This window comes from Flavobacterium pedocola (assembly GCF_053764385.1).
Map to the genome: position 1 here is coordinate 576714 of NZ_JBSNCR010000003.1, position 51084 is coordinate 627797.

43 protein-coding genes (1 of these 43 cut by a window edge) are annotated in these 51084 nt (G+C 43.0%); 25 read left to right on the top strand and 18 right to left on the bottom strand.

What is annotated here, in order from left to right:
- The 6 genes from ACWPKD_RS09645 to ACWPKD_RS09670 form a co-directional block, all read left to right on the top strand.
- Positions 1 to 994: the final stretch of a DUF4175 family protein gene (locus tag ACWPKD_RS09645; protein ID WP_455412473.1), read on the top strand. 2312 nt of this gene lie to the left of the window's left edge; 994 of the gene's 3306 nt are visible here — the last part of the coding sequence; the start codon falls outside the window, past its left edge; the stop codon is at positions 992 to 994.
- Entirely contained in the window at positions 987 to 1406 is a 420-nt protein-coding gene (gene ybeY, locus ACWPKD_RS09650; RefSeq protein ID WP_455412474.1) for an rRNA maturation RNase YbeY, read from the top strand. The genes ACWPKD_RS09645 and ybeY overlap by 8 nt, the downstream gene beginning before the upstream one ends.
- 48 nt (positions 1407 to 1454) lie before the next feature.
- Positions 1455 to 3332: a tRNA uridine-5-carboxymethylaminomethyl(34) synthesis enzyme MnmG gene (mnmG, locus tag ACWPKD_RS09655; RefSeq protein ID WP_455412475.1), complete on the top strand. Its 1878-nt coding sequence runs from the start codon at positions 1455 to 1457 to the stop codon at positions 3330 to 3332.
- Between the two features lie 142 nt (positions 3333 to 3474).
- Positions 3475 to 4329 (top strand): class I SAM-dependent methyltransferase, encoded by an 855-nt coding sequence (locus ACWPKD_RS09660; RefSeq protein ID WP_455412476.1) that lies wholly within the window; start codon positions 3475 to 3477, stop codon positions 4327 to 4329.
- A gap of 243 nt (positions 4330 to 4572) precedes the next feature.
- Positions 4573 to 5145 (top strand): OmpH family outer membrane protein, encoded by a 573-nt coding sequence (locus tag ACWPKD_RS09665; RefSeq protein WP_455412477.1) that lies wholly within the window; start codon positions 4573 to 4575, stop codon positions 5143 to 5145.
- Between the two features lie 63 nt (positions 5146 to 5208).
- Entirely contained in the window at positions 5209 to 7476 is a 2268-nt protein-coding gene (locus ACWPKD_RS09670) for a helix-turn-helix domain-containing protein (RefSeq protein ID WP_455412478.1), read from the top strand.
- Positions 7477 to 7524: 48 nt separating this feature from the next.
- Here ACWPKD_RS09670 and ACWPKD_RS09675 read toward each other — a convergent pair whose 3' ends face one another.
- Positions 7525 to 7911 carry a DoxX family membrane protein gene (locus tag ACWPKD_RS09675; protein ID WP_455412479.1) on the bottom strand — a complete coding sequence of 129 codons (387 nt, stop codon included), beginning with the start codon at positions 7909 to 7911 and terminating at the stop codon, positions 7525 to 7527.
- 10 nt (positions 7912 to 7921) lie between these two features.
- Entirely contained in the window at positions 7922 to 9070 is a 1149-nt protein-coding gene (locus ACWPKD_RS09680) for a DNA polymerase III subunit (protein WP_455412480.1), read from the bottom strand.
- A gap of 142 nt (positions 9071 to 9212) precedes the next feature.
- Between ACWPKD_RS09680 and ACWPKD_RS09685 the strand changes: the two genes are divergently transcribed.
- The 4 genes from ACWPKD_RS09685 (at position 9213) to ACWPKD_RS09700 (ending at position 13857) form a co-directional block, all read left to right on the top strand.
- Complete coding sequence (locus ACWPKD_RS09685) at positions 9213 to 10400, top strand: phosphoglycerate kinase (RefSeq protein ID WP_455412481.1); 1188 nt, start codon at positions 9213 to 9215, stop codon at positions 10398 to 10400.
- 101 nt (positions 10401 to 10501) lie between these two features.
- Positions 10502 to 12385, top strand: coding sequence for a LysM peptidoglycan-binding domain-containing protein (locus ACWPKD_RS09690; protein WP_455412482.1), 1884 nt, complete (start codon positions 10502 to 10504; stop codon positions 12383 to 12385).
- A gap of 30 nt (positions 12386 to 12415) precedes the next feature.
- On the top strand, positions 12416 to 13411 hold the full coding sequence (locus tag ACWPKD_RS09695; protein ID WP_455412483.1) for a DUF4837 family protein: 996 nt from the start codon (positions 12416 to 12418) through the stop codon (positions 13409 to 13411).
- Positions 13408 to 13857: a GNAT family N-acetyltransferase gene (locus ACWPKD_RS09700; RefSeq protein WP_455412484.1), complete on the top strand. Its 450-nt coding sequence runs from the start codon at positions 13408 to 13410 to the stop codon at positions 13855 to 13857. Before ACWPKD_RS09695 ends, ACWPKD_RS09700 begins: the two co-directional genes overlap by 4 nt.
- Before the next feature lie 3 nt (positions 13858 to 13860).
- Here ACWPKD_RS09700 and ACWPKD_RS09705 read toward each other — a convergent pair whose 3' ends face one another.
- The 6 genes from ACWPKD_RS09705 to rnpA form a co-directional block, all read right to left on the bottom strand.
- On the bottom strand, positions 13861 to 14751 hold the full coding sequence (locus ACWPKD_RS09705) for an OmpA family protein (protein WP_455412485.1): 891 nt from the start codon (positions 14749 to 14751) through the stop codon (positions 13861 to 13863).
- A gap of 6 nt (positions 14752 to 14757) precedes the next feature.
- Positions 14758 to 15573 carry an OmpA family protein gene (locus tag ACWPKD_RS09710; protein WP_455412486.1) on the bottom strand — a complete coding sequence of 272 codons (816 nt, stop codon included), beginning with the start codon at positions 15571 to 15573 and terminating at the stop codon, positions 14758 to 14760.
- Position 15574: 1 nt separating this feature from the next.
- Positions 15575 to 17563 carry a KUP/HAK/KT family potassium transporter gene (locus tag ACWPKD_RS09715; RefSeq protein ID WP_455412487.1) on the bottom strand — a complete coding sequence of 663 codons (1989 nt, stop codon included), beginning with the start codon at positions 17561 to 17563 and terminating at the stop codon, positions 15575 to 15577.
- A gap of 67 nt (positions 17564 to 17630) precedes the next feature.
- The gene (locus tag ACWPKD_RS09720; protein WP_455412488.1) at positions 17631 to 19271 is read right to left on the bottom strand and encodes a S41 family peptidase; all 1641 of its coding nucleotides are present in this window, start codon (positions 19269 to 19271) and stop codon (positions 17631 to 17633) included.
- Position 19272: 1 nt separating this feature from the next.
- Positions 19273 to 20130: a DUF4349 domain-containing protein gene (locus ACWPKD_RS09725; protein WP_455412489.1), complete on the bottom strand. Its 858-nt coding sequence runs from the start codon at positions 20128 to 20130 to the stop codon at positions 19273 to 19275.
- Between the two features lie 61 nt (positions 20131 to 20191).
- Positions 20192 to 20575, bottom strand: coding sequence for a ribonuclease P protein component (gene rnpA, locus ACWPKD_RS09730; RefSeq protein ID WP_455412490.1), 384 nt, complete (start codon positions 20573 to 20575; stop codon positions 20192 to 20194).
- A gap of 124 nt (positions 20576 to 20699) precedes the next feature.
- Here rnpA and ACWPKD_RS09735 point away from each other — a divergent pair, with 124 nt between their 5' ends.
- Positions 20700 to 21311: an acyloxyacyl hydrolase gene (locus ACWPKD_RS09735; protein WP_455412491.1), complete on the top strand. Its 612-nt coding sequence runs from the start codon at positions 20700 to 20702 to the stop codon at positions 21309 to 21311.
- 3 nt (positions 21312 to 21314) lie between these two features.
- Complete coding sequence (locus ACWPKD_RS09740; RefSeq protein ID WP_455412492.1) at positions 21315 to 21755, top strand: hypothetical protein; 441 nt, start codon at positions 21315 to 21317, stop codon at positions 21753 to 21755.
- 8 nt (positions 21756 to 21763) lie between these two features.
- Here the strand turns inward: ACWPKD_RS09740 and ACWPKD_RS09745 are convergent, their stop codons facing one another.
- The 5 genes from ACWPKD_RS09745 to ACWPKD_RS09765 form a co-directional block, all read right to left on the bottom strand.
- Positions 21764 to 22801 (bottom strand): patatin-like phospholipase family protein, encoded by a 1038-nt coding sequence (locus tag ACWPKD_RS09745; RefSeq protein ID WP_455412493.1) that lies wholly within the window; start codon positions 22799 to 22801, stop codon positions 21764 to 21766.
- A gap of 229 nt (positions 22802 to 23030) precedes the next feature.
- Positions 23031 to 24905, bottom strand: coding sequence for a M1 family aminopeptidase (locus tag ACWPKD_RS09750; RefSeq protein WP_455412494.1), 1875 nt, complete (start codon positions 24903 to 24905; stop codon positions 23031 to 23033).
- A 62-nt stretch (positions 24906 to 24967) separates the two neighbouring features.
- On the bottom strand, positions 24968 to 26566 hold the full coding sequence (locus tag ACWPKD_RS09755; protein ID WP_455412495.1) for a S8 family peptidase: 1599 nt from the start codon (positions 26564 to 26566) through the stop codon (positions 24968 to 24970).
- A gap of 252 nt (positions 26567 to 26818) precedes the next feature.
- On the bottom strand, positions 26819 to 27247 hold the full coding sequence (locus tag ACWPKD_RS09760) for a MarR family winged helix-turn-helix transcriptional regulator (protein WP_455412496.1): 429 nt from the start codon (positions 27245 to 27247) through the stop codon (positions 26819 to 26821).
- A 118-nt stretch (positions 27248 to 27365) separates the two neighbouring features.
- Positions 27366 to 28223 carry an MBL fold metallo-hydrolase gene (locus tag ACWPKD_RS09765; RefSeq protein WP_455412497.1) on the bottom strand — a complete coding sequence of 286 codons (858 nt, stop codon included), beginning with the start codon at positions 28221 to 28223 and terminating at the stop codon, positions 27366 to 27368.
- Positions 28224 to 28399: 176 nt separating this feature from the next.
- On the opposite strand from ACWPKD_RS09765, the gene ACWPKD_RS09770 reads away from it, so the two are divergent.
- From ACWPKD_RS09770 to ACWPKD_RS09800, 7 genes are all read left to right on the top strand, one after another.
- Complete coding sequence (locus tag ACWPKD_RS09770) at positions 28400 to 28729, top strand: HesB/IscA family protein (RefSeq protein ID WP_455412498.1); 330 nt, start codon at positions 28400 to 28402, stop codon at positions 28727 to 28729.
- A gap of 18 nt (positions 28730 to 28747) precedes the next feature.
- Positions 28748 to 30196, top strand: a complete 1449-nt coding sequence (gene sufB / locus ACWPKD_RS09775) for a Fe-S cluster assembly protein SufB (protein ID WP_455412499.1) — start codon at positions 28748 to 28750, stop codon at positions 30194 to 30196.
- Complete coding sequence (locus ACWPKD_RS09780) at positions 30196 to 30687, top strand: flavodoxin family protein (RefSeq protein WP_455412500.1); 492 nt, start codon at positions 30196 to 30198, stop codon at positions 30685 to 30687. Before sufB ends, ACWPKD_RS09780 begins: the two co-directional genes overlap by 1 nt.
- A gap of 11 nt (positions 30688 to 30698) precedes the next feature.
- On the top strand, positions 30699 to 31439 hold the full coding sequence (gene sufC, locus ACWPKD_RS09785) for a Fe-S cluster assembly ATPase SufC (RefSeq protein ID WP_455412501.1): 741 nt from the start codon (positions 30699 to 30701) through the stop codon (positions 31437 to 31439).
- A 3-nt stretch (positions 31440 to 31442) separates the two neighbouring features.
- A complete protein-coding gene (gene sufD, locus ACWPKD_RS09790; protein WP_455412502.1) occupies positions 31443 to 32759 on the top strand; it encodes a Fe-S cluster assembly protein SufD in 1317 nt (438 codons plus the stop codon).
- A gap of 111 nt (positions 32760 to 32870) precedes the next feature.
- A complete protein-coding gene (locus ACWPKD_RS09795; protein ID WP_455412503.1) occupies positions 32871 to 33863 on the top strand; it encodes a DUF2157 domain-containing protein in 993 nt (330 codons plus the stop codon).
- Positions 33850 to 35007, top strand: coding sequence for a hypothetical protein (locus ACWPKD_RS09800; RefSeq protein ID WP_455412504.1), 1158 nt, complete (start codon positions 33850 to 33852; stop codon positions 35005 to 35007). The genes ACWPKD_RS09795 and ACWPKD_RS09800 overlap by 14 nt, the downstream gene beginning before the upstream one ends.
- A gap of 24 nt (positions 35008 to 35031) precedes the next feature.
- Here the strand turns inward: ACWPKD_RS09800 and ACWPKD_RS09805 are convergent, their stop codons facing one another.
- From ACWPKD_RS09805 to ACWPKD_RS09820, 4 genes are read right to left on the bottom strand one after another with little or no spacing between them, the layout of a single operon-like run.
- Entirely contained in the window at positions 35032 to 36675 is a 1644-nt protein-coding gene (locus ACWPKD_RS09805; protein WP_455412505.1) for a serine hydrolase domain-containing protein, read from the bottom strand.
- Positions 36672 to 36851 carry a hypothetical protein gene (locus tag ACWPKD_RS09810; protein ID WP_455412506.1) on the bottom strand — a complete coding sequence of 60 codons (180 nt, stop codon included), beginning with the start codon at positions 36849 to 36851 and terminating at the stop codon, positions 36672 to 36674. Before ACWPKD_RS09810 ends, ACWPKD_RS09805 begins: the two co-directional genes overlap by 4 nt.
- A 17-nt stretch (positions 36852 to 36868) precedes the next feature.
- Positions 36869 to 37309 (bottom strand): hypothetical protein, encoded by a 441-nt coding sequence (locus ACWPKD_RS09815; protein WP_455412507.1) that lies wholly within the window; start codon positions 37307 to 37309, stop codon positions 36869 to 36871.
- Positions 37306 to 37644 (bottom strand): PadR family transcriptional regulator, encoded by a 339-nt coding sequence (locus ACWPKD_RS09820; protein WP_455412508.1) that lies wholly within the window; start codon positions 37642 to 37644, stop codon positions 37306 to 37308. Before ACWPKD_RS09820 ends, ACWPKD_RS09815 begins: the two co-directional genes overlap by 4 nt.
- A gap of 143 nt (positions 37645 to 37787) precedes the next feature.
- On the opposite strand from ACWPKD_RS09820, the gene ACWPKD_RS09825 reads away from it, so the two are divergent.
- The 5 genes from ACWPKD_RS09825 to ACWPKD_RS09845 all read left to right on the top strand — a co-directional run bounded on the left by ACWPKD_RS09825 (position 37788) and on the right by ACWPKD_RS09845 (position 40878).
- On the top strand, positions 37788 to 39002 hold the full coding sequence (locus ACWPKD_RS09825; protein WP_455412509.1) for an aminotransferase class V-fold PLP-dependent enzyme: 1215 nt from the start codon (positions 37788 to 37790) through the stop codon (positions 39000 to 39002).
- Positions 39003 to 39016: 14 nt separating this feature from the next.
- Positions 39017 to 39505 carry a hypothetical protein gene (locus ACWPKD_RS09830; protein ID WP_455412510.1) on the top strand — a complete coding sequence of 163 codons (489 nt, stop codon included), beginning with the start codon at positions 39017 to 39019 and terminating at the stop codon, positions 39503 to 39505.
- Positions 39506 to 39512: 7 nt separating this feature from the next.
- The gene (locus ACWPKD_RS09835) at positions 39513 to 39932 is read left to right on the top strand and encodes a SufE family protein (RefSeq protein ID WP_455412511.1); all 420 of its coding nucleotides are present in this window, start codon (positions 39513 to 39515) and stop codon (positions 39930 to 39932) included.
- Between the two features lie 41 nt (positions 39933 to 39973).
- Positions 39974 to 40297: an SUF system Fe-S cluster assembly protein gene (locus ACWPKD_RS09840; RefSeq protein WP_455412512.1), complete on the top strand. Its 324-nt coding sequence runs from the start codon at positions 39974 to 39976 to the stop codon at positions 40295 to 40297.
- 68 nt (positions 40298 to 40365) lie between these two features.
- Positions 40366 to 40878 (top strand): DUF2480 family protein, encoded by a 513-nt coding sequence (locus ACWPKD_RS09845; RefSeq protein WP_455412513.1) that lies wholly within the window; start codon positions 40366 to 40368, stop codon positions 40876 to 40878.
- A 64-nt stretch (positions 40879 to 40942) separates the two neighbouring features.
- Here ACWPKD_RS09845 and hflX read toward each other — a convergent pair whose 3' ends face one another.
- Positions 40943 to 42166, bottom strand: a complete 1224-nt coding sequence (hflX, locus tag ACWPKD_RS09850; protein WP_455412514.1) for a GTPase HflX — start codon at positions 42164 to 42166, stop codon at positions 40943 to 40945.
- 209 nt (positions 42167 to 42375) lie between these two features.
- Here hflX and ACWPKD_RS09855 point away from each other — a divergent pair.
- Positions 42376 to 51084 (top strand): choice-of-anchor J domain-containing protein (locus ACWPKD_RS09855; RefSeq protein ID WP_455412515.1); only part of this gene is annotated, 8709 nt, incomplete at its 3' end.

Genomic DNA, 51084 nt, shown 5'->3' on the forward strand with positions numbered 1-51084 from the left:
AATGCTTCGTCAGATCCTTGATAATTTGTTAGCGTTTTCCTTTTCGCAGGAAGATTTGATGAAGAATTTCAAATCGCAATCCAGTCGAACAATTGCGTTTAATAAATTATTAAAAAAGCAACAGGATTTAAAAAACCAGTTTAAACATGTAGATGATAGCCTTTTTGCTTTATCACTTCGCAACCCGAAAATATCGGAAATGATTACTAAAGAAGTAGGGAACGTGGAATATAATATTGAAAAATCAATCGATAATCTTGCGGAAAACAATATTTCCAAAGGCGTTTCCCATCAGCAATACACCGTAACTTCGGCTAATAAACTTGCTGATTTTTTAAGTGATGCCATGAATCAGATGCAAATGGAAATGATGATGCCAATGGACGGGCAAGGAATGGGGAAAGGAAAACCTAAACCAGGACAGGGGCAAGGGATGCAGTTACCGGATATTATCAAAAAGCAGGAAGGTTTAGCGCAGAAAATGAAAGAAGGTATGAAGCCTGGTGAAAAGCCAGGAGAGAAAGCTGGTGAAAAGCCTGGACAAAAAGGTAGTAAAGAAGGCGAGAATGGTGAAGATGGGGAAGGAGATGCCGGTCGTTTACTAGAAGTTTTAAAAGAACAGCAACAGTTGCGGGATGCCCTTCAGAAAGCTTTGGAAAAACAAGGTATGGGAGGTAACGGTCAAAACGCGATGCAACAAATGAAAGATATCGAAAAGCAATTGCTGAACAAAGGCTTCAAAAACGAAACCCTGCAAAAGATGCTTAATATTAAACACGAATTACTGAAACTTGAAAAAGCCATTCAGCAGCAAGGGGAAGAAAATAAGCGTCAGTCGCAAACCAATAAAAAGGAGTATCAAGGACAAGGCAATGCTATAACACCGGCTTTGAAAGAATATTTGAACAGTGTTGAAATATTAAACCGACAAAGCTTACCTTTGCGCCCAAATTTTAATCAAAAGGTGCAAACCTATTTTAAATCAAATGATTAGTTTTAATTACGAAACCGACTTTACCTTAGAGGATGAACAAGCGTTCGAAAATTGGATTTCACGCGTAATTGCTTCTGAGAGTAAAGAATTAGGAGAGATAAGTTATATCTTTTGTGACGACGAATACCTGCACAAAATCAATGTAGAGTACCTTAATCACGACGATTTAACCGACATCATCAGTTTTGATTATTCTGAGGGAAAAGTATTACAAGGTGATATTTTCATTTCTATTGAAAGGGTGAAGGATAACGCAAGTGATTTCAACGTTTCCTTTGAGGAAGAACTAAAACGTGTGATGATTCATGGCGTATTGCATTACTGTGGGTATAAAGATAAATCCGAAACAGATGAAGAACTGATGCGCACCAAAGAAGATGAAAAAGTTTTAATGTTCCACGTGGAACATTAATTTATAAAACTATAAAAATTGAAACGGTAAAATGTTTCACGTGGAACAATGAGTTTATTTCAAAATGTATATGATGTAATTGTGGTGGGTGCGGGTCATGCCGGTTCGGAAGCTGCGGCTGCGGCTGCGAACATGGGTTCCAAAACACTGTTGGTTACAATGAGTTTGCAGAACATTGCACAAATGTCGTGTAATCCTGCAATGGGTGGAATTGCAAAAGGACAAATTGTTCGCGAAATTGATGCGTTGGGTGGCTATTCAGGAATAGTGTCGGACAGAACTGCAATCCAGTTCAAAATGCTGAACAAATCAAAAGGACCTGCGATGTGGTCCCCGCGTGTACAATCCGATCGTATGCGTTTCGCCGAAGAATGGCGCAACATGTTGGAACAAACTCCGAATCTTGATTTTTATCAGGAAATGGTGTCCGGGTTGTTAACCGAGAATGGAAAAGTAACCGGAATCCGTACATCGTTGGGCATTGAAATCAAAGCCAAAACAGTGGTCTTGACCAATGGAACTTTTCTTAACGGTTTGATCCACATCGGTGAAAAACAATTTGGTGGTGGTAGAGCAGGGGAAAGTGCTGCATACGGAATCACGGAAGATTTAGTGAACTTAGGTTTTGAAGCCGGACGAATGAAAACCGGTACACCACCACGAGTAGACGGACGTTCGTTGGATTACTCTAAAATGGAACCACAACCGGGCGATGTAAAACCAAGTAAGTTCTCTTATTTAGGAATTACAAAACCGCTTTCCGTTCAAAGAGATTGTCACATGACCTATACTTCCGAATTGGTCCACGATTTATTGCGCGAAGGGTTTGACCGTTCACCAATGTTTAATGGTAGAATCAAAAGTTTAGGGCCTCGTTACTGTCCATCGATCGAAGATAAAATCAATCGTTTTGCAGATAAAGAACGTCACCAATTATTTGTTGAGCCGGAAGGTTGGAATACTGTAGAAGTTTATGTAAACGGATTCTCCACTTCGTTACCGGAAGATGTGCAGTTTAAAGCTCTAAGTTCAGTAGCCGGTTTTGAGAAGGTGAAATTCTTCCGTCCGGGTTATGCGATCGAATACGATTATTTTCCACCGACCCAATTAAAACATAGCTTAGAAACTAAATTAGTGGAAGGGTTATATTTTGCCGGACAGATCAACGGGACCACCGGTTATGAAGAAGCGGCGTCACAAGGTTTAATGGCAGGAATCAATGCGTCGTTAAAAGCACAGGATCGCGATCCGTTTATCTTAAAACGAAACGAAGCATATATTGGCGTATTAATTGACGACTTAATTACAAAAGGAACGGAAGAACCATATCGTATGTTTACTTCCAGAGCAGAATATAGAACTTTGTTGCGTCAGGATAATGCTGATTTCCGTTTGACACCAATGGCGTATGAAATTGGTTTAGCCAAAGAAGACCGTTTGCGTACTATGGAGAAAAAACGTGATGCTTCTGATGCTTTTGTAACCTTCTTTAAAGAAACCAGTGTCAACCCAAAAGAGGCCAATCCGATTTTAGAAGAGAAAGGATCGTCCCCGATGGCACAACCGGATAAAATGTTTAAAGTCTTTTCCCGACCACAATTGGAACTGGAAGATATTTTACGTTTTGAAGAGGTTCAAAAATACATTGAAGACAACCAACTGGAAGAAGAAGTTATCGAGCAGGCGGAAATTCAGGTGAAATATTCCGGCTACATCGAAAAGGAAAAAAACAATGCCGATAAATTGAACCGACTGGAAGATTTAAAGATCCGACCGGATTTTAATTATGATCTGGTAAATTCCATTTCACACGAAGCCCGTGAGAAACTCAAAAAAATTAAACCGGTGACTATTTCTCAAGCGTCACGTATTTCAGGAGTGTCTCCAGCCGATATTTCGATTTTATTGATTCATATGGGAAGATAGTTTAGTGGCCAGTCGCAGTCCCAGTTAGCAATTAGTGAAACTGTTTACTGAGACTGAAAACTGTGACTTTAAAATTGTTCCACGTGAAACTCCGGTGCGAAGCCTTATAAACAAAGAAACTAGTAAAAAATAAAAATTTTAAATGCAATTTTCAACCGACAACGTTTTTATACGTGTACAGGATTATTCTGTATCTCAGGAAAGTTTTGACCTGCTTTTGGATGCCGAATTGGAACTACTGAAAACCCATCCGCAGCCCTCTTTAGAAAACCTTCCAAAGTATTACGAAAGTGAAGATTATATTTCTCATACCGATAGTGCGCGTTCGCTGTTTGAAAAAGTGTATCAACTGATCAAGCGAAAAGCAATTCGCGATAAAGTAAAACTGATTACAACTTTGCAAAGTCAAAAAGGAAAGCTTTTGGATATTGGGGCAGGTACAGGAGATTTTTTAACGGAAGCCAAAATTCAAAATTGGGATTGTACCGGGATAGAACCGAACGAGAAAGCAAAAGCGATTGCACTTTCAAAAGGAGTGAAATTTGCAGCTTCACTGGAGCAACTGGAAAATCAGTCGTTTGATGTGATTACGATGTGGCACGTTTTGGAACACGTTCCGGATCTTGAAAAACAAATCCAGGAATTGAAACGTTTGTTAAAACCGAGCGGAACCATAATTATTGCCGTACCGAATTACAAATCCTTAGATGCGCAACACTACGGAAAATTTTGGGCGGCTTATGATGTGCCCAGACATTTATGGCATTTTTCAAAAACATCGATTGCCAAACTTTTTGGTCGTGAAAATATAAAATTGGTGAAAGTGCTTCCGATGGTTTTTGACAGTTTTTATGTCTCGCTTTTGTCGGAAAAATACAAAACCGGGAAAATGAATTTTTTAAACGGTTTTTTTGTCGGATTGCGTTCCAATATAAAAGCAAAGCAAAATTTGGAGTTTTCTTCACATATTTACGTGCTTGAAAACGATAAAAAGTAAATAAAAGTGATTTTTTCAACGATTTCCGGTTAAAACATGCTGATTGTTGCCGGATTTTAGAAAGTCGCTTAGAACACTTTATATAAATCCAATAGTAATAATTGAATTTTATACCAATTACTGAAAGTATAAGTATTATTTATACTCTAAAATAGAACCAAAAAGTTGTGAATTTCAGCCGAAAATTATCATCTTTGAATTCGCATCTGAAAAAAGTACATTAAAATAAATTTAGAACAGAAAATGAAAAAACTGATTTTACTTTCCTTTGCCGCTTTGGCAATTATTTCTTGTAACAAAGAAACCGCTACAACTGAAAAAACCAAAACAGCCTATATCGATATTTCAAAATTGTTGGAAGAAAACAAAGAAGCAAAAGATATCGAAGAAAAATACAAAGTAAAATCGGAAGAAATGGGCCGCGAATTGCGTTCCGAAGCTAGCCAATTTGAAAGCGAAGCGGCTAACTTCAAGCAAAATGCGATGCTAAAAGGCCAAGCTTGGGCACAGGCAAAAGGCGCTGAACTTCAAAAAAGAGAGCAGCAGTTAGGCTACAAACAACAAGCCATGATGCAGACTTTACAAGAGGAAAGCGGAAAAGAAATGGACAGTTTGGTAAAACGTATCAAAGATTATATCAAAGAGCACGGTAAGAGCAAAGGCTATGATTACATCTACGGAACCGGAAGCGGAGCCGCTACGGTTTTGTATGCCAAAGATTCGTATGATATTACCGCAGCGATCAGTAAAGAGCTGAACGACAAGTACAAAGGACCAGAAAAGAAAGACGAAGCTACTGCTGAAGAAAAAAAATAAATCAAAAAGCCTTCCACAACGGAGGGCTTTTTTTATACTTTTACTTTTCAAAATATACGCCACGTGGAAAACCTTTCAAAAGCTGCCGATTATACCCTTCGGTTCATCAACCAAACTAACCGTTCGGTCTTTCTTACCGGTAAAGCCGGAACCGGGAAAACAACTCTCTTAAAAGAAATCATTGCCACAACCCACAAAAATACCGTTGTGGTTGCTCCAACCGGGATCGCAGCCCTGAATGCTGGAGGCGTGACCATTCATTCCATGTTTCAGTTGCCTTTTGCGGCTTTTATTCCTGACACTAAGCAACTTCCGTATTTTTCAGACACGGTAAAATTTGAAAATCAGGATTCCCTGACGCGTCATTTTAACATGAATGCGACCAAACGTGCGGTAATCCGGAATATGGAATTGCTGGTCATCGATGAAGTGAGTATGTTGCGCGCCGATGTTTTGGATGCCATGGATTTTATGATGCGCAAAGTACGGCGTAACGAACAGCCTTTTGGTGGGGTACAGGTTTTATATATAGGTGATTTACTACAATTACCACCCGTGGTCAAACCGGAAGAGTGGCAGATGCTGAACAAATACTATCGCGGGATGTTTTTCTTTCATTCGCATGTGGTACAGCAATATCCGCCGTTGTATATCGAATTGGATAAAATATTCCGACAGACGGATGCCACGTTTATTGAGGTTCTTAACAATCTGAGAAACAATACAATAACAGCGACTGATCAGCAAATCCTCAACCAGTTTGTGCAACCGGATTTTGATTTCAAAACGCAGGACGGTTACATTACGCTCACCACACATAATGCCAAAGCCGATGCCTTAAATTCCGATTCTTTGGCAGAACTCAAAGGAAAACAATACACTTTTCTGCCGGAGATCGTCGATGAATTTCCTGAAAAAATCTATCCGGTTGAAGAAAAACTACTGCTGAAAGTCGGGGCTCAGGTGATGTTTGTCAAAAACGATCTGTCTTTTGAAAAGCGTTTTTTCAACGGAAAAATGGGCGTGGTGAAAGCTCTTTCGGAGAATGAAATCCTGGTGTACTTTCCTCAGGAAAACAAATCCATTGAAGTTGAGCGCTATGAATGGCAGAATATCCGTTACAAAATCAACGAGAATACCAAAGAAATAGAAGAAGAATTGTTAGGGACTTTCACGCATTATCCGATCAAATTAGCCTGGGCCATTACGGTACATAAAAGCCAGGGTTTAACCTTTGATAAAGCTGTGCTCGATGTATCAAATGTTTTTGCACCCGGACAAGCCTATGTAGCTTTTTCGCGCTTGCGTTCCTTAAATGGGCTTATTTTGCTTTCTCCGCTGCGGTTGAATGGTATTTCTTCGGATGAAGATGTGCTGGATTATGCCGAAAACAAAGCCTCCGAGGATTTTTTACAGCAATCCTTAACCGCGGAAACCAAAAATTATCTCTTTAAATCCTTGATTTTCAGCTTCAATTTTCAGAACCTGATTCAGGAATGGCGCAATCATGCTTTCAGTTACAACCAGGAAGCCCCGAAATCGCCCAAACGGAAACATCAGGAGTGGGCCAAAGCCATTGCTGAAAAAGTTGCGGCCTTAGGTGATGCTTCCCAAAAATTCCAAAGTCAGCTCTACAAATTATTTTCTGCGGAACCCCTTGATTTACCGTTTGTCCGACAACGTTGTGAAGCTGGGTATGAGTACTTTTTCAAAGTGTTCGATCAGGTAGTGGAAGAATTATTGCTCAAAATCGAAGAAATCAAACGCACCAAAAAAGTAAAAGCCTTTTACGAAGAATTGTTACTGCTGGAAGAATTACAGATCAAAACCGTTTTACAGCTGAAAAAAATGCGACAACTTCTCCAGGTGATTTCCGAAGCAAGGGAAATTTCAAAGGAAACGTTACAACTGGAAGAAGCCAAGTATTATAAAATCAATAAATTAGTAGCGGTAGCAGAGCGCTTCCGTGCCGAACATGCGGCTTTACTCGATGAAGAGGAAGACGCTTCTTACTACGAACATTTGCCTAAAAAAACCAAAGAACCCAAGAAAGCCACTATCGAAGAAACGCTCGAACTCTGGAAACAAAACATGTCCATCCACGAGATAGCCAAAAAGCGCAAGCTCACGCCGGGCACGATTTTCAGCCATTTTACCAAACTCATTCAGTTGGAAGTCATTGGTTTGGCGGATATTTTACCGGAAGAAAAAATCGAAGAATTGCGCGAGGTCTTCAAGGATTATCAAGGGGAGAGCTTAGGGGAACTGAAAGAAATCCACGGCGATAAATTCTCTTGGGACGAATTGCGGTTGTATAAAGCAACCTTATAAAAAAAGCCGCATAGTCAACTATGCGGCTTTTTTCTGAAACAGAGTTTTTTATAACCAATACACTGCCAAAACAGCCGGTATAAAATAAATTACGATGGTTCTGGCACCGTCATAATCTTTGGCAATACGCTGTCCGAAAAGCAGGAACAACAAGGTTACGCAGGAAACCGCCGCCCCGTAATGGCCAATGGTGGTACTTCCGTTAGCGACCAACTGGAAAATGCCTACCACACAAAGGGCTCCGGCAATAATTTCCAAAATCAGGATCAAAGCCAGCGAAGCCGGCACCTGGTTTTTAATGAAGGTTTGTGAAAAATGTCCTTTCAGCCATTCCACATTACCTTTCCAGTCGATGATTTTATCGTAGCCGGATTGTAAAAAAGTGATGGCCAGAAACGCCAAGATCAAAACGCCAAAAAGTTCGGTATTCGTCATGTACATAATTTTATTTTTTATGGATTAGTCGGGTTAGTTTTATGGATAAATCGGTTAGGATGATCTTCGCATTGCCGTTGCGTTCGATATGGTAGATCGCATCGGACAATTCCTTGAAAATCTCGTTGATGTTGTTGCCGTTTACAAAAGGGGCAAAGTTCTCGAGTTTGAATTTTTCCACGGTCGGCTCAATGTAAACCAACGAAGGGGACTGGTAGTTCAGCAATAAGGCCTGACGGAACATTTCCACACAAAAATGCAAAAACTGCTTTTGCGCTTCTCGACCGATGCCGGCAATTTCTTCACTCCAGGAAGTTAAATCCAAAATAGCAGCGGCGTTCCCTTTGGCACGGAAGGCAGCGCGCACCCATTGCACGAACCATTCTTCAAACGGAAATTCGGTTGCGTCTTTGTGCAACAGTTGTAACGCACGGTTGTAATTCCCTTGTGCCTGATGCGCCAGTTTCATGGCTGATTTTTCGTCTATAGTTTCACGGGAAACTAAAGCTTCGGCGATTATGCTTTCGGGTAATCCTTTGAAATCCAAAACCTGACAGCGCGATAATATCGTCTGCATGATATCGTCCTGATTTTCGGTAATCAGCAGGAAAACCGTTTTTTGCGGCGGTTCTTCCAATAATTTTAGGAGTTTGTTCGAAGTGGCGATGTTCATTTTATCGGCCATCCAGATGATCATCACTTTATAACCGCCTTCGTAGGCTTTCAGGGATAATTTCTTTACGATTTCCTGGGCTTCGTCCACACCGATCTGGCCTTGTTTGTTTTCGATGCCGATGTGTTTCAGCCATTCGAACAGGCTACCGTAGCTATTCTTTGACACAAACTCACGCCATTGCGGCAGAAAGTTGTCGCTGATGGGATGCGATTTTACTTCGCTGTTCGTCGCAACTGGATATACGAAATGCAAATCCGGATGGGAGAAATGTTCGAATTTCAGGTTGCAGGCTTCATTACCGCCGGCATTTTCCCCCGAGGTGTTGGAACACAAGATGTAGCGTGCATAAGCAATCGCCATGGTAAGAGTTCCTGAACCTTCCGGTCCCACAAACAATTGGGCATGCGGAATGCGTCCGGAATCGGCGCTTTTGGTGAGATGGCTTTTAAGGTGCTGCTGTCCTAAAATTTCCTGAAATAGCATGAAGCAAAGATAGCAGAAAGTTCCAAAGATTAAAACCGAATCGCTATTGGTGATTTGCTAAAAAATTAAGAGAAAAAAACCAAAAAAAATAAAAATGTTATCTTTGCCGATTATAGCATAAACAAACAACAAAATAACACACATGAAAACCCTTAACGACTTTAATTTTTCTGGTAAAAAAGCCATCATTCGCGTAGATTTCAACGTTCCGTTGGACGAAAATTTCAAGGTAACCGATGCTACAAGAATCGAAGCCGCTAAACCTACTATTGATAAAATTTTAAAAGAAGGGGGCAGTGTTATTTTAATGTCGCACTTAGGACGTCCGAAAGGTGTGGAAGAAAAATATTCTTTGAAACATATCGTAGCTAAAACCGCTGAAGTTCTAGGTGTTCCGGTAAAATTTGCATCCGACTGTATCGGGGAAATTGCCGAAAAAGCGGCCGCCGACTTACAGCCTGGGGAAGTATTGCTTTTGGAAAACCTTCGTTTTTATGCGGAAGAGGAAAAAGGCGATGTGGCATTTTCCCAAAATTTAGCGAAACTGGGCGATATCTATGTAAACGATGCGTTCGGAACGGCTCACCGTGCACATGCTTCGACGACAATAATTGCACAATTTTTCCCGGAACACAAATGTTTTGGCATCCTTTTAGCGAAAGAAATCGAAAGCTTAAATAAAGTATTGAACAATTCCGAGAAACCGGTGTTGGCTGTATTGGGCGGATCGAAAGTTTCTTCGAAAATCACGGTGATCGAAAATGTTTTGGATAAAATCGACCATATGATTATCGGCGGTGGAATGACTTTTACCTTCATCAAAGCCTTAGGCGGCAAAATCGGAAATTCGATTTGTGAGGACGATAAAATGGAACTGGCATTGGAAATCTTAGCTAAAGCAAAAGCCAAAAACGTTCAGATCCACTTACCGGTGGATGTGGTTGCTGCAGATGCTTTTTCCAACGAAGCCAATACGCAAATCGTGGCCGTGGACAACATTCCGGACGGCTGGCAAGGTTTGGACGTAGGGCCGAAAACACTGGAAAGCTTGAAATCTGTAGTGAAAGATTCCAAAACGATTTTGTGGAACGGACCGTTAGGGGTTTTTGAATTGGAAAAATTTGCAGAAGGAACCATCACCTTAGGAAATTTCATTTCTGAATCAACTAAAAACGGAGCGTTTTCATTAGTGGGTGGCGGTGATTCTGTAGCGGCGGTGAAACAGTTCGGACTGGAGCCTAAAATGAGCTATGTTTCCACTGGTGGTGGGGCAATGCTTGAAATGCTTGAAGGGAAAACCTTACCGGGCATTGCGGCCATTTTAAGTTAAAATTATATTTTTTAACAATATTTTTTGAATTTATAAGTTATAAGCTATTATGTTTGTAATTAACGTAAGAGATTGAATGATAAAGGATTAAAAAAACGCGCATGAACAAAACAACTGTATTTTCCTTAGTTTTCGGACTTTTTTTCCTGGCAGGAAACGCTCAGGAATCGGCCGAAGCCCAAGTGCAAATCAACCAGCTCCCAAAGCTATCGTATCTGGATTCTATTAAAGCGACTTTCGTGCACCACGAAACGAGTAACTGCATCGACGAGATGTGGATGAAAGAACTTAACAATCAGGAGCTTTTTGATGACATGCAGGCAGACATCGCCAAGGTGAATTCCGGCGAAGTGATTTCGTATGATTTAAGTACGGAGCTTCTAAAAGAGCGCTTGGAGAAGTTAAACCAGAAATCGCCTTTCAACGTGGAATACAATCCGACGGTGGAGAGCGTGATCAAATCGTTTTTGAAGAACAGACCGCGTGCGTTCGAGCGCATGATGGCCTTGTCGGAATACTACTTTCCGATGTTCGAATCCCATCTTTCAAAATATGATCTTCCATTGGAAATCAAATATTTAGCCATTGTGGAATCGGCTTTAAACCCGTTGGCAAAATCCCGGGTGGGCGCCAGTGGTTTATGGCAGTTCATGTACGAAACCGGAAAACAGTACAACCTGGAGGTGAATTCCTATGTAGACGAGCGCTACGATCCGTTAAAAGCAACGGAAGCGGCGTGTCAGTATTTTACCAACATGTACAGAATTTTCGGCGATTGGGATTTGGTATTGGCTTCCTATAACACGGGACCGGGGAACATTGCCAAAGCGATCCGTCGTTCTGGCGGACAGACCAATTACTGGAACATCCGCAAGCACATGCACCAGGAAACACAAGGTTATTTACCGGCGTTTTACGCTACCATGTATATATACGAATACAAAAAAGACCACGGAATTGTGCCGAAACGCGCTCCGTTGACGTATTTTGAAACGGATACCGTAATGGTAAAAAAACAAATGTCTTTCAAACAGCTTTCTGATTTGTTGAACATGCCGGAAGAACAATTGCGTTTCTTGAACCCGATTTACAAACGCAGTGTGGTGCCTTTCGTTTCCGATAAGCCGCATTACATCCGTTTACCGAAAGACAAACTGGCGATTTTTACGTCCAACGAAGAAAAAGTCTATGCGTATATCGCTTATGAAGAGAGTAAACGCGAGAAACAAATCTTCAAAGTAAAAAAACCAAGAACTGCTGTTGATTCTACTCAGACGGCTTTAGCATCGAATGATTCCGAAGCAGAATTTGAAGAGGAAGCCATTACCCGTTCTGTTAAAAAGATGAAAACCAAGTTCCATACCGTAAAACGCGGGGACAACCTTTCGGAAATCGCAGACAAGTACAACGTTTCCACAGCCGAACTGAAAAAATGGAACAAGATTAAAGGATCGGGGATCAACGCCGGACAAAAGCTGAAAATCCAGTACGAAACCACGGTTGTAGTAGCGGACAGAACGGCAAGGAAGAAAAAAGCAGACACCCTGAAAGTTTCGGAGCCGATCGTGAAAGCGGATGAAATCAAAGAAACCAAGCAGAAGGAAGCCACCACTTTGGAAGCTACTTATGTAGTGCAGAAAGGCGATAACCTGACGCAAATCGCTCAGAAAAACAACATTACCGTTGCGCAGTTAAGAGAGCTGAACAAACTGGAAAACGAAAACCTTCAGTTAGGACAGAAATTGATTGTGAAAGCAATTGAAACTGAGGCAATAGCGCAAGTGGACACCGAGAAAGAAGCTGCTAAAAAAGAACACCGTCAGCGTGAATATGCGAAAATTAAAGAATACGTCGTGAAAAAAGGCGATTCTTTATTAAGCATCTCCAAAAAACACCCCGGAAGTTCAGTAGCTGAAATTAAAAAGCTCAACAACATCAAAGGAGACAACATCCAACCGGGTCAGAAACTCAAAATTCAAGGATAAATTACTAAATTCGCTTTTCAAACTGTCACTGTGAGAAAAGCGAATTTTTTTTTCAGCCTTTTGTGTGTGCTTGTGCTGGCGTCCTGTCAGCAGAAAAAGCATCAGGAGGACATGGCTTTGCCGGCTTCCACCGGAAAGATCAATGCGGTTTCCGTAATCATTGACGATGTGCTCTGGCGCGGGGAAATCGGGGACACGCTCCGAAAGAAACTGGCCGCCCCGGTAGACGGACTACAGGAAGAAGAACCACTTTTTACCATCAATCAGTTTTCCCCAAAAATTTTCGATGCTTCCGTGAAACTCAGCCGGAACATTATCGTGATTTCGAAATCCAACGAGAATCAGTTCAAACACGTGGAGAACCAATATGCTTCGCCACAGAACGTTTTTTATATTTCCGGTTATTCACTTGGCGAAATTATTTCCACGATCGAATTGCATGCCACGACCTTGGCCAGCAGTATTAAGTTTTATGAGATCATTGAAAACCAACGGCTAAATGCGGTTTCACTTTTTAACGATAAACGGATAAAAAACACTTTTGGGGTTACGCTGCAACTGCCCGCGGAGTACAATTATGCCATAAGGAACAGTCATTTCCTGTGGCTGAAAAAAGATAGTCCTTCCGGGAACCTTAACCTACTGCTCTATGAAATACCGATGTCTTCCCTGAAAAGCAGTAACCAGATTGTCGGGAATATTGTCCGGATCCGGGATTCCGTTGGAAAAAAATACGTGAAAGGCTTAACCGATAATGCCGGTATGATAACAGAAGAAAGTTATGCACCCTATCTTTCCCAAACCTGGATTGACGAGCGGAGAGCTTTTGAAATGCGCGGTACCTGGGAACTGGAAAACGGTTTTATGAACGGGCCGTTTCTTAATTATGCCATTGAAGACAAACCGAATAACCGCTACCTGATAGTGGAAGGATTTGTCTACGATCCCGCTAACGCTAAACGCGACCTGATTTTCGAACTGGAAGCCATTATCAAATCCATACAATTTTTAAAACCGAAACGATGAAACCGGAATTCAAAATAAAGCCATTTGCGGCATTATCTCTAAACGAACTGTATCAAATACTGGAATTGCGCTCAGAAGTGTTTATAGTGGAGCAAAATTGCGTTTATCAGGATATTGATGGCAAAGATGAGAAAGCGTTGCACGTTTTAGGAATTCACGAGGGTGTTTTGGTGGCGTATGCACGCCTTTTCAGACCGGGTGCGTATTTTGAGCAATCCTCTATCGGACGTGTGATTGTAAAACCGTCCTACCGCGATAAAAAATGGGGCCACGATCTGATGACGGAAGCCATACAGGGGATTGAAACCCAATTCGGAGAAAGTAAAATCACGATTTCGGCACAGTTGTACCTGAAGAAGTTTTATGAAGGGCACGGATTTGTGCAGACCAGTGAAATGTATCTGGAAGATGACATCCCGCACATCGAAATGAAACGCGGTCAGTAAGGTTTAATCGATACTGGTGATGCTGATTTCCACGCGTTTGTTGTTGCGCTCTTTTTCGCCTTCCAAGGGGAAATCACGGCCAAAGCCTTTATAAGTCATGCGTTCTTCGGGAATTCCGTTGGCGATCAGATAGGTGAAAATCGCTTTGGCGCGGGCTTCCGACAGGTTACTGATACCGGTATCCTCATCCACCGCATCCCGGAAATAATCCGTATCGATACAGCACACATGACCCTGAATTTCGAATTTGAAATTCGGGTTTTTGCGCAATTCGTCTAAAAGTTTTTCCAGCTGTTTTTCGGACTTTCTCAATAAAACTGCGCGTCCGCCTTCAAAATATAAGTCTTTCAGTTTGATGATATCCCCCACTTTAAGCGGTTTGTCTTCAAAGGTTTTCAAACGCAACTGACGGTTAACCATTTCGGTTTTGGTCGGCAGGGAATCTTTCGGCTTACTCAAATCGATAAAGTCGTTGTGGAAATACTCAAGGTAAATGTCCACACGGCGGTTCAGCGTTCTGGTAGCATCCAGTTCATCCGCGCTCAACTGGGTGATGCGCAAATCGATCTTTCCTTTGCCTTCCACGTTTTTCTGCTTGGAAGCGATCTCTTCCAGGATGTCCTCTACGGTCTTTGCTCGTCTTTGGGAAAGCAAACGGTTGTATTCTATACTTCCACGGTCGTCACAAAACCCTTCCAATCCGATGGAAAGGATCACGATGTTACCCAAGCTCTTTACGTAATCTTTCAGTTTCTGATCTTCCACATCGGTCAGTTTGTGCTTGTCGAAATCGAAATATACGGAGTACTTGTCGGTTTTTACCCTGGTCAATTCCTCCTGGGAAAAGCCCAAAGCAACACTGAAAAGCAACAGGAAAGTATAGAAATGCTTCATAAGCTCTTAAATCTTGGTGATCAAAAATTCAACTCTTCGGTCTTGTTCCGCACCGTTCCCTAAAGGCTGGGTGTTCCCATATCCTTTAAAACTCATGCGTTTTTTGTCAATTCTTTTGGCCACAAGATACTTAAAAACTGCTTGCGCTCGGTTATGTGATAAGGCTCTTTTTTTGGTGTCTTTGTCAATGGCTTCTTTTTGGAAGGTTGGTGTACAGCAAATATGGCCCTGGATTTCAAAATGGATGTTCTTGTATTTGTGCAGAAAGCGGGCAATACGATCCAATTCCAGACGGGCTTTGTGCGTTAAAACACTGCGGCCTTTGTCAAATAAAATTTTATCAAAACAGATGCGGTCGCCCACCACCATATCGCCTTTCAAATCGTTGTAAACACCCGGAATCGGTTTGATCGGCACCGGTTTGAAGTTCATCAGCACGTCTACGCGTCGGTTTTTCTGGCGAACTTCCGGCAGGTTGTCCGCGATATCGTCTTCGATCAGGACGCGGCCTTTTCCTTCAATGGTTACAATAATCTTGTTCTTGATCCCTTTTTCAATCAGTTTGGTTTTGATGGTATTGGCCCTGTTGTTGGACAGTTTGTAATTGTACGCATCTTTTCCCCTGTCATCGCAATAGCCGTAAATCTGGATGCTTTCAATACGGGTGGTATCGATGCTGTTGACAAAGGCTACCACGTCATTGGCCTGTTTATCGTCCAGATTGAATTTATCGAACTCAAAATAAACAGAATGTACAACTTCTTCCTGGGCAATTGCCAGGTTGCTTAACAGAAACAGACTGAAAAAAAGTAATTTTTTCATTTTAGTGGTGTGATCTAGGTTCGTTGATTCGGGTTAACTGGGTTTCATCCGGCGGGTGGATCACAATCGGATATTGCTCCACTTTTACCGAACTACTGTCCAGACCGAAGGCTTGCTCTTCGGATAAACTGATTTTTTTAAGGAAATAATAAATATCTAAAATAATACGCTCATGCCATGGGAAGTCGTTGTCGTAGGAAAGGAATTTTTCGATCAGTACGAATTTGAAATCACCGATTACATTGTTGCGGTTTAGGGATTCGTAACGGCTGGTAATATCCACTTCGCCGTTTTTCACCATGTCCTGTACTACTTTTTTGAACAAAAGGTTGATGCGCGGTGCCACACGGAACCCTAAGTAGAAATCCACACGGATGATATCGTCTTTCATAATCTCGCGCACACGGTATTCCATTTCATACGGTTCGTCGGTTACATTCACGTGGACAAACCAGTAAATATCGGCACGTTTCGGTCGTTTCTGTAAAATGGAATACACCACTTTCGATTCGATTTCATCGGCATGACTAGCGTTGGTCAAATACACTAAATGCGTAGCATATTTTGGGATGGAAAGATCGTTGCTCAGATCGGAAATCACGTTTTTGAAGTTGTCCAGCTTGACAAATTCGGTATAGTCTTTTCGGATTTTCTTAGCGGTAAACCAGGCTACCATGACAAAAGCCAGGAACCCGGCGATAAACACCGAGACATATCCTCCGTGAGAGAATTTGCTGATGTTCGCCATAAAGAAGGAAATCTCAATGGAAAGATACGTTAACAGTACCAGGATAATGAAGAAGGGGTTGTAACGTTTCAAGACCATAAAGAAGCCCAACAGGATCGTGGTCATGATCATACACAATACGATGGCCAGACCGTAAGCCGCCTCCATATTTCCGGATTCTTCGAAATGTAAAACGATGAACACACAGCCCAAAAACAACAACCAGTTGATGGACGGAATGTACAATTGCCCTTTTAATTCGGTTGGGAATTTTACGCGGACTTTTGGCCAGAAATTCAGACGCATCGCCTCACTGATTAGTGTAAACGACCCACTGATTAAGGCTTGTGAGGCAATTACCGCCGCCGCTGTAGCGATGGCAATTCCAAACGGTAGGAACCATTGCGGCATCACCAGGTAAAACGGATTCCCCGGATTGCTCGCGCTTCCGCTCAAATCGATTAAAGTCTCTCCGTGGTGGGCAATCAGGTAAGCCCCTTGTCCAAAATAATTCAGCACCAACATGGCTTTTACAAAAATCCAGCTGATACGGATGTTCTTAATCCCACAGTGTCCTAAATCACTGTAAAGCGCTTCCGCTCCAGTGGTACAAAGGAAGACGTAGCCTAAAACATAGAACCCTTCGTGGTGGACCTGTAACAGGTGAATTGCATAATACGGGTTGAAGGCTTTCAGGATTTCAATGTTGCCAACCAGATGGATGGCCCCCAAAGCCCCAAGCATCCCAAACCAAAGTAACATCATCGGACCGAAAAACTTCCCGACGAATTTGGTTCCGAAACGCTGAATGAAGAATAATACAAATAAGATCCCTATAACGATCGGGATGGTGTTCAGTTCGGAATTGTAGGTTTTAAGCCCCTCAATAGCAGAGGAAACCGAAATCGGCGGGGTAATAATCCCATCCGCCAACAAGGCACTTCCCCCTATGATGGCCGGGACAATCAGCCATTTTTTCTTTAATTTTTTTACTAAGGTGTATAGGGAAAAAATACCACCTTCCCCTTTGTTGTCCGCCCTTAAGGTCAGGATAACATATTTAAACGTGGTTTGTAATGTTAAGGTCCAGAAGATGCAAGAGATCGCTCCTAAAACTACATCGTGGTCAATTGCCTGTTTGCCGACAATCGCCTTCATTACGTAAAGTGGAGACGTTCCGATGTCTCCGTAAATAATCCCTAGGGTAACAATTAAACCGCCTAAAGTAACTTTATTCAGGTGGTTACTACTGTGTGAACTCACTTTTTGAAAATTTTAATAATCACAAAATTATCATAAAAATGTTATGACGTTTTAAAATTCGGTGAAATTATTTTTTTATTATTTTATTGTATTCCGCCACATTGGTTAAGATGGCCTGTGCTTTGGAAATTTCGGCATTGCTTTTGGTGTAATAGACATACAGTCCTTCGCGGTACTGGTAGCGTTTGATGATCTCATCCAGAAGCAGGTTTTTTATCTCCGCTTTATTTTTTTCCAGCTCCTTTTCTTCGGTACGTTGCAGGGCGCTGAGCAGTTGTTGGTATTCTGCCGTAATGCTTTCGCTGATTTTTTCTTTCTTGGCCGCTTCCAACGTTTTTTTCAGGGCAATTTCTGTTTCGGTATCCAACTGGAAGTTTTCTTTTTTCAGAAAGGCCTTGAAATTGGCAAAATCAGTATCGGTCAGCGTTGGGATATTGGTACCTAAATTCGGGTTTTTATAGTAGTAATCCGTTACAAAATTGAAGATCCCGTCGCTTTTCACCAAAGCAGCCGCTATCGTACTTTGCTTGGATTCAGCCAGTTCGATGTCGGGTTGTATACCTCCGCCATCATACACGGTTCTGCCTTTTTTGGTTTTGAAAGCGTTGTAATTTTTAGCGTCGGTGCGGATGGCTTTGCCGTCTTTGTCCTTATGACTGTAGTCCAAAGCCTGAATGCATCGTCCCGAAGGTGTATAATATCTTGAGATGGTCACTTTCACCTGAGTACCGTAGGACAGGTCCAAAGGACGTTGTACCAGACCTTTTCCGAAACTTCTGGTACCTACGATTACGGCACGGTCCAGATCCTGAAGCGCGCCCGCCACAATTTCAGAAGCCGAGGCGCTTTTTCCATCGACTAATACCGCTAACGGAATATCCAGATCAATAGGATTGCGTTGTGTTTTATAGGTGTTGTTGTGCTTCTCGTTTTTGGATTTGGTGGTTACGATGATTTCGTTTTGCGGTACAAACAAGTTGCAGATGTTTACTGCTTCGTGCAACAGTCCGCCCGGGTTACCGCGTAAATCGAGTATGATTTTGGACGCGCCATCGCTTTTGAGTTTCAATAACGCATCTTTTACTTCGGAAGACGCTTTGGCGTTGAACTGTGACAGCACAATATACCCTGTACTTTTATCGGGCAGCATCGCATAATACGGAACGGCTTTTACATCCACTTCATCCAGTATGATCTGGGTGGAAAGCAGTTTGCCCTGACGTTTGTATTTGATATCGACTTTCGTGTTTTTGGCCCCGCGCAATAAGGTTCCGGCATCTTCTTTGAAATCCACCAGGTTGACATCGCCGATCTGAACGATTTCATCACCGGCTTTCAGCCCTGCTTTGTCCGCCGGGAAGTTTTTGTAGGGTTCCACGATGATCAGACGGCCTTCTTTTCGGTTGATCATGGCACCGATTCCGGTATATTCGCCGGTGGAATTGATCTTGAACCGCACCACGTCCTGCTCGTTGAAGTAATTGGTGTACGGATCCAGATCGGTCAGCATGCTTTTGATGGCTTTGTCCATCATTTCACCGGGATTTACTTCGTCCACATAATTCTGGTTGACGGTTTTGAACATGGTGGTGAAAATTTCCAACTGCTTGGCGATCTCAAAGAAATCCTGCTGGAAACTCACCCCTACGAACAGAAAGCCGCCCGCAAGCACCGGCAGCACATATCTTTTTTTGATTGATGAAAACATTTTATGCGGTTTTTTTCTTAAATCTTCTGCGGACCAATATGATCACTACTACGAAAATAAGAATAAAAGGCCATATGTTCAGTAAACTCAGGAAGAAAGTTGCGATGTTGTTGAAACCGTCTTTCAAAGCATTCCACATTTTGCCGAAATACGAAACCGTAGCGCCACTTTCAGAAGCGTTGTTGGTATACATTTCCAGGTTTACGGTACTCATGGAAACTTGATGCTGCAGGTATTTCAAGCGGCCTTCCTTAGCTTCTATTTCTTCTCGGATTTTGGAAAGTTCTCTTTCGATTTCAAGCATTTCGGAAACCTTATTGGCTTTGTTTAGTAATTCGAAATAACGTTTTTCCAGAATGCGTTTGGCTTTTATGCGGGCTTCCGCATCGACATATTCTTCGGTGACGTCCTGTGCCGAGATTTCCTTGCGGTCGAAATGTTTCACACCCTGACTGATATCCGCAATGAAAGCATCAAAAGAAGCACTGGGGATGCGCACCGTAATGTTCCGGTAGGAGGAGTTGTAATCCTTCCCCGAATCGTCATTCTGTATGGAGCCTTTGTATTGCGAAATTGCTTTTTGAACCGTATTGAACGATTCGGTAAGGTCTGAAGTTTCAAAGCGAAGCGTTCCGGTTTTGATGATTTTGGACTGAACGGTTCCGGAACCAGGCGAAGCTACGACAGCAGCGGAATCCACAACTTCAGTCGTTGCTTCAACGGCTTCTTCATAAGAAGCGGCTTCCATTTTTGGTTTGGAAAGGGAAACGCTCATCATTTTGTCGGCTTCTGCTTCGGAGGATTTATTGCAGCCGCTCATCAACGTCAATAAAGTTGCGTAAAATAGGATAAGTCTCATAAGCTTTTGGTTTTTAAGGGATAACGCAAAAGCCGGATTTAAAAGTGTGCGGGTTCGGAAATTATTTGGAATCAGCGGAAAGACTGTCGGTAAACTTCTGGAAAAGCTGCAGGGTTTTCTCGTTGATTTCCTTATAGCTTAGCTTTTCTTTGGTCTGGTACAGAAACATGAAGGCATAGGGCTGCGGCAGGTTTTCCAAAAGCAACGTTTTGTTCAGTCGGTAACATTCGCGCAAAACCCTTTTGAAATAGTTGCGGTCGGTCGCTTTTTTGAAATATTTCTTGGAAACCGAAACCCCGAATTTAACGAAAGGGTCTTTTTCATCGGTAATCGGGACATACACCAGACGCAACGGGTATTTCGATACTGATTTCCCTTCGGAAAACAATACATCGATCGTGGTTTTGCTTTTCAGCTTTTCGTGTTTCGGATAGGTGTTCTTCATGCCGGGGCAAAGGTACAAAGTTTTCAAGACATCCGTTAAGGACCTTTCATAAGAAATAATTGCGTCTTGTCGGGATTTTAATTCTAAGAAGATCCTTTGTCGTACTTTTAGGAAAAGCCTTGGTATGAAACGAATGCGGACTGTTTTTATTTTGCTGTTTTTTCCGTTTTTTATGCTGGCCCAACCGAAGGACAAGCCTTTTTCGCTGGGGTTCAGTTATGGTTTCGGCGATGAGATCCGGAAGAAGGATTATTCGTTTACCAATCATTTTGTGAAAGCGCAGTTGAAGTATGAATTTAAAGAATCGACGCGTTTCCGGTATGCGGTACTGGTTCAGCCGGAAATCAATTTTGCCAGCCATCAGTTGCTCAACATGTATTTCGTCCAACCCCAGGAGCCTAATTATGAAGCACTTCGGCAGGAATATACCCAGCTTAAAAACATACACGAGTACATTTTGAACTTCGGGGTTTTGATCCGAAAGCCGGTTACCAAAGCGTTCAGTATCTATTTGTTGGGGAGTATTGGTCCGATGATTACCGATACACAAACCGAGCGGCTTTCCAAAGGTTTTGCTTTTTCCGACGTGATTGCGCTTGGCTTTTCAGTGAAAGCAGAGCAGACCTATTTTGATATCCGCCCGAGTTTGCGGCATGTTTCCAATGGCGGGCTTCAGTCGTCCAACGCGGGTTTTAATACGCAGAATATGGAGATTTGTGTTTCGTTTGATTTGTAACTGATGAGAAAAACAGCCATAACCATTGTCCTGCTTTTAGCAATGTTTGGATTCTCCTGCAGCAGTAGAAGGAAAATACTTGCCAGGGAATTGTCCAAGGACTGTATTGCTCAGGTGCTTTCAATTGACGATTCCATCGGTAAAGTGCGCAACCGTGAATGCCAAAAAATTTCCTTAAGCCAAACCATCAGCCATTACACCAAAGGCATGGAAAGCTTCAAGACCAAAAACTGTCCTAAAGATTTTGCTGCAGTGTACCGCGCGCATACCGAAGCCTGGAATGCTATGCTGGAAATCACGGACAAATACCCCTCGATGCGTGGCGAAATGCATGTGTTGTTCAAACAGTTGGAGCAAAGTACCGATGCGGTACGGTTTAAAATACTTTTGGCGGATATCTGGTCTACTTGGGGTGAGCTGGAAAAGGCCTCCAAAAGTGAGTAATAGCAAACTTATTTGTTCTTAATCAGCTTTTTAGCAATTTCATTGAGCATTTCACGGTTCTGGTCCACAAAAAACAGGCCTGCCTGTATCAGTTCGTAGATGTTTTTCTTGGAGGTGTCGTCCATTTCCGGGGAGGCGTTCTTCAGGTCGGGCATCAAACGGTAATAATTCTTTTGATTTCTCGGTCCCAACGTTTGATACATCTTCGTTAAATGATAATCAACGGTTTCGGCATTCGCAGATAGTAGGATGTCGATGAGCGGGGAAATCCATTTTATTTTGCCGGCGTTCACAAACTTTTCGTAGGAGTAGGGTTTTAAAACTTCACCGGTACCTACCGAAATGATGATCATATCGTTGATGTCCGGATAATCTACCTTGGTAGCATCGTTCAGTACTTTTGAAAAGGCAATTTTTCGGGCTTCCGCATAGCCACATAAAGCAGGGTTGTTGGCATAGACGCCTCCGTCAATCAGCACAAATTCCTGGTGGTACAGCGATTTTATTTTCGCCGGCTCGAAATAGGTAGGCGCGGCACTGGTAGCCCGACAAACGTCTTTTACATAAAAATTTTCCAAATCGGAATGGGCTTCATGGCTACAGAAGAATTTGGCCTTACGGGAATTGATGTCGTAGGACGTGATAAGACATGGCTTGATGAGGCTTTTTAATTCCAATGAGCCGAAAACTTCTGCCAATTGCCGTTCCAGATTGTTCTGCGATATTTTTTCGTTGAACAGCCCGAACGGATTGATCATCTGGTCCCAAAAGGTAACGTTGAAGATGCTGTCTCCTTTTTTGGAATACAGGTCCAAAGCGGTTTCCACAGAGAATTTCGCTCTTTTGGAATTGTCCGGAGACAGGATAAGGGCCGTTAGCAAACCACCGGTACTTGAGCCCGCCACCAAATCAAAATAGTCTCCGATTTTGGCGTTAGGATGGTCCTGTTTCTGTAATTGTTCCTCGATGTATTTTAAAATTACGCCGGTGATGATTCCGCGGATGCCGCCGCCGTCCAAACTTAAGATTCGTATTTTCTTTGCCATAGTTTTTTATGATCGCCTTTGCGGTTAGGTTTTCAGGAGTTACCAAATTTGCAGTAGTTGTTGAGGCTGCATTTTCTATAGGCGTAAAACTATGATTTTTTTTCTGTTGCTGGGTTATTCAGGCTGATTTTTTGGATGAAAATTTTTACATTTTTAATCTGCAAGATGATTGATCAAACGTACTAAGATTGGGCATTAAAAAAGGCGAACATCATAGTTCGCCTTTGTATTATTTCTTGTAGATGTTGTTGGTTTTGTTGACGTCGGCCATGATTTCCATCGGATCGATCACAATCACCTTGATGTTCTTTTTCGGTTTATCGATGTTGATCTCAAACGTAGGGTATGCCCAATCCCAACCTTCGGTAACCGTTCTTCTGATGTTCGGGAACGGATTGTCTTTGGTCCAGCGCATCAGGGTTTGCGGTACATAGAAACTCTCAACCGTATCGTCTTCATAAACCACAATAATGTCTAACGGCATTGGCATTCTTCCGATACGCTCCAGGGTTACTTTCGTCGCGTTTCCGTTTTCTTCCACAGCTTTAATGCCATAATCGATGGTGTTGGTCGTTTGCGTCCATTCGGTTAAATACCAGTCCAGATTGGCGCCGGTAATTTTTTCGGCCGTGTGCTTGATATCGTTTGGCGTGGGATGCGTGAACTTGAAGTCGCGGTAATAGCGTTTAAGGGTTTTTAAGAGATTTTCTTCCCCGATAAGGTAGGCCAATTGCGACAGGAAAATATTCCCTTTGCTGTACGCCTGGATACTATACGGACGGTTTTCGTCGTAACGGTCAGCGTGGGTGCCTTGTGGTTGTTCTTTTCCGGATTTTACTAAAGAATAATAGCCGGCATAGGAATCCGCGTGTGGGTTTTCCGTTTTCTTTTCTGCAATTTCGTTCAGACCGTAGTTCTCAAGCCACGTCGTGAAGCCTTCGTCCATCCAGCTGTGTTTTGCTTCGTTGGAAGCTAATACGTGCTGGAACCAGGAGTGTGCCATTTCGTGCGCGGTTACGCCTAATAAGCCGTCAAAAGTACCTTCGCCTAATATCAGCGTACACATGGCGTATTCCATACCGCCGTCGCCACCCTGGATCACAGAATATTGGTTGTACGGATATTTCCCTACCGTTTTGTTGTAAATACCCATCAGCTGAGCGGTTTTGGGTTGCAGTTTTTTCCAGTTGTCCAGAATTTCCGGCTTGTTTTTGTACAGGAAATGTAACGTAACACCGTCTTCCGCTTGTAATTTATCGTGAATATACTCTTTATCCGCCGCCCAGGTAAAATCGTGAACATTCGGGGCCACGAAATGCCAGGTCAGGGTTTTCTGTTTTTTGGGAACAATCACATCCACACCGGCATCCTGATAGTTATACCCGATCTGATTGCCGTTTTGCAGATATCCGGTTCCGCCTAAAACGTATTTTTTGTCAATGGTGATTTTGACGTCGAAATTCCCCCAAACGCCATGAAATTCACGGGCAATATACGGATCCGCCTGCCAGCCTTCGAAATCATATTCGGCTACTTTCGGGTACCATTGCGACATGGACAATTCCACACCTTCCTTATTGTTGCGCCCGGAACGACGGATTTGTACCGGCACCTGTCCGTCAAAATCAAGGGTGAAAGTGGTACTGCTTTTAGGCAACAGCGGTTTTGCCAGCGTTACTTCTAAGATAGTTCCCACCGTTTTATTGGTTGCGGCCACACCATCCTGTTTGAAATTGGAGATTTTTAAGAATCCTATTTCGTTTGGTTTTAACGCGGCAATGCGGCTTTCTTTTACTTCTTTATCCCCGACCTTTACTTTGTTCACCATACGGCCGTCCGGATCTTTGATGGATTTGATGCGGGCATCCATGGCACTGTTCGGCTGAAAAGCGTTGTTGAACAGATGGTAGTAGACGCGGCGCAAAGTGTCCGGAGAATTGTTAGTGTACACTAACGTTTGTTTTCCTTTGTACTGATAGGTTTTCACATCCATGGCCACTTCCATTTTGTAGTCGGCGTGTTGTTGCCAGTAGCCCGGGTTAGGGTTGTTTTGTGCCAGTAATCCGCACGGGATTAATAGCGTAAGTAAAAGTCGTGTCTTCATTTTTTTAAATAAAAAGGAAGGGATTTTTCCCTTCCGAATTATACATTATTATCCAAAGATAATTATTTTTTTGCCATTTTCTCTGCCATTAACAAAGCGTTATAAGCATTTACGATTTTTCCTGATTTTGAGGTCTCGTTAAACGGTTTCACTTCTTTTGCTTCGCCTACACTTACTTTTTGGGTTAACGTAGTTCCGGACTCCATCAAAACCTGTTTTACCTGAGCTGCCGTTAGGCTAGGGTAGTAAGAACGGATCAGCGCCGCAACACCTGCCACATTTGGAGACGCCATCGACGTTCCCTGTAAGTAAGAATATGTATTACTGGGTGTAGTCGCATAAATCTGTTCGCCCGGCCCGTAAATGTCTACGTTGTTTTTGCCGTAGTTGGAGAAACTGGCCACCATATCCGATCCGTAATTTGGTGTGACTGCCCCGATGATCAGCACATTGTTTGCAAATTCGGACTGATTGTCGTTGGTGTCAGACGGGTAAATTTTAGTTACGTCCAAATCGTAAGCATTGTTACCGGCGGCAAAAACCAACAACACATCTTTGGAAGCGGCATATCTGATAGCGTCCTGCACCCATTCCGGATGGGTGGAATAGTATTTTCCAAAACTTCCGTTGATTACTTTTGCACCATTGTCTACTGCGTAGCGGATGCCCAAAGCGATGTCTTTATCGTATTCGTCTCCATCCGGCACGGCACGGACTGCCATGATTTTCACATTGTTGCTCGCCACACCGTCACCGCCTTTGTTGTTGTTGCGGGTCTGGGCAATGATACCGGCTACGTGGGTTCCGTGTTTGGCCCCTTTTTTTTCAGGTCCGATCACGTTGTTGTTGCCGTATTTTTTATCGTTGATGTCGTTTGGATTGTCCCCTACGGCTTTTCTTCCGTCGAATTCCAGGTTCAGGTGATAGTTCAGCTGCCCGTAGATATGGTCTTTGTAGTCGCCTATTTCCTTGTCAAATTCTTCTTTTGAGGTTTGCGAGAGTATCTGTGTCATCATGCCTTTGTACTGTAACAGCGCCTGATCGGTAGTTTCGATCTTCTTAACATCGTCCAAAGTATAGTTTTTCTTTTTCAGATGTTCGGCTATGGCTTTGTCACCGGCCATGATGAAATCCACCTGCATTTTCCCCTGATTGGCTTCGGCAAGGTCTTTTTCAAGTTCCGCTTTTGCTTTCATATACGTGGGGGAACCGTCGTTTCCTTTTTTCAGGATACGTACATATTCCATGTTTTCATGGTCGGAATTCCCTAAGAAGTTCCAGCCGTGGATATCGTCTACATAGCCGTTGTTGTCGTCGTCTTTTCCGTTGCCGCCAATTTCTTTAGGATTGGTCCAGATGGCCGGTTTCAGGTCTTCGTGATCGATATCAACTCCGGAATCAACTACACCTACAATGATAGTGCTTCCTTTTTTACCTTTCAAAAGCTGGGTATAAGCCTTGTCCACGCTCATTCCCGGAATAGTGTCTTTTCCAAGGTCCAGGTGGCTCCAGCGTTTTAAATCTTTTTCAGCAATCTTACCAACTTTCACTGGCATTTTGTCTATGTTCTCAACGGGTGTCGTTACCATTTTTTGTGTGCCGCAGCTTGCTAACGCCAATGCCAGGGCCGCACATAAATAACGGGTTTCTAGTAATTTCATACGCATTTATGGATTTAACAATAGGTCTAAAGTATTTAAAAATGTTACACTAAAAATTTGGCTTAACAAATTATTAGCACTACAGGCAATATACTGCTTTTTTAATCAGGACGATTAAAAGTTAAAAAAGAAAAGCTATACTTTCTCAAATGAAAATATAGCTTATTGCTGTGATTACGAGCGTGATAAGTAATAAAACAATCTTAATCATAACGGTTCGTTTTTTGATTGATGATACTCTGACTGATGATATTATTTACAATTTGTAATTATTTTTCGCAAAACCGCATCGGCTATTTCCAAATCTTTTGCATCTATCCCTTTCAAGGCTTTACTGCGGTTCTGTAACACAATCTCCTGTACATTTTTGATCACTTCTTCGCCCTCCAGAGTAACGTGAAGGATAAATTTTCTCCGGTCTTCGGGATTGACCTCTTTTTCAAGGTATTTGGCCTTGATCAGCAAATCGATGATTCGGGTTACCGAGGCATTGTCCTTAAAAACCAGTTCGCTCAATTCGTGCTGTGTAATGGTCGGGTTTTCCAGTATACACTTTATAACCAGCCATTGGTCGATCGTAATTTTAAACCCGTGCTCGCGCAACTTCTTCTGGGCATACATCCGGTACAACCGAATACTGTGATCGATGTTGTAAAAGATGATGTTGTTTAATTTTTCCAAAAGCGAATTCTTTACTCAAAAATACAAATGATTTTGTAATAATTGATATATCAAATAAAAATTAATATAAAATTAACAGCCACCGACACAATAGGACAGCAACTTGTTAAAGAAAGGGTTATAAGATGTCTTCACAACGGAACACTTCTTTCAGGCGCACGCCTTTTTCGGTAGGCTCCACGGTAATGATCTGATTGTGTGCGTCGTGTTCCAGCCACAGATAATAATTGTTTTCTGCCGCGGCGTTTAGGAATTTGGTTTTTTCCGGAAGCGTCAACAACGGCCGGGTGTCATACCCCATCACATAAGGGATCGGTACATGTCCGGCTGTGGCCAGTAAATCGGCACAGAAAACTATGGTTTTTCTGTTGTAGTGGATGTGTGGGATCATTTGTTTCTCGGTGTGACCGTCTACAAATAAAACACCAAAGCCTAATTCTTTAGAAATGCTGAAATCGGCTTCCGGGCGTTCGATGAATTTCAGTTGCCCGCTTTCCTGCATCGGTAAGATATTTTCGGATAGAAAGGACGCTTTCTCACGCGCATTCGGTTTAGTGGCCCATTCCCAATGGTTGTCGTTGCTCCAGAAGGTAGCGTTTTTGAAAGCCACTTCATAACCTGTGCGGTCTTTGTTCCAGATGACACTTCCGCCGCAATGGTCAAAATGTAGGTGCGTCATGAATACATCGGTAATGTCGTCGCGGTGGAAACCGTATTTCGCTAATGATTTGTCAAGGGAATCGTCTCCCCAAAGCGAATAATGCCCAAAAAACTTTTCAGATTGTTTGTCGCCCATACCGGTATCAATTAAAATCAGGCGGTTGCCGTCTTCGATCAGCATGCAGCGTGCGGCGATGTCGATGAGGTTGTTTTGGTCGGCCGGATTGGTTTTGTTCCAGATGGTTTTCGGGACTACTCCGAACATACCACCACCGTCCAATTTGAAATTTCCGGCTTCTATAGGATAAATTTTCATGATTACTGCGTACTAAATTTCGTCTGCAAAGTAAGAAATCTTCAGCGAATTCGCAATCTAAATCCCTTGATAAGAAAAGACTATGGCTGAATAAGTTATAAAAATGTTAGTAGTTAGGTAATAACCTTTTTATGTGATATCTTTGCACTAAATTAGAATTAATCTGTTTTAACGTTATGATTAAAGTTTCAGAAAGCGCAAAAAAGCGCATCGCACTTTTAATGGAGGATGACGGGTTCAGTACGGCTACGGATTACGTTCGTGTAGGCGTAAAAAGCGGCGGTTGTTCCGGCTTATCATATGATTTAAAGTTTGACAAAGCTTTAGGAGAAGATGATAAAGTGTTCGAGGACAACGATATAAAAATCGCCGTGGACAAAAAAAGCTTCCTGTATTTGGTGGGCACCACTTTAGAATATTCCGGGGGATTGAACGGGAAAGGATTTGTGTTTAACAATCCGAATGCCAACAGAACCTGTGGTTGTGGCGAATCTTTTTCGCTATAAAATTAGTTACAAGAAATTATGTCAAAATACACAGAAGACGACTTAAAGGTCGAACTCGAAAATAAAGAATACGAATACGGTTTTTATACCGACATCGAATCGGAAACGTTTCCTGCGGGCTTGAACGAAGACATCGTGCGTGCCATTTCCAAAAAGAAAAACGAACCCGAGTGGATGACCGAATGGCGTTTGGAAGCTTTCCGCGCCTGGACGGAAATGGAAGAGCCGAACTGGGCGAACGTACATTACGAAAAACCTGATTTTCAGGCGATTTCCTATTATTCGGCACCTAAGAAAAAAGACAAATACGAAAGTTTGGATGAGGTAGATCCGGAATTACTGGAAACCTTCAAAAAACTGGGAATTTCCTTAGACGAGCAAAAGAAACTGGCAGGCGTTGCGGTGGACATCGTAATGGACTCGGTTTCCGTAGCGACCACTTTCAAAAAGACTTTAGCGGAAAAAGGCATCATTTTCTGTTCGATTTCCGAAGCAATTCAGGAACATCCCGAATTGGTGAAAAAGCACATTGGTTCGGTGGTACCACAAAGAGACAACTTTTATGCGGCCTTGAACTCGGCGGTGTTTTCAGACGGATCGTTCTGCTACATTCCGAAAGGTGTTCGTTGCCCGATGGAATTGTCTACGTATTTCCGTATCAACCAAGGTGGAACCGGACAGTTTGAAAGAACACTGGTTATCGCCGATGAAGGCAGTTATGTGTCTTACTTAGAAGGTTGTACCGCGCCAAGCCGTGACGAAAACCAATTGCACGCAGCCGTTGTAGAGCTTATTGCTTTAGACGATGCCGAAATTAAATATTCAACCGTACAGAACTGGTATCCGGGTAATAAAGAAGGTAAAGGCGGGGTATTCAACTTCGTGACCAAAAGAGGTTTGTGTGAGAAAAACGCAAAAATCTCCTGGACACAGGTGGAAACCGGTTCCGCGGTAACCTGGAAATATCCGTCATGTGTGTTGAAAGGCGACAATTCGATTGGGGAATTTTACTCGATTGCCGTAACCAACAATTTCCAACAGGCCGATACCGGTACCAAAATGATACACTTGGGTAAAAACACCAAATCGACGATTATTTCCAAAGGGATTTCTGCCGGAAAATCGCAAAACAGCTACCGTGGTTTGGTTCAGATATCCTCAAGAGCCGAAAACGCGCGTAACTTCTCGCAATGCGACTCGTTACTGATGGGGAACAATTGTGGGGCGCACACTTTTCCGTACATCGAATCCAAAAATACAACCGCAAAAATCGAGCACGAGGCCACCACTTCCAAAATTGGGGAAGATCAGGTTTTCTATTGCAACCAACGCGGAATCCCGACCGAGAAAGCCATCGCGCTTATCGTAAACGGTTTCAGTAAAGATGTATTGAACAAGTTGCCGATGGAATTCGCCGTGGAAGCGCAGAAATTGTTGGAAATTTCTTTAGAAGGATCGGTGGGATAATGGCAAACTCAGTAATTATTGTTGGCTCTTCCCGTAAAAAAGGAAACACCACAAGTATTGCTGAAGCCGTTGCTTTGCAGTACGGGATCGATGTGGTGAATTTAAGCGACCACAATTTTTCGTATTACGATTACGACAGTGCCAATATAGAAGATGATTTTCTTCCTTTGGTCAAGGGGATTATCGAAAAATACGACACCCTTATTTTTGCCACACCGGTTTACTGGTACAGCATGAGCGGGGTAATGAAAGTGTTTTTTGACCGTTTCTCCGATTTGATCCGCATCGAAAAGGAGTTGGGCAGAAAACTAAGAGGGAAAAAGATGGCGGTGCTTTCGAATTCCCACGATTTTGAAAACGAGCTGGATTATGATTTTTACCTGCCGTTTCGAAAATCGGCCGAGTATTTAGGAATGGATTACCTGGGAAATAAGCACTTTAATGCCGATGTTCCCGAAGAAACACAAAATATAGAATTAGCTTTTTTATAAAATAAAAGACAATGTTATCAATTAAAAATTTGCACGCTTCCGTTGAAGACAAAGAAATATTAAGAGGCATCAATTTAGAGGTGAAAGCCGGTGAAGTACACGCCATCATGGGACCAAACGGTGCCGGAAAGTCTACTTTATCGTCGATTATTGCCGGAAACGAAACGTACGAAGTAACCGAAGGGGAAATCGTTCTGGACGGCGAAGACATCTCGGAATTGGCTCCGGAAGAAAGAGCGCACAAAGGCGTATTCTTATCGTTCCAGTATCCGGTGGAAATTCCGGGGGTTTCGGTTACGAACTTCATGAAAACCGCTATCAACGAAAGCCGTAAAGCAAGAGGTGAAGCGGAAATGCCGGCGAACGAAATGCTGAAACTGATCCGTGAGAAATCGGAATTATTGGAAATCGACCGTAAATTCTTGTCACGTTCTTTAAACGAAGGCTTTTCCGGAGGGGAAAAGAAACGTAACGAAATCTTCCAAATGGCAATGTTGAACCCGAAATTGGCCATCCTTGACGAAACCGATTCAGGATTAGATATCGATGCCCTTCGTATTGTAGCCAATGGGGTGAACAAGTTGAAAAATCAGGACAATGCGGTGGTGGTCATTACGCACTACCAACGTTTGTTAGACTATATTGTTCCGGATTTCGTACACGTTTTAATGGACGGTAAAATCATTAAATCCGGCGGTGCAGATTTAGCATTGGAGTTAGAAGAAAAAGGATACGACTGGTTAAAAAGCTAAACAATGGAATTGAAAGAAAAACTGATTTCATCGTTCATGGCTTTTGAAGAAAAAGTCGATGTAGGTACTGAACTGCACGATCTTCGCACTTCGGCCTTAAAGAATTTTGAAAGCAAAGGGTTCCCGACTAAAAAAGAGGAAGCCTGGAAATATACTTCGCTGAACGCTGTCTTAAAAAACGATTTCAGCATCTTCCCGAAAAAGGAAAACAACATCGATATCAAAGATGTGAAGAAATACTTCCTGAATGATCTGGACACCTACAAAGTGATCTTTATCGACGGGATTTTCAGTACGTTTTTATCGTCAACTACGCATGATGGTTTAGACGTATGCTTAATGTCCTCGGCGCTCACCAAACCGAAATACAAAATGATCATCGACACGTATTTCAATCAGGTGGCGAGCAAAGAGGAAAGTTTGACATCGTTGAATACCGCTTTCGCGTATGAAGGGGCATACATCAACATCCCGAAAAGCAAAGTCGTGGAAAAACCGATTGAGATCATCTATTTCTCTACAGGGAAAGAAGATGCTTTGATGGTGCAGCCAAGAAACCTTGTGATTGTTGGTGAAAATGCTCACGTACAGATTGTGGAACGTCATCAGAGTTTGAATGAGAATCCGGTATTGACCAATTCGGTAACGGAAATTTTCGCTCAGAAACGTGCCATTGTGGATTACTACAAAGTGCAGAACGACGAGCAAACCGCGAACCTTATTGACAACACCTACATTTCCCAAAAACAGGAAAGCCGCGTTTCGGTACACACTTTCTCTTTCGGAGGAAACCTTACTAGAAACAACCTGAATTTCTACCATCACGGGGAACGTATCGATTCTACGCTGAAAGGGATTACCATTATCGGTGACAAACAACACGTAGACCACTATACTCTGGTGAACCACGAACAACCGAACTGCGAAAGCCACCAGAATTACAAAACGATTCTTGACGGACAATCGACGGGCGTGTTCAACGGTAAAATCTATGTGGAAAAAGAAGCCCAGAAAACAGACGCCTTCCAGCAGAACAACAATATTTTGTTAAGTGATAAAGCAACCATCAATGCAAAACCGCAATTGGAGATTTTCGCCGACGATGTGAAATGTTCGCACGGTTGTACGATCGGTCAGTTGGATGAAAACGCAATGTTCTACATGCAACAGCGCGGTATCCCGAAAAAAGAGGCAAAAGCGCTGCTTATGTACGCGTTTACCAGCGAAGTGACCTCGAGTATCAAAATACCGGAATTAAAGGCTAAAATCGCGAAAATCATTGCTACAAAGCTTAATGTGAACATGGGCTTTGATTTGTAAAGACAAAACCAGTTTGAGATATATAGAAACCGCCAATTACGGCGGTTTTTTATTTTAAGGCTTTTCGTATAAAAGGATTTAGCTATATTTGAGTACTTCAATTTTAAAAGCATGGATAAATTCTCCGAAAAACAACTTGAAAAACTGGTCGAAAAAGACTTTGTTTCCGAAGAACAGTTTCAGGAAGTGAAAGATTATAGGGCGTTAGGCCTTTTTTCACTGAACACGGAACTCCTGTTTCTGCTGTATTTATCGGTGCTGTTGTTTACCGGTGGTGTAGGAACGTTAATCTACAAAAACATCGACAGTATCGGGCATATTGCCATTCTGGCCGTGAATTTTGCCCTGATGATGGTTTGTTTCTACTTCAGTTTTAAAAAAGCGAAAGGCTTTTCGAGAGACGAAGTGGTTTTTGCCAATCCGGTGTATGATTATCTGGTGCTGGCCGCAAGCCTTTTGGCATGTATTTTCATCGGATATCTTCAGTTCCAATATAGTGTTTTTGGTACGGATTTCAGTCTGGTCTCTTTGGTTTCGGCACTTTTATGTTTTGCAGTAGCGTATTATTTTGATAGCCGAACCGTGCTTTCCATGGCGATTACCTCCTTGATCGCTTTTGCCGGGATTACCTTAACACCGCAGACGGTTTTTGAAAACGAAATCTATTCCAATCCGAACCTGGTGTATTTCGGAATTTTCATTGGAATTTTACTGATTGTCTGGACGTTGTACAGTTTGAAAGTGAACCTGAAAGGTCATTTCCACTTCGTTTATTATACTTTTGCACAGCATTTATTGGGCATTTGCACTATTGCGGGATTGATTGAAGACTATTGGTTTGGATTTCTTCCTGTTTTGGTGGGCAGCACGTGGTTTTTCTATAAGACGAGTTACAGGCATAAAGCAACATCACTCTTTTTGTTCTCCTTACTTTACGGATACATCGGTTTCAATATTTTCTTTATCAGGGTTTTGGATACTATGGATATAGATGACTTTATCGAACCGCTTATTTTCTTCTCCCCGATTTATATAATTTTCTGTATTGTGATGTTTATCAAAGCGGTACGTAACTTTAATAAAGAAAAACATGCTGGCGTATAATAAAGAAACCATGAACAACGAAATGCTGGCGACTCAGGCCAAATCGTTGTATCAGATGAAATTTATTCCGAAAAAACAGTTGCAGGACATTACTTCCCGGCTCACGTTATTTAACTCCAGTGGTAATTTACTGGTTCGTATCGGTTTTTTTCTTCTGGGCTGCTTGCTGATTTCGGCCATAATCGGATTTTTAGCCTTGTTCGCCTTTCCGATATTGGACAACGATGTCGAAAACATCCTTTTTGTTTATGGGATAATCGGGGTGGTCGGTGCTGAATTTGTGGCCAGGGCGGGTTATTTCAACCACGGTTTGGACGATGCCTTCATTCTCTCGATACCCTTGTTTTTCTGTTCAGGCTTTGGTGTGACCATGGAAACGTTGACGGTGGTTTTTTTGATGATGATAGTGTTAGGCTTTGCCTGTTGTGTCCGTTATGCGCATACCTTATCCGCTTTGATAGGTTGCATAGGCTTGGTCGCATTCGTTTTTGATATGATTGCCAACCAGAAGCTGATCGATGCGCTGTTCCTGCCCTTTGTTGGTTTGGTGATGGCGTTGGGGTTGTATTTCGCCGCCAAAAAACTGGAGGATAATCCAAAGTGCGATTTTTATAGAAATGCTATAATGGCGGTAAGAGGATTTGCCTTGTTACTGGGTTATTTTTCCGTGAATTATATGGTCGTTCGCGAGCTTTCACAAGACTTGATGGATATCGTTGTTACCCCCGAAAGTGATATCCCGCTGGCCTTTATTTTCTATGGTTTGACCTTCCTTATTCCAGTGTTTTACATTGGATATGCTATACGTACCAAAGACCGAATGATGTTGCTTTTAGGTCTTTTTACCTTTGGGTATTCTTTTTTTACTATTCGGTATTACCATCAGTTAATGCCTCTGGAAATTGCTTTGATTCTTGGAGGTTCAGCCCTTTTCGCACTTAGTTATTTCGCCATCCGAAAACTGAAAGACCGAAAAACAGGTGTAACGTTTGAACCCGAGAGAGGATCCGACAGTAGCTTGGTTCTAAATGCCCAGGCACTTGTCATCAATTCGCAGTTGCAAACTAAAGTAATGGTTTCAGAAGATAAAATGCCTTTTGGCGGGGGTGGTTTCAGCGGTGGGGGTTCCGATGGAGGTTATTAGAAAAATAAGCTGCCCTGAAGCAGCTTATTTTTTTAGAAATACAATGTCTTTAACGGTGCCTTCACTGGAAAGCAATAAGGTTTTTATTTTTTGCTTGTCATCCCGCACAAAGTGATATAAAGTACGTTGGTTGTTCCCGAATTCGTCTTTCTGAACGGGCGTCAGCAGTATGTTTTCGTTATTTTTGTAACTAAGGATAAGCCGATTGTCTTTTTTCGTAAAATGGTAGGTAACCGTTAATTCTTCCGAATAAAAATTCCCGACAAACTCCTCAAGCGGAACCGATTCCGGTTGTACGAACTGTGCCCGTTTAAAATAAAAAGGGGTGCCGCCAAAACGGATAATCAAATCGTAATCCTTGTTTTGCGTAAAGTCGTATTTGACACTTTCGTTGGTAGACCGATGGAATTTTCCCTTGTCATAAGCGGTTAACGCGATGGCTTTTTTTGCCTGGCTTCCTTTGGCTTTGAGTGTATCGTTTTCGACCAGGATTTCCATTTTCATATCGCTGTTGATTTCTTTGTATTGACTGCTGTACTGTTGAAACAGTTTTGGAGTTGCCTTGTAAACAACTTGTTTTTTTGGTGCTGTTTTTATGTTAGAGTCGGGTAGAAACAAATCCAGTATTTCATAAGAAAGCGGCGTAGGGTTGATCGATTCCAGATTCGTCAGGATGATGAGGCTCAGTTGCTTTTCGGGCAAAACGATCAGTTGGGATTGGCCGCCCCAACCGTAGCCACTGTGACTGATGGTTTTAAAATTTTTGTACTCGTCGAGCATGACTCCACGGGCGTAAGTTGCTTTTTCGTTAGGATTGAGAAGATCGCAGGTGGTTAAAAATTCGGATAAGCCTTTAAATTTTGGATTCGTCCCGTTTAGAACGGAAAACCATAGCACCATGTCTATAACTGTAGAAGCCATACTGCCTGCGCCATAGCTTTTTTGAATCCTGGGATTTTGAAGATAGTCGTTGCCTTGCTGCTGATAGCCAACCGCTCTGTTTTTGATAAGCGACTGGTTTTCCGTCCGTATTTGCGTATGCGTCATCCCCAGAGGATCAAACAACTGTGTTTTGGCATAGTCGTTTAGGTTTTGTTTGGAAACCCTTTCTGTGATAAGCGCTAATAATGTATAAGAAGTATTACCATAAGCCGTTTTAGTCCCCGGAATATGGTTGAGTTGCTGCTGTTTGGCCGCGAGTTCCAAAACCGTGCTGTTGTCGAAGTAGTCCTGATCATAATTAAAGCCTTTCAGGTCCATTAACGTATGGTAATTGCTTAAGCCGCTGGAATGGTTCAGCAGGTGTTTTATTTTTATGGTTTGCGGATGTTCGGGCAGTTCGGGCAAGTACTTCCGGATGTCGTCTTCCAAAGTGATTTTTCCGTCGCGAACCAGTGTCCAGATGCAGGCCGAGGTAAATTGTTTGGCAATCGAAGCCAGACTGAAAGCGGTGGAATCGGTGTTTTTGACGGCATATTCCAAATTAGCATAGCCGACACTTTTTGTATAGATCAGTTTGCCCTTTTCGACGATGCCGATACTAAGGCCTGGGGCGTTCGGCTTTTCGTATTTCAGAAGTAGGTTATCAATTTTCTGATACGGATTGCTTTGCGAAGTGCCAATCCACGACAGCAGAAGACAGTTAATTAAAATGAGCAGCCGCTTCATTTGGCCGCCGTTTTGTATTTGTGGTAGAAAAACATCGGGATCACACCGAAGTTCAGCATCAGGAAGCCGGCAAAAACGATCATGCCCCGAAAAGGCCAATGCAGGAATTCGAACATCGCGCCGATTCCTAAGATAAAAGCGGTCAGAAAACCAACCAGGTAAAACGATTTTTTCATAGTTGTGTGTTTAGTGGTTATTTGTTCAGCAGTAGTATTTTTTGTGCTTTCAGTTTGTATTGTTCGTAAATGATCATTGGAATGGTGATCAGAATCAGTGTCGAAAAACCAATCAGGATCAATACACCGGAATAAGGCCATCGGAAGATAAAAAACAGGAAACCGACCAACAGCACTATCGCGTTCAGGGCACAGGTGAGATGGACATTTCGCTTTCTTCGGATAAAACTTTGGATCAGTTCTTTTTCCGTTTTCTCACGCTGCAGCAACTGCAGGGCCGCATAACCGCCTAGGTTGGTAATTGCTTCCTGATACGCCGTTTCAAAATCCGACATATTTGACCGTTCCAGATGCGAACAGATGTGGTCGAGCAAATCTTCCTTAAGCGAAGGATCCGTAATGCCGTAAAAGACCAGATTGGTTTCGATATACGTGATATGGTCGTCCGTTACTGTCATGAGTTGATGGGTTTTGGATTAAAAATGAGGTTCAGGGTATTGATAAAATCATTCAGTTCGGCACTTAGTTCCAATACGTATTGCTTACCGGTTGCCGTGATTTTATAATACTTTCTTACCCGTTTTCCTATAAAAACTTTTTCGGTTTCGAGGATGCCGTCCGCCTCCAATTTGTGTAAAATCGGATACAAAGCCCCTTCGGAAATATCGATTTTACCGGAAGTGAGCTCTTTTACTTTCTGGGTGATTTCGTAACCGTACATCTTGTCGTTCTCGCTGATGAGTTTTAAGATGATTGGCAATAAAGTCCCCTTGGTTAATTCTTTACTATACATATGACAAATATACATTTTATTTAAATGTATTTGTATTAACGTTATTATTTTTTTGATATTGTGTTTTTAGGCAGATTTTATCATTTATTTATATTAGTTTTAAATAAACAAGCCGTAAATTTGCAAAAACTAGAAGTACTAAAATGTTTGATGTTCAAAAAGTAAGAGCACAATTCCCGATATTGTCCCAAACCGTAAACGGAAAACCACTTGTTTATTTTGATAACGGCGCCACAGCCCAAAAGCCCCAAGTGGTTATCGATGCGATTGCCCAATATTACAGCGAGATCAACGCCAACATCCATCGCGGGGTACATACACTCAGCCAATTGGCCACGGATGCATACGAAGCGGCACGTGATACGATTCAAAAACACCTTAACGCCGCGCACAACCACGAAATCATCTTTACTTCCGGTACAACTGCTGGAATTAATTTAGTGGCGAACGGTTTTGCCAAATTCGTAAAAGAAGGTGATGAGGTGATGGTTTCCGCTTTGGAACACCACAGTAACATAGTGCCCTGGCAGTTTTTATGTGAACGCACTGGAGCGGATCTTGTAGTGATCCCGATGAATGATAATGGCGAACTGGTAATGGAGGAATTCGAACAACGCCTTTCTTCCAAAACCAAAATCGTGGCGGTCAACCATATTTCGAATGCCCTGGGAACCATCAATCCCATCAAACATATTATAGAAAAAGCCCACGCAGTAGGCGCAGCCGTTTTGATCGACGGAGCGCAGGCCACCCCACATTTGCGTCCGGACGTCCAGGATTTGGATTGTGATTTTTACGTTTTTTCCGGTCATAAAGTATGCGGACCGACGGGAGTGGGGATCTTATATGGAAAAGAAAGCTGGCTGAATGCCCTTCCGCCTTATCAGGGTGGGGGTGAAATGATCAGCGAAGTAACCTTTGAGAAAACCACCTACGCGGAATTACCGCATAAATTCGAAGCCGGAACGCCAAACATTGAAGCCGGAATCGTTTTAGGAACCGCCATCGACTATCTGAATGGCATCGGTTTTGAGAATATCGCCAGCTATGAGCAGGAGCTTTTGGATTATGCGACGGCCAAATTACTGGAAATCGAAGGACTAAGAATTTACGGAACCGGCCAAAACAAAGCTTCTGTAATTTCTTTCAATATTGAAGGGGTGCATCCGTACGACATTGGCACGATTATCGATAAGTTAGGAGTAGCGGTACGTACCGGCCATCATTGCGCCCAACCGATCATGCAGTATTTTAATATTCCGGGAACTATTCGAGCGAGTTTCGCCTTTTACAATACCAAGGAAGAAATTGATATCTTTGTGGAAGCGGTTAAAAAAGCGCAGAGGATGTTAACCTAAAAAACAAGAAAGCCATGAAAGCAATCACACTTTTAACGTCAATGATTTTAAGTCTGTCAAGCTGTAACTGTCAGAAAACGGCAGCGGAGAAATCAAATGTGGCAGCAGCAACAACGGAATCGGAAATGAAACAGGAAAATCTAATGCCGACCATCGAATATGAGGCCACTAGCCGTGGTGTTTTTCTTTTGGTGCGCGTGGAAAACCAGCACATTTATGTTTCCAGAAACCGCGATGCGCAAAAACTGATGAAAGCAACGCCTATAAGCGATAAAGACTGGAAAGAAATTGAAACATTGGCTAAAGCCGTTAAGCTTGAAACCGTTAAGGATTTGAAATGGCCTACCGAAAAACGTTTTTATGACGGTGCCGCTCATGCCAACATCACCTTCAGTGTAGGCAGAGAAAAATATGTGGGCAATGGTTTCGATCACGGCTACCCTCCAAAAGAAATCGAGCAGCTGGTGAACAAAATTGTAGCATTAGCCGATAAAATAGAATAAAGAAAAAATGACCATTAAAGCAATACAGGAAGAAATTGTAGACGAGTTTTCGATGTTCGACGACTGGATGCAGCGTTACGAATACATCATTGAATTGGGAAAAAGCCTTCCGCTGATCGACGAGCAGTATAAAACCGATGAGAACATCATCAAAGGCTGTCAGTCCAAAGTGTGGGTACATGCCGATGAACAAGACGGAAACGTGGTGTTTACTGCCGATAGCGATGCCATCCTGACCAAAGGGATCATTGCCATATTGGTGCGTACTTTTTCCAATCAGTCGCCCAAAGCCATCCTGGAAGCCGATACGGAATTCATAGACGAAATCGGGTTGAAAGAGCATCTGTCGCCCACCCGCGCCAACGGTCTGGTCTCGATGATCAAACAAATAAAAATGTATGCTTTGGCGTTTCAGGCCAAGAATTAGATAAATAACGCGGCTTCAGGTTCGCAACGATTAAACAAAAAATGGAAGAATTCAACGATACCATCAATTTAGGGGAAGACGTAGTGAAAGTGCTTAAAGGCATTTACGACCCGGAGATTCCTGTAGATATTTACGAATTGGGATTGATTTACGACGTAATGATCAACGAAGACAACGAAGTGAAAATCCTGATGACTTTAACCTCTCCCAACTGTCCGGTAGCCGAAACGTTGCCGCAGGAAGTGGAAGAGAAAATCAAATCCATCGATGCGGTAAAATCCTGTGAAGTGGAAATTACCTTCGACCCACCGTGGAGCAAGGATTTAATGAGTGAAGAAGCGAAACTGGAATTAGGAATGCTTTAAAAAGTAAACAGTTTACAGTCGCAGTAAGCAGTGTTTTACTGTTAGCTGAGACTGGACTGAGACTGAATATGGACGAAATTGTAAACAGAGTAGCCAACAGCGCCTTACAGGTTTTTGATCTGGAAGATTATTTTCCGAAGCAGCCAATTGTGGAGCTGGATATTTCCCAATGGCTCTTTGGCGGCTTTATCCTGAAAGAAACCGAATTCCGCGATCAGCTCAAAACACACGACTGGTCCCGATACAACGGTTCCTACGTAGCCTTGTTTTGTGCCGAAGATGCTATATTGCCGGCCTGGGCGTATGCTTTGGTTTCGGTGTATCTGCAACCGGTAGCGGTACGGGTAGTGAACGGTTCCAAAAAAGACCTTTTGTTGTCCTGGTATCAGGAAACATTGGAGAACCTTGATTATTCCGAGTTTAAAGACAAGCCGGTGATCCTCAAAGGCTGTTCCAACAAACCGGTGCCTCAGGAAGCCTATGTGCTTGCCGTTCAGAAATTGGTGCCCGTCGCTAAAAGCATCATGTTCGGGGAGGCCTGTTCTTCGGTGCCCTTGTATAAGCGAAAAGCAGCCCAGTAACACGTTTTACAATATATAGTATAAAAAAGCCCAACAAAATGTTGGGCTTTTTCTTTATCAGTTCTTATTCGTTATCCATGGCATCTTTGTAATCCGGATACAGGAATTTGTTGTACGGGAATCTAGTAATGTGTATCTGACGCACCGCCTCATAGACTTTCTCGCGGAATTCTTCGAAGTTCTGCTTGTTGGTCGCGGAAATAAACAAGGCATGATCGGCACCCACTTTTGACATCCAGGTATTGCGCCAGTCTTCCAAAGAGTAGTGTTTTGTGGTTTTCTCTATGGTGATATCGTCTTCGTTTAAGGTCAGGTGTTTGTAGGCGTCAATTTTATTGAACACCATGATAGTTGGCTTATCGGCACTTTTAATATCCAGTAAGATCTGGTTCACCGATTCGATATGGTCTTCGAAATCCGGATGTGAAATATCTACCACATGTAATAGTAAATCGGCTTCGCGTACTTCGTCTAACGTACTTTTAAAGGATTCTACCAGTTGCGTAGGCAGTTTTCGGATAAATCCAACCGTGTCTGAAAGTAAAAAAGGCAGGTTTTTGATCACCACCTTTCTAACCGTAGTGTCTAATGTAGCAAACAGTTTGTTTTCCACAAACACATCACTTTTCCCTACGGCATTCATTAAAGTGGATTTCCCCACGTTGGTATACCCCACCAGAGCCACACGCACCATGGCGCCACGGTTACTGCGCTGCACCGACATCTGTTTGTCGATGGTTTTTATTTTTTCTTTCAGTAAAGCGATACGGTCACGAACGATACGACGGTCGGTTTCAATCTCGGTTTCCCCCGGACCACGCATCCCGATACCCCCACGCTGACGTTCCAAGTGTGTCCACATCCCCGTTAGTCGCGGTAATAAATACTGGCATTGTGCCAATTCCACCTGGGTTCGGGCATAAGATGTTTCCGCACGTTGGGCAAAAATGTCCAGTATCAGGTTGGTTCGGTCCAACACTTTGCAATCGAGTTCGCGGGTAATGTTTTTTTGTTGAGCCGGTGTAAGCTCGTCATCAAAAATTACGGTGGTTACCTCGTTCTCCTTAATATATAGGTTTATTTCTTCCAGTTTTCCCGTTCCCACAAATGTTTTGGGGTTGGGTTTGTCCATTTTCTGTGAAAAGCGTTTCACTACTTCACCGCCGGCCGTAAAAGTAAGGAACTCGAGTTCATCAAGGTACTCGTTCAATTTATCCTCGTTCTGGTGCTGGGTGATGATGCCGACGATTGCGGTTTTCTCAAAACTATGGTTTTCTTTCTCTAACATTATCGTGAATTGAATTGCAAAAGTAAGTAATTATTAACAAGTGGTGATTACCATCATTTTGAGGCGATAAAAATCACAATTACCGTCATTTTTATTAAATATTGAAACAAACACCGTTTTTTTTGTGAATTTTGACGGTCATTGTTAAGATATGATTAAAATTATACTAACTTTGGAAATTAAACATACAACAAACCTAAATATTAATTATGAAAAAAATTACTCTCGTAATTTTCATGTCTTTATTATCGTTTCTGGGATACGCCCAATTCCCGGAAAGTTTCGATGCGGGAATTCCCGGGACATGGAGTGTAATGAATAACGGGTCTGGTGCTGCTCAGGATTGGTCAACATCAAGTACGTTATTCTTACCCACACACTCAGGTTCGCAGCATGCCATTGCAGGCCGTGCGAATATTGGCGCCGGGGTCACAGCAGAAAACTGGCTGGTAACTCCACAGTTTGCTGTACCGGTTAATGGTCAGTTGCGATTTTGGACCAAGATGACCTTATCGGGCGATTCGGGAAGCTTGTACCAATTGAGGGTCTCAACGACATCTCAAACAAATCAGGCCAGTTTTACAACTATTAAACAGTGGACAGAGGCCCAATTGGAAACCGCTATGGCGGCCGGAGGCTCAACAGCCTACAACGTTTATGGTGAAATTATCCAGAACCTGACCCCAACGTACACATCAGGGCAATTGATTTATGTTGCCTTTGTTAAAGTACATACCCAAACCGGAGCCGTTGCTTCCGGGGACCGATGGATAATTGACGATGTTACGGCGGCTTCACAATGTCAAGACCCGCTAACATTAAGTGCTAACAATATTAGCGCCAACCAGGCAGAATTAAGCTGGGTGAGTCCGGGACCTGCCACATCATGGGAAATTGATTATGCAGCGAGCCCTGCAACACCGGATGGAGCTGCGGATGTTACGGCAAATACAAACCCATACATGCTTACGGGACTAACTGCCGGGACACAATATTCTTTTTATGTACGATCAGTTTGTTCGTCAAACAATAAGAGTAACTGGGTAGGGCCGTTCGTGTTCCTTACCACACCTTTAGGACAAACCTGTGCCGGACCGATCGTGGTTGGCGCATTGCCTTATACCCATACCAGCAACACCGGATTGTACGGTGATGTTGTGGATGGAAGCCCGGGAGTCTCTTGTGGGATCACCGGAAACTATTTGAACGGAAACGATGTTTTCTATTCTTTCACACCTTCTTTCACAGGAGTTGTGGATATTTCAATGACACCAACGGGTAACAACTCAGGTATCTTCGTTTATGCGAACTGTGCCGATGTCGGGACCATCTGTTTGGCAGGTGTTGCCAATGCCGCAGGAGGTGTTCGTAACATTCCGTTTTTTGCAGTAAATGCTGGGACTACCTATATCATTGTGATTTCCACTTCAGGAACTCCTCAAACGATACCTTATACTTTAACAATACAACAGGTTGCCTGTCCTCCGCCAAACAACTTAGGCGCGTCAGGGATCTCTCAGTCTGCAGCTACTTTAACATGGGGGAACCCAAGTGGGGCTACGGCATGGCAATATGTATTCCAGGCTGCTGGAGGTGGATTGCCTCCTGGAGCAGGTACTCCTATAGGAACTACTTCCGTAAACGTTGGACCTTTAACAGCGAATACCAACTACGAATTTTACGTAAGAGTAGATTGTGGTGGCGGTACTTTCAGTGCCTGGGCAGGACCATTCCAGTTCAGAACATTGTGTAACGCTTTCCCGATTCCATTTACGGAAGGCTTCAACAGTACGTCAACTTCACAGGCGTGTTGGACAGTATTGAACTTAAATGCTGATGCCAACTCTTGGAACATGGATTACGCAACCAACCCGTTTGAAGGAAACCAATCGGCGAGTTTGGTAGCGAGTTCCGTAGCCAACAACGACTGGTTGATTTCGCCTCAGGTTACTGGGCTTAACAATAACCAGCGTTTAAAATTCCGATACAGAGTAGAAACAGGTACATCACCGTGTACTTTCGAAGTTAGATTGTCCACAAACGGGGCATCTCCTTCAGACATGACCACGGTTCTTATACCTCCTACTTCTTATAACAACACTACTTATATAGAGCGAATCGTAAACTTAGCAGCCTATTCCGGAAACGTGAATATTGGCTTCTATGTGGCACCGGGTGCCAACGGTTCGAGAATCTATATCGATCAGGTAATCATTGAAGACATGCCGGCGTGTCCTGAACCAACTGCTTTGACAGTATCAGGCGTTACAGCGAACTCGGCTACTGTTAACTGGATTCCAGGAAATACTGAAACTTCTTGGCAGGTATTGGTACAGGCTTCAGGCTTACCGGCACCGACTTTGCCAACGCAAGGAGTAACGGTAAACACAACTCCAACATACAACGCTACACCACTTAACAGTTCTACTACATATGATGTATATGTATTGGCTAACTGTGGTGCTACGTCTAGTATTTGGATCGGACCTGTTACGTTCAGAACACCTCAGGTTCCGGCACCACTTCCATTTGCGGATACTTTTGAAGGAAACTTCGACTGGGATACAGTAAACGGAACTCAAACTAACAAATGGTTTGCTGGTACTGCTGTAAATAATGGAGGTACACGTTCGATGTACATCTCTAATAATAATGGTGTAGCCAATGCTTATACGATTACTGCCACTTCAGTAGCACAGTCCTATCGTGACCTTGCCATTCCGGCAGCGGTGAACCAGATTAATGTGGCTTTCGATTGGCGTGCTCAGGGAGAATCCACTTTCGATTATTTCAGAGTATGGATTGTTCCGACTACGTTTATACCAACAGCAGGAACACAGATTACTGCTGCTGCGGACAGAATCAACATCAGTAACAATATTAACCTTGGCGCTGCATGGGCCAGAAGAAACCTTGTGGTTAACGCGGCGGCTTTTGCGGGTCAAAACGTTAGACTTGTTTTCGAATGGAGAAACGATGGAAGTGGTGGTACACAGCCACCGGCGGCTATTGATAACGTAAATGTTACGGTAATCACTTGTCCTGCTCCAACAGCTCCGGCGGTAGTGAGTACTACTACAAATACAGCAACTTTATCATGGACTGCAGGAGCAGCGGAAACCCAATGGGAAATCGTTGTTCAGGCACCGGGATCAGGTCAGCCTACAGGGGCAAGTACTATTATCCCTGCGGGAACCAATCCGTTTACTGTAACCGGATTGAACCCGACTACACAATACGAATATTATGTAAGAGCGGTTTGTACGCCTGTAACAGATGTAAGTACCTGGACAGGTCCTACCGTATTCAATACGGCATGTACCGTTCTTAACGTTCCTTTCTTTGAAGGCTTCAATTCTACTTCTGCTACCCAACAATGTTGGACTGTGGTGAACGGTAATGCTGACGCTGACGCTTGGAACATGGACTATGTAACCACACCTTTCGAAGGAAACCAGTGTGCTACGCTTACAACGGATTTCAACGCAGGAGCTAATGATGATTGGTTGATTTCACCAACCTTGAATTTAAGTGCTACTCCGGGAGCTAAACGTTTAAAATTCCATTACAAAGTTCAGTCAGCCGGTGAGCCGAATGATTTCAGAGTGGTTATTTCAACTACAGGAAATGCTCCGGCAAGCTTCACAAGTACTTTAATTCCTCTTGCTAGTTATAACAATACTACTTACGTAGAGCGAATTGTAAACCTTATTGATGGTGCAGGTAACCCGTATACCGGAAACGTTAACATTGCTTGGCATGTGCCAAACGGCGGTTTAGACGGATGGAGATTGTATGTTGACAACGTTATTGTTGAAGATATTCCACCGTGTCCGGACCCTTCAGGTTTAGTGGTGACTGCTGTTACACAAAGTACCGCTACTTTATCATGGACTGCCGGCTTTAACGAAACCCAATGGGAAATCGTAGTTCAGGCGCCAGGATCTGGTGTTCCGACAGGAGCAAGCACGATCATTCCTGCGGGAACGAATCCGTTCACAGTAACAGGACTAAATCCAAATACAAACTACGAATTCTATGTTAGAGCTTATTGTAATGCTACGTTCCAAAGTGCTTGGATAGGACCGCGTACGTTCACAACTACTCAGATTCCGGCAACATTGGATTATGTTGAGGATTTTGAAAGCGGAACCCAAATGGGCTTAACAAACGGAACCCAAACTAACAAATGGGCAGTGGGTACAGCTACTAACAATGGTGGTGCTCAGGCATTATACATCAGTAACAACAATGGCGCAGCTAATGCGTATACTATTACGTCGACTTCGGTTGTTCACGCCTATAGAGATATTTTAATCCCTGCTGGAACCAATATCATGGACTTGTCCTTTGACTGGAAAGGCATGGGTGAATCTTCATTCGACTATTTAAGAGTATGGACTGTTCCGGCTTCTTTCACACCGGTATCGGGAACTCAGATAACAGCGGCGAGTGGAGGTCAGCAAATTTCGGCTAACCTTAACCAAAGCGCTACTTGGAGAACCCAAACGTATGAATTGTCAGGAACTCCGTATGCAGGTCAGATCATGCGACTTGTGTTCGAGTGGAGAAATGACGGTAGCGGTGGAACTCAACCTCCTGCTGCGGTAGACAATATTATGTTGAGAATCCCTACTTGTCCGGAACCATTTAACTTAATGACTTCAGGTGAGAGCGGATCTCCTCAGATTACACTTTCCTGGACTCCGGGAGGTACAGAAACACAGTGGCAGGTTGTAGTACAACCGCAGGGCGCTGGTGTACCAACAGGACCAGGTGTAACGGTTAACAATACACCATCTTATGTTTATACAGCTACTCACGGAGTATTCTATGAGTATTGGGTACAGGCAGTTTGTGGAGCAACAGACTCCAGCGACTGGGTTGGACCATATGTGTTCTCTGTATATGCACCACCGGGATGTGCCAACATTGATGTGGTAGGTGTAGGTGTAGATATTGTAGACAACCAGGTATTATTGTGCCCGGGTCAGGCTGGACAGAATGTGGAATTGTCGGCATCGTACTTCGGTATTGGGGCGACAACATCTTATGATGTTAGTTCTATTACATACAGTCCTCCGTTCCCGTTCACAGGTGGAACCCAGATGAATATTACAACAGATGATATCTGGTCTGGAGTGGTTAACTTACCATTCAACTTCTGTTTCTTCGGTAACTCGTATTCAACGGCAAGAGTTGGATCGAACGGTGTAGTTGCTTTTGGCGTTCCAAATGCAGATACCTTCTGTCCTTGGTCGTTCAACACGACTATCCCGAATGCAGGATTCCCAATTAAAAATGCAATTTACGGGGTGTACCAGGATACGGATCCAAGTGAGGACCCGGGACCTACAACCAGTATCAACTACCAGGTTTTAGGAAACTATCCTTGTAGAGCCCTTGTAGTTAACTTTAATGAAATCAATCAGTTCTCTTGTGGTACCGCTACGGGTCCGCAGACAACACAGATTGTAATTTATGAAATTTCAAATATTATCGAGGTTTACGTAAGCCGTCGTGTACCATGTACAACATGGCAGGCTGGAGCGGGGGTAATCGGTATCCAGAATGCTGGAGGGACTACTGCTTATGTGCCTGCAGGACGCAACACAGGTGCTTGGTCTGCTACCAACGAGGCATGGAGATTCTCACCTAATGCGCCAGCTCCGGTTGCTTTAGAGTGGATCCAAAACGGTGTGGTAATCGGTACCAACAGCAACGTAATTGTAAACGTTACTGATGATACAACGGTTACAGCACAAGCTACGTATACTGTATGTGACGGATCGAATGTGGTAATCAGCAACGATATCGAGATTGTTGTTACTGAAGAATTGCCAACTTTAGATCCTCTTGAAATGAACGCTTGTTCGAATGATGCTAACCCTGTATTTGATTTGACTCAAAACGGTGATTATGTATTGTCGAACTCAACAGCGGCAAACTATACTATCGAGTACTACCATTCATTGGCTGAAGCACAGGCAGCGGTTAACGGAACAGAAATTCCAAACCCTCAGTCTTATGTAGGAACCAATGGTGAGATCATTTACATGAACATTACAAGTAATGCCGGATGTACGGTTATCAAATCGTTCCCGTTAGCATTTAGTAATTTAGTTCCTGCTTATACATTATCTGGAAATACTACAGTTTGTGAAGGTCAAACCACCACAATTTCAGTAGTACCTACTAACTTCGTGGCTGCAGATGCTTTCTACGAGTGGACACTTCCGAACGGAACGATTTCTTCTCAGGTTGGCTCTACTTTCACAGCGCCGGAGAACGGACTGACCGGAACCTATACAGTTAGCGTAAAAACAGGATGTGAGACAGAACAAACGTTTACTATTAACGTGAGCGTTCTTTCCATCCCTGACGCAATTGTTTCAGTTCAGCCAACATGTGGTAACCCATTAGGAACTATTCAGGTTACAGCCCCTGTGGGAGCAAACTATGAGTACAGTATCAATGGAGGAACTTTATATCAAACGGATGTAAACTTTACCAACTTACCTGTAGGAGTGTACCAGATTATTGTAAGAGACGTTACTACAGGATGTGTGTCAGCACCGAGATCGATAACTATCAATCCATTCCCAGGTGCTCCAAGTGCTCCGGCAGTAACCGTTACACAACCAAATTGTACAACAGCTGGTCAGATTACAGTTACTTCACCGCTTACTGGACTTATCAGATACAACAATTTGTTTATCTCTGAGGTGACAGACGCGGATACAGGATCACTGACGTATATCGAAATTTACAACGGAACTGGTGCTCCGGTAGATCTTTCAAACTATAAACTGAAGATTTACAACAACGGAAGTGCTTCAGCATCTTGTGATTTCTTCTTAATGGGAACATTAGCGAACAATGCAACACACGTTGTAAAAGTAAGTAGCGATGCTAACCAAGGAGGAGTAGTGCCTAACCAATCTGTAACGACATGTGCAGGAGTTAATATTGATGACAACATCCGATTGACTACAGCTTCAGGAACGTTAGTGGATATTTGGGGTAGAACAGACGGTGTAGCATTTACACCTTCAAGTCAACCAGGTTACACTTACAGAAGATTACAAGGAGCAACTGCGCCAAGTACTACTTTCAACGCTATTGACTGGAACACAATCGATCCGGAAGACTATACGAATGTTGGTACATTTGTACCGTTATCGGTAACTTACCAATATAGTATTAATGGTGTTGATTATCAGCCAGGTACAACTTTCACAGGTTTAGCAGCCGGAACGTACAACGTTACCGTACAGGATATGACTTCTGGATGTATCTCCGCAGCTACACAAGTGGTGATCAATGCGATCTTCCCTTCAGGTATTGCTTTAACGTCTGCGACAGGAACCGATGCGCAATCCTTCTGTGAAGCAGGAGTACTTACTAACATTACTTATGCCGTAAGCAATGCTACCGGTGCAACAGTAACAGGTTTACCAACAGGTGTAACCGGAACATTTGCAGCAGGAGTAGTTACAATCAGTGGAACACCTACACAATTAGGTACTTTCAACTATACAGTTACAACAACTGGCGGTTGTGCTCCAGATGCTGTGGCAACTGGAACAATCACTATTGCGCCTGCATCGGCTATCTCTCTTACTTCAGCAGTAGGAACTGATGCTCAGGCATTATGTCAGAATGTTGCAATTACAGACATTACCTATGCAGTTAGCAATGCACCGGGAGCAACCGTAACAGGTTTACCAACAGGTGTAACCGGATCGTTCACGGCAGGGGTATTCACTATTACAGGAACACCTACTGAGTCAGGAACATTCAACTATACGGTAACTACTACCGGCGGATGTACTCCGGATGCTGTGGCAACAGGTACTATTACGGTAGCGCCATTGTCTATGATTGCACTTGCTTCCGCAACAGGAACTGATGCACAATCTTTATGCGAGACTGTTGCAATCACCAACATTGATTATACAGTTAGCAATGCTACCGGTGCAACGGTAACAGGTTTACCAACAGGTGTAACCGGAACGTTTGCAGCAGGTGTATTTACGATCAGTGGAACACCAACACAATTAGGTACGTTCACTTATACAGTTACTACTACTGGCGGATGTGCTCCGGATGCTATTGCGACCGGAACGATAACCATCTCTTCCGTTTCTGCAATTGCTTTGTCTTCTGCAGTTGGAACTGACGCTCAAACAGTATGTCAGAACACTGGAATTACAAGTATCACTTATGCAGTGAGCAATGCTACAGGAGCTACAGTAACCGGGTTACCGGCTGGTGTAACGGGTACGTTTGCAGCAGGAGTATTTACGATCAGTGGAGCTCCAACAGCTACAGGAACATTCAACTATACAGTAACTACTAGTGGTGGATGTGCTCCGGATGCAACAGCAACAGGTACAATTACAGTTAATGAATTACCTACGGCGACGATTTCCGGAAATGCTACAATTTGTTCCGGAGCCACGGCGACGATTACCTTCAACGGTACACCGAATGCTACGGTTACTTATACAGTAGATGGAGCGAGCCAAACGGTAACTCTAGACGCTAGCGGTACAGCAACAGTAACAACTCCGGCATTAACGGCAAGTTCTACTTATGCTTTAGTTAGTGTAACAGCTTCAGGTACATTATGTTCTCAAAATGTAAGCGGATCTGTGACCATTTCGATTGTTGATGATATGATGGGAGATATTTTTGGTGAGTGTGTAGGCGTGAACTATACTATTACTGCACTTCCTTTATCAGATACTTTTGATCCGTTGACAGTGACGTATTTATGGTCTGGTCCAAACGGCTTTACCGGAAATACACAATCTGTGGTGGCAACAGTTATGGGATCCTATTCTGTGGTGATTACGAACACTAACGGTTGTTCAATCACTGTAACTGAAAATATCACTCCAGAATCGTGTCTG

Excerpts from the sequence above, each read along its gene's own strand:
- ybeY (WP_455412474.1), top strand. The coding sequence starts at position 987 with ATGATTAGTTTTAATTACGAAACCGACTTTACCTTAGAGGATGAACAA.
- mnmG (WP_455412475.1), top strand. The coding sequence starts at position 1,455 with ATGAGTTTATTTCAAAATGTATATGATGTAATTGTGGTGGGTGCGGGT.
- ACWPKD_RS09660 (WP_455412476.1), top strand. The coding sequence starts at position 3,475 with ATGCAATTTTCAACCGACAACGTTTTTATACGTGTACAGGATTATTCT.
- ACWPKD_RS09665 (WP_455412477.1), top strand. The coding sequence starts at position 4,573 with ATGAAAAAACTGATTTTACTTTCCTTTGCCGCTTTGGCAATTATTTCT.
- ACWPKD_RS09675 (WP_455412479.1), bottom strand. The coding sequence starts at position 7,911 with ATGACGAATACCGAACTTTTTGGCGTTTTGATCTTGGCGTTTCTGGCC.
- ACWPKD_RS09680 (WP_455412480.1), bottom strand. The coding sequence starts at position 9,070 with ATGCTATTTCAGGAAATTTTAGGACAGCAGCACCTTAAAAGCCATCTC.
- ACWPKD_RS09685 (WP_455412481.1), top strand. The coding sequence starts at position 9,213 with ATGAAAACCCTTAACGACTTTAATTTTTCTGGTAAAAAAGCCATCATT.
- ACWPKD_RS09690 (WP_455412482.1), top strand. The coding sequence starts at position 10,502 with ATGAACAAAACAACTGTATTTTCCTTAGTTTTCGGACTTTTTTTCCTG.
- ACWPKD_RS09700 (WP_455412484.1), top strand. The coding sequence starts at position 13,408 with ATGAAACCGGAATTCAAAATAAAGCCATTTGCGGCATTATCTCTAAAC.
- ACWPKD_RS09705 (WP_455412485.1), bottom strand. The coding sequence starts at position 14,751 with ATGAAGCATTTCTATACTTTCCTGTTGCTTTTCAGTGTTGCTTTGGGC.
- ACWPKD_RS09710 (WP_455412486.1), bottom strand. The coding sequence starts at position 15,573 with ATGAAAAAATTACTTTTTTTCAGTCTGTTTCTGTTAAGCAACCTGGCA.
- ACWPKD_RS09720 (WP_455412488.1), bottom strand. The coding sequence starts at position 19,271 with ATGTTTTCATCAATCAAAAAAAGATATGTGCTGCCGGTGCTTGCGGGC.
- ACWPKD_RS09725 (WP_455412489.1), bottom strand. The coding sequence starts at position 20,130 with ATGAGACTTATCCTATTTTACGCAACTTTATTGACGTTGATGAGCGGC.
- rnpA (WP_455412490.1), bottom strand. The coding sequence starts at position 20,575 with ATGAAGAACACCTATCCGAAACACGAAAAGCTGAAAAGCAAAACCACG.
- ACWPKD_RS09735 (WP_455412491.1), top strand. The coding sequence starts at position 20,700 with ATGAAACGAATGCGGACTGTTTTTATTTTGCTGTTTTTTCCGTTTTTT.
- ACWPKD_RS09740 (WP_455412492.1), top strand. The coding sequence starts at position 21,315 with ATGAGAAAAACAGCCATAACCATTGTCCTGCTTTTAGCAATGTTTGGA.
- ACWPKD_RS09745 (WP_455412493.1), bottom strand. The coding sequence starts at position 22,801 with ATGGCAAAGAAAATACGAATCTTAAGTTTGGACGGCGGCGGCATCCGC.
- ACWPKD_RS09750 (WP_455412494.1), bottom strand. The coding sequence starts at position 24,905 with ATGAAGACACGACTTTTACTTACGCTATTAATCCCGTGCGGATTACTG.
- ACWPKD_RS09755 (WP_455412495.1), bottom strand. The coding sequence starts at position 26,566 with ATGAAATTACTAGAAACCCGTTATTTATGTGCGGCCCTGGCATTGGCG.
- ACWPKD_RS09765 (WP_455412497.1), bottom strand. The coding sequence starts at position 28,223 with ATGAAAATTTATCCTATAGAAGCCGGAAATTTCAAATTGGACGGTGGT.
- ACWPKD_RS09770 (WP_455412498.1), top strand. The coding sequence starts at position 28,400 with ATGATTAAAGTTTCAGAAAGCGCAAAAAAGCGCATCGCACTTTTAATG.
- sufB (WP_455412499.1), top strand. The coding sequence starts at position 28,748 with ATGTCAAAATACACAGAAGACGACTTAAAGGTCGAACTCGAAAATAAA.
- ACWPKD_RS09780 (WP_455412500.1), top strand. The coding sequence starts at position 30,196 with ATGGCAAACTCAGTAATTATTGTTGGCTCTTCCCGTAAAAAAGGAAAC.
- sufC (WP_455412501.1), top strand. The coding sequence starts at position 30,699 with ATGTTATCAATTAAAAATTTGCACGCTTCCGTTGAAGACAAAGAAATA.
- sufD (WP_455412502.1), top strand. The coding sequence starts at position 31,443 with ATGGAATTGAAAGAAAAACTGATTTCATCGTTCATGGCTTTTGAAGAA.
- ACWPKD_RS09795 (WP_455412503.1), top strand. The coding sequence starts at position 32,871 with ATGGATAAATTCTCCGAAAAACAACTTGAAAAACTGGTCGAAAAAGAC.
- ACWPKD_RS09800 (WP_455412504.1), top strand. The coding sequence starts at position 33,850 with ATGCTGGCGTATAATAAAGAAACCATGAACAACGAAATGCTGGCGACT.
- ACWPKD_RS09805 (WP_455412505.1), bottom strand. The coding sequence starts at position 36,675 with ATGAAGCGGCTGCTCATTTTAATTAACTGTCTTCTGCTGTCGTGGATT.
- ACWPKD_RS09810 (WP_455412506.1), bottom strand. The coding sequence starts at position 36,851 with ATGAAAAAATCGTTTTACCTGGTTGGTTTTCTGACCGCTTTTATCTTA.
- ACWPKD_RS09815 (WP_455412507.1), bottom strand. The coding sequence starts at position 37,309 with ATGACAGTAACGGACGACCATATCACGTATATCGAAACCAATCTGGTC.
- ACWPKD_RS09820 (WP_455412508.1), bottom strand. The coding sequence starts at position 37,644 with ATGTATAGTAAAGAATTAACCAAGGGGACTTTATTGCCAATCATCTTA.
- ACWPKD_RS09825 (WP_455412509.1), top strand. The coding sequence starts at position 37,788 with ATGTTTGATGTTCAAAAAGTAAGAGCACAATTCCCGATATTGTCCCAA.
- ACWPKD_RS09830 (WP_455412510.1), top strand. The coding sequence starts at position 39,017 with ATGAAAGCAATCACACTTTTAACGTCAATGATTTTAAGTCTGTCAAGC.
- ACWPKD_RS09835 (WP_455412511.1), top strand. The coding sequence starts at position 39,513 with ATGACCATTAAAGCAATACAGGAAGAAATTGTAGACGAGTTTTCGATG.
- ACWPKD_RS09840 (WP_455412512.1), top strand. The coding sequence starts at position 39,974 with ATGGAAGAATTCAACGATACCATCAATTTAGGGGAAGACGTAGTGAAA.
- ACWPKD_RS09845 (WP_455412513.1), top strand. The coding sequence starts at position 40,366 with ATGGACGAAATTGTAAACAGAGTAGCCAACAGCGCCTTACAGGTTTTT.
- hflX (WP_455412514.1), bottom strand. The coding sequence starts at position 42,166 with ATGTTAGAGAAAGAAAACCATAGTTTTGAGAAAACCGCAATCGTCGGC.